This window comes from Granulicatella sp. zg-84 (genome assembly GCF_010892375.1).
Lineage (GTDB): Bacteria > Bacillota > Bacilli > Lactobacillales > Aerococcaceae > WM01.
The window spans coordinates 1-57,671 of sequence record NZ_WNJX01000005.1 but is presented as its reverse complement, the minus strand read 5'-3'; the positions used below and the strand labels follow the sequence as shown (position 1 = coordinate 57,671).

Genomic DNA, 57,671 nt, shown 5'->3' with positions numbered 1-57,671 from the left:
TATACGCGTTTTTTTCCCATTATGAACCTCCTCTATTTTTTCATGACATGTCTAGTTTTTGATAACTATTCGCAAAGCCATCATCAATAAATGCACAAATAGAGCGTTTCTTTCCAATAGCATGACTAATATACGCCGTTGTGAATTGTTCTTTGTAAGGAACTTTATAATAATGACATTTATCTATGATTTTTTTCTTCGTGTTATCACTGACATCTGTTGCGATAATAACTAATGTTGCACGCTTTTTTTTCACTTCTGCTAATACGATTTCTTCACCACTTACCAATAATCTAGCTCTTGTGGCTAACCCTAGCAAATTTAATTGCTTTTGATCATTTAACATTGCCTAGTAAGCTCCTTGCTAATTTATGGTCTAAATAAGCGTAAAGTTCATCATAAAATGCATCTTCTATTTTGACTTCTAATTGCTTTTCAAAAATTTTTGTTTGTTTTGCTTTTTCAACTAATGTTGGATTTAAAGAAATATACGCACCACGCCCATTTAAACGACCAGTTGGATCAATCGCAACTGTTCCATCTGGTTGTCGTACAATGCGTGTTAATTCTTTTTTTGGAAATAACTCTTGTGAAACCACACATTTACGCATTGGTATTTTTCTTTTTTTCATGATTATTCCTCTTCATTTTCTAATGCTAAATTTTCTAGTGAATACACATCTGATTGTTGAGTTGTTAATTCTTGATAAGCTGATTCTGATTTAATATCAATTTTTTTATTCGTTAAACGTGCTGCCAAACGTGCATTTTGTCCACGTTTTCCGATAGCTAATGATAGTTGTGAATCAGGAACAACAACTGTACAAGCTGTTTGTTCATCATTGAAAATGACTTGTGAAACCTGTGCTGGATTTAATGCATTCGCAATAAATTTAGCTGGATCTTCATTCCACTCAACAATATCCATATTTTCTCCGCCCAATTCATCCACAATCGTTTGTACACGTTGTCCTTTTGGACCTACACAAGTACCAACTGGGTCGATATGTTTATCACGAGAGCGTACAGCGACTTTTGAGCGATCTCCCGCTTCACGAGCTACAGAAACAATTTCAACAACGCCATCGTAAATTTCTGGTACTTCTTGTTCAAATAAACGTTTTACTAAATCAGCATGTGAGCGACTTACAAAAATTTGTGGTCCTTTTGTTGTGTTTTCAACTTTTACAACATACACTTTAATACGATCATGTGAATGATACGTTTCATTTGGTACTTGGTCTTGTTTTGAAAGAACTGCTTCAATTTTACCTAAATTAACATAGATATAGCGTGCATCTTGTCTTTCAACAATCCCCGTCATAATATCCGATTCATATTGAATAAATTCATTATAAATAATGTCACGTTCTGCTTCACGAATACGTTGCATAATCACTTGTTTTGCTGTTTGAGCAGCAATACGTCCAAAATCTTTTGGTGTAACTTCAAAACGAATTTTGTCACCTAATTCATACGCTTTATTGATTGTCAATGCTTCTTCTAAACTGACTTCTAATGTTGAATCAAATACATAATCAACAACTTCTTTCACGGCATACACATGAATATTACCTTTTTTTTGGTCAAACACAACTTCAACATTTTGTGCTTGTCCATAATGTCTTTTATAAGCAGATACTAATGCTAATTCTAATGCTTCAATGACAATTTCTTTTGAAATTCCTTTTTCTTCTTCTAACATTGTTAGAGCACGTAACATCTCTTTGCTCATTTTATAATCCTTCCTCTATTTAGACTATCCATTAAAATTGAATTGCTAATCGTAATTTAGCAATATTTTTACGTTCGATATTAGCTGTATTTAACCTTGTTTTATCTTTTACCTCTAAGGTTAAAACATCAGTAGATACTTCTTTCAAAGTACCTTCTATAAATTTTTGCCCATTTATCGCTTGATAAAAAGATGCATGAATATATTTTCCTATTGCATTTTGAATATCTTCTTCTGTTTTTAGTGGACGCTCTGCACCAGGAGAAGACACTTCTAAAAAGTATGCTTGAGGAATTGGATCTGGTGTAATAGCATCCAATTTATCGCTTAGTTGCTCGCTAATCCACGCACATTCATCAATGTCAATACCATTTTGTTTATCGGCAAATACTCTTAAAAACCAAGATTTTCCTTCTTTGACAAATTCAACGTCTACTAATTCAAAATCTGTATCAGTAAATATATCGTGGACAAGAGAACTTACTAAATCAACTACTTTACTCATTCATTCCTCCTTAATACATGTTGCCGTGTATGTTACAAAAAGAAGTGAACGTTTCCGTTCACTCCTTTCACCACGACTTATTTTCTATATTATAACACTTTAAAGAATTTATTTCAAGAGAAATACAAGGAAATAGCCGTTTTATCAGAGATTTTATTAAACATCTAATAATTCTTTTTCTTTTTCAGAAGCTAAACGATCCAATTCTTTGGTTGCTTGATCTGTTAAATCTTGTATTTTTTTCTCATTTTGACGTAATTCGTCTTCTGTAATTTCTTTTGCTTTCTCTGCTTTTTTCAATTCATCAATCGCATCACGACGAATATTACGGATAGCCACTTTACTATTTTCTGCTTCTTTTTTCACTTGTTTAGCCAATTCTTTACGACGTTCTTCTGTTAGCGGTGGAATCACTAAACGAATGACATTTCCGTCATTACTAGGTGTAATACCGATGTCACTTTGTAAAATTGCACGTTCCATTTCTTTTAATACTGATTTATCGTAAGGTGTAATCAATAGCATACGTGCTTCTGGTACAGAAATTTGTGCCATTTGGTTTAATGGTGTTAATGCACCGTAATATTCAATAGAAACACGTTCTAGTAAACTTGCATTTGCACGCCCTGCACGAATGGAACCTAATTCACGTTGTAATGCAGCTTCTGCTTTTTCCATTCTTTCTTTTGTTTTTTGTAAAATTTCTTGTATCATACAATTTCCTCCTAGGCATTTTTGACGATAGTACCGATACTTTCTCCTAATACAACACGACGAATATTTCCTGGTTCATTTAAATTAAACACAATCAATGGAATATTATTATCCATACTTAAAGAACTTGCTGTTGAATCCATGACTTGCAATCCTTTATTGATAACATCTAAATGTGTTAATTCATTAAATTTCGTTGCATCTGCATGTGTACGTGGGTCAGCATTATACACACCATCGACATTATTTTTTGCCATTAAAATAACATCTGCATTAATTTCAGCTGCTCTTAATGCTGAGGTTGTGTCTGTTGAAAAATACGGATTTCCTGTACCCCCTGCAAAAATTACAACACGTTTTTTCTCTAAGTGACGTACTGCTCTTCGTCTAATATAAGGTTCAGCAATTTGTCTCATGTCAATAGATGATTGTACTCTTGTTGGTACACCAATATTTTCTAATGTATCTTGTAATGCTAAAGCATTCATAACGGTAGCAAGCATGCCCATATAGTCTGCTTGTGCACGTTCCATACCCATTTCAGAACCGATATTTCCTCTCCAAATATTACCGCCACCAACAACAATACAAACCTCAACACCTAATTCGTATATTTCTTTTACTTCTTTAACGATTTCTTTAATTGTTGCTGGATTGATACCAAATCCGGTATTTCCTGCTAATGCTTCTCCACTTAATTTTAAAACAACACGTTTATACACTGGCTGTACCACTATACCTATCCTCCATTATAATCTTTCTTAGAAAAAAGCTCCCAAAGTTGGGAGCTATTCTCGATGTCAAATTGATTATTTTTTCACTTGGCTCATAACTTCTTCTACAAAGTTGTCAACACGTTTTTCAATACCTTCGCCGACTTCAAAACGTACGAATGATTTTACTGTTGCGCCTTTTGTTGCAACGTATGCAGAAACTGTTTCGTCTGGATTTTTAACGAATGGTTGGTCATTCAAGCTGATTTCAGCTAAGAATTTGTTTAAACGACCTTGAATCATTTTTTCAACGATATTAGCTGGTTTGCCTTCGTTTAATGCTTGTTCTGTTAATACTTTTTTCTCATGTTCAATTTCTTCAGCAGATACTTGGTCACGAGATACATATTTAGGGTTAATTGCTGCAACGTGCATTGATACGTCTTTTGCTACATCTGAGTCAGTTGTTCCTGATAAAACAGTTAATGCAGCAATACGTCCACCCATGTGTAAGTAAGCACCAAATGCTTCGTTATCGCCTTTTTCAACAATTTCAAAACGACGTAATTCAATTTTTTCTCCGATTGTTGTTGTTGCTTCCGCAATCATTTCACCAACAGTTGCACCATCAACATTAATCAATAATGCTTCTTCTACATTAGCTGGTTTTTCTTTTGCTAATACTTCACCTAATTTAGCAACTAATGCTTGGAATTTATCGTTTTTCGCAACAAAGTCTGTTTCTGCGTTAATTTCTGCGATTGCAGCTGTGTTACCATCAACAAAAATTGTTGTGCTACCTTCAGCAGCGATACGGTCTGCTTTTTTAGCAGCTTTTGCTAAACCATTTTCACGTAAATAGTCTACCGCTTTTTCAATATCTCCTTCTACTGCTACTAATGCTTTTTTAGCATCCATCATACCTACGCCAGTCATGTCACGTAATTCTTTTACTAATTTTGCTGTAATTTCTGCCACTTTCTGTTCCTCCAATAATGTTTTTCTTTAAAAAAGACTGTCTTAATACGACGAAAAGCTATTTTCTTTCCTTCTAAGACAGTCATTCGTTTTTCTATAATTAAGCGTTGTCGCCTTCTACAACTTCAACGATTTCTTCTAATGAAGTTACTTCTACTTCATCACTTGAAAAATCTTCAGCTGTCACTTGATCTTCACCTTGGTTGCCTTCGATGAACGCATCAGCCATTTTAGCAACAATCAATTTAACCGCACGAATTGCATCGTCATTTGATGGGATAACAACATCAATTTCATCTGGATCACAGTTTGTATCAACCATCGCTACGATTGGGATATTCAATTTTTTAGCCTCTTGAACAGCAATTCTTTCTTTACGTGGGTCTACGATGAACAATACATCAGGAATTCTTGGCATATCTTCAATACCACCTAAGAATTTTTCTAATCTTTCTTGTTCTTTTAATAATGCAGCAACTTCTTTTTTAGGTAATACATCAAAAGTTCCGTCTTCTGCCATTGCTTTAATACGTTTTAAGCGTGCAATACGTTTTTGGATTGTATCCCAGTTTGTTAATGTTCCACCTAACCAACGATGGTTAATGTAGTATTGACCTGAGCGTAATGCTTCATCTTTAACAGCATCTTGTGCTTGTTTTTTAGTTCCAACGAATAAGCAAATGCCACCGTCTTGTGCTACTTGGTGCATATAGTCGTATGCATCATCTACTAATTTTACAGTTTTTTGTAAGTCAATGATATAAATACCATTTCTTTCTGTAAAAATATAACGTTTCATTTTTGGGTTCCAACGACGTGTTTGGTGTCCGAAGTGTACCCCTGCTTCTAGCAATTGTTTCATTGCAATAACTGCCATGTTAAAATTCCTCCATTTTGGTTTCTCTTCCTTCGCCCTCATCTATACGATAAACTTTTTCAAGCACCCTATCGCATATCGGAACAAAGTGTAATATAATACCGTACTATTATATACAAAAAGAATGGACTTTTCAAGGTTTTTTTTAAATTTATTTTATGCAGTAAATTATATACTTTTTGGTGCAGAAAGTCTGTTTATAATATTCAATCTATACAATTACATTTAGGTATTCTCTCCAAATTATCAACCGTTGTAACTATTATAATGCCGTTTCTTTTCTTTGTAGTATATCATCCACTTTTCATAAACAAGCATTCAAATATAATGAAACTATTTTTTAATACTAAAAAACATAAATTTAACAAACAACATAAAAACCGAAGTAACATCATGTGTAGTTACTTCGGTTTTTTATTTATTCTAATCATACAACGCGTAAATATCTGTTACAGTGAGTTTATTTTTTTCTTCTTGTTTAACGTCTTTGATGATTTGCCCATTTTTTAGCACAATTAAACGATTTCCATAAGTTAAGGCATCGTTTATGTTGTGCGTAATCATGAGAGCTGTCATGTGATTTTCTTTGATTTTTTGTTGTGTGAGTTTCATCACCATTTGTTGCATTTTTGGGTCTAATGCAGATGTATGTTCATCTAGTAATAATAAAGATGGTTTTTTTAATGTTGCCATGAGTAAGGCTATGGCTTGGCGTTGTCCTCCCGACAGTAGTCCCATTTCGGTGTTTAGGCGTGTTTCTAGCCCTAATTCTAAAGATGCTAATTGTTCAATAAATAAAGATTTTTCTTCGGGTGTGATCCCTTTTTTCAAGCGTCTTTTTTGATCTTTTCGATATGCCAATGCCATATTTTCGCAAACCGTCATACGTGGTGCTGTTCCGTGTAACGCATTTTGAAATACACGACTGATATATTTTGCACGTTCATATTCAGATAAGGTTGTAATGGACGTATCGTTAATTTTTATGTCACCTTTGTCAATGTCAAAACTACCTGCAAGAGCGTTTAAAAAAGTTGATTTACCTGCTCCATTTCCTCCAACAACGGTGATAAAGTCGCCCTCTTCTATATGCAATGTAATGTCTTGCAACGCTTTATAATCGCCAGCATTAGAGTAAAATGTTTTTTCGATATGATTGATTTCAATAAATGACATCTATACTCCTCCTTTTTGTCCTTTTTTTCGTAAATGTGGCATTGTTAAAAATAAGGCAATGAGTATCGCTGAAACAAGTTTAAAGTCGTTGGCTTCAATGACTTGTAATTTTAAAACACCAACCAATAAGACACGATAAATAATAGAACCATAAACTGTACAAATTAAACGTTCTAAAAAGGAAACTTTAGAAAAAAGAACTTCTCCAATAATAATTGCTGCTAAAGCAATGACAATAACACCTAGTCCACTGTTCACATCGGCGTATCCGTTGTGTTGTGAAATAATTGCACCTGCTAGTGCCACAATTCCGTTGGATAGCATTAGACCAAGTAGTGTCATCTTTTTCGTTGAAATACCAAATGATGTTGCCATTTTAGGATTATCTCCCGTGGCAATTAAACCTTGTCCTAATTCTGTTTTAAAAAATACAAACATCAGATATATCAATAATGATACGCCAAATACGCCGACAAGAATTGTGTCGTAATGATGTGGCAAGGTTAGTTGTGTTGCAGGTGTAAAAATGGTGTCTTTGTCTAAAAGAGTTAAATTTGGGCGTCCCATCACACGTAAGTTAATGGATAGTAATCCTGTCATTGTTAAAATACCTGCTAATAAACTTGGAATACGGCATGTTGTGATTAAAAATCCGGTAACAAGGCCTGCCAAAACGCCACCACAAACAGCCAATATTGTCGCTAATAGAGGGGAAACACCTCGAGAAATAGCCGTCATGCAAATCGCTGCTCCTAGAGGAAAGGTTCCCTCTGTAGTCATATCGGCAATATTTAAAATTCTAAAACTAATAAATACGCCTAGTGACAGTAGTCCCCATAAAATCCCTTGGGAAATGGCTGAAATAAAAATATCCATAGAAAACTCCTTATTCTTTATCTACAATTATTGCTTTTGCTTTAATCTCTTCTGGAATATCAATACCTAATGCTTTTGCTTTTGTTTCATTGATGTATACAACACCTTCATTTGCCAATACGATTGCTTTTTCTTTCGGCTCTACACCATTTAACACCGCAACAACAACTTTAGCTGTTTCAACGCCGATTTTGTATTGGTCAACACCGATTCCTAAAACACCACCATCTTTAACCATTGTATCAGCTGACGGGAAGACAGGTACTTTGTATTTATCTGTTACTTTAACGACTGTTGCCATTGCACTGGCTACTGTGTTATCAATCGGAACAAAAATAGCTTGTACATCACTTGCCAATCCTTCTGTCACTTGCTCAATGTCATTTGTATTTGAAATAGATTTAACCACTACTTCTAAATCTAATGCTTTTGCCAATTCTTTTGCTTCTTCAACTTGACGTGTTGAGTTATCTTCACTTGCTGTATATAAAATACCGATTTTTTTCAAGTTTGGCACCACTTTTTTCATCAACTCTAATTGTTGTTTAATTGGTGTTCTATCACTTACACCTGTAATATTGTTTCCTGGTTTTTCTTCACTTGCGATTAAACCGGCTTGAACAGGATATGTAATCCCCCCCATAATAATTGGAATCTCTTTTGTTGCGTTAGCCAATGATGCAGTAGCGGGAGTTGTAATACCAATTAAAATATCCGGTTTTTCTGACACTAATTTTTGACTCATAGACACTAAATTACTTTGATCTGCTTGTGCATTTTGAAAATCAATTTGCATTGTTTTCCCATCAACATAACCTAAATTACCTAGTTCATCTGTAATACCTTTATAAATAGCATCTAATGCTGGGTGACTTAATAATTGTAAAACACCAACTTTGACAATCTTTTTCGTTTCTTGTACTGGCTGTTGTGCTGGTTTTTGTTGAGTCACATACCCAATACCTAATACTGCTAAAATGAATAATCCAAATGCTAATACTGTTTTTTTCATCATCATAACCTCGTTTTTCATTTATTGAATGAACTATATAAAAAGACCACTTATAATAAGTGGCCTTTTTACAAACAAAAACCACGTCGATTTTTTATCCACGTGGTATAGTTCATTCTAAGAATTTGTCTGCCACATAGATACACATTTTCAACACGAAAAGGTTGTATCTATGCACAAAAAGTACATTAAGAAACAACCGTATCTATTGGCTTTGCCAACTATTTACAGATAAATACACACATTGTTTTGTTTGTGTCATGTTCTTAACGTCCTTTCTCTTGTTTTTCTGAATTATATCATCATTAAAAGAAAATGGCAATACTTTTTTAAAAATACTTGATAAACGAAATGCATCTTCATTATAATAAGAATATCAAACACTTTTCACATTAAAATTATTTTAAAGGTTATATTTAAAGGTTATATAGGAGGGGTAATATGCAAACAGGGGAACTTATACAATATTTACGAAAAAGTAAAAACTTTTCTATTAAAGATATTTGTCAAGACAAACTATCATCATCGTCATATCATCGTTTTATCAAAGGAGAACATGAGATTTCTTTTGATACTGTTTTGTATCTTTTAGAACATTTACACGTTGATTTAGATGAATTTCTATTTTTAAAACGTGATTATCAACACTTTCCTTTAAAAAATATATTGACAAACTCCCTTGGTTCTTATCATCAAGAAGAAATACAACACATTCGTTCACAAGCCTATCATTTTTCTGCATATGACAATGATACCTACCACCATCTTGGATTATTATGTGATGTTATCTTAACACGATATGAATCTGCCCTCTATCAATTAAAACAATATTTAGTCAAAGTCGAAACATGGACAACTTATGAAATGTTATTATTCGATTGTCTTATTCCTTATTTAGATACCCCATTTATTAACATTGTTTATAAAAATTGTATCAATGGTTTAAAACGCTATGAACATCTAGACCAATATAGCCATGAATATATTCAAACAGCATTTCATTTAGTCATCTTCTTTTTACATCATCAAGATATACGACATGCTAGAAATATTTTTCAGTCGATGCTATCCCAAAGATTACATGAACCATTTATTTTTGAGCGTCTACATCTTAAATTCCTTAAAAGTATTTTTCTATGTTTAGAAAAAGATGTTACTGCACAAGAGATGATGAAACACGTTTTTTTTGTTTGTGATTTTTTAGATATACCCTACTATCAAAAACGATATATCACCATTTTAAACCAATTACAAACAGTCTATCCGGAATTAAGTATTTTTTTAATTTAAAAACACCCATAAAAGTAGCAAATGTGCGACACTTCTGTCACATTTGCTACTTTTTCACACAATATACTTTTGATGATTTACAATAATCGTGTAAACACAATTATTCTCATTCAGAAAGGTTAGGTGAACATTATAAAAAGAATGGTGTTGATGCAATATAGATATAGAAGGAGATGATTACCATACAGAATATAAAAAATATACTCAAAAAGAATATACCACTATTGTTATTAGTCTGTATTTTAGTGATTGCCTATGCAACGGGGAAATTATCTATTCGGCATAGTTGTCTTGCAATTCTAGGATTTGGATTGGCTCAGCAAAAAGATATGAAGAATATTATAATCATTTTTATTACATTATTATCCACAATATTTATTTAAAAAGGAGAGATACTATGAACAAATATACGTTTTTTGTTCCCGCATTTTATAAACAATAATCCGTCCAAAGAGCATGATGCTCTTTGGGCGGATTTCTCGATATTATTTTTGTTCCAAAGCAGCTTTTACAAAACCGTTAAAAATACGTTGTGGTCTTGTTGGGCGTGATACAAATTCTGGGTGGAATTGTGCAGCGATAAAGAATGGGTGATTTGCCAATTCGATAATTTCAACTAAACGTCCGTCTGGAGATACACCTGAGAATATCAATCCTTTTTCGCTTAATTGTTCACGATACGCATTGTTAAATTCATAACGATGACGATGACGTTCGTGTACTAATTCTTCGCCGTATAATGAGCGAGCTAATGTACCTTCTTGTAATACACACGGATACAAACCTAAGCGCAATGTACCTCCCATTGTGTCTTGGTCTACTTGATCAGACATTAAGTCAATAATATTATGTGTTACATTTGGGTTTTCTTCAGCTGTATCAGCTCCCTCTAGACCAACGACATTTCTAGCAAACTCAATACATGCTAATTGCATACCTAAGCAAATACCAAAGAACGGGATATTATTTTCACGTGCATATTTAATAGTGGCGATTTTACCCTCGATACCACGTTTTCCAAAACCACCTGGTACTAAAATACCTTTGGCATCTTTTAATCTTTGGGAAACATTTTCATCTGTTATGTCTTCTGCTGGTACCCAGTCAATTTCTACATCTGCATTGTGTGCATAGCCAGCATGTTTTAAGGCTTCTGCAACAGATAAATAGGCATCTGGTAAAGATACATATTTCCCAACAATTGCGATTTTTACTTTCTCTTTTAAGTTTAGAACTGTTTGTTCTAATTGTTTCCATTCGGACATTTCTGCTTTAGGAGCACTTTTTAGACCGAATAGGTCGCATACGAGTTGATCCATGCCTTGTTCTTGTAGTAATAACGGGATAGTATACAATGTATCCACGTCACGAGATTCAATAACGGCACGTTCGTCAACATCACAAAATGATGCTAATTTTTCACGAATACCATTTGGTAATGGTTTTTCTGTACGTACAACTAAAATATTTGGTTGAATACCTAAACTGCGTAATTCTTTAACACTGTGTTGTGTTGGTTTTGTTTTCATTTCGCCAGCAGCTTTTAAGTATGGAATAAGTGTTGTGTGCACGTAAACAACATTTTGTGACCCAACATCAGATTTCATTTGTCGTAGTGCTTCTAAGAATGGTAAAGACTCGATATCCCCCACTGTTCCACCAACTTCTGTAATGACGATATCTGAATCTGTTGTTTCACCGGCGCGCATGATTTTTTCTTTAATTTCATTTGTAATATGTGGAATGACTTGAACTGTTGCTCCTAAATAGTCACCACGGCGTTCTTTACGTAACACTTCTGAGTAAACTTTACCTGTGGTCACATTTGAATATTGATTTAAGTTAATATCAATAAAACGTTCATAGTGACCTAAGTCTAAGTCCGTTTCTGTACCGTCATCTGTTACAAACACTTCTCCGTGTTGTAGCGGACTCATCGTACCTGGGTCAACGTTAATATATGGGTCAAATTTTTGAATGGTGACTTTAAATCCTCTATTTTTTAATAATCTTCCTAATGATGCTGCAACAATACCCTTTCCAATAGATGACACTACGCCACCTGTTACAAAAATGTATTTTGTCATATTTGACTTCCTCCTTATCTCTTTATGGGTTGTTAACATAATAAAGCCCCCACTCCAAAAGGAATGGGGGAAATCAACTGTCCCTACAAAAAGGGAGCCCAAATAGAATAATACGCTGATAGAAGAAAAAGGTCAAGTAAAAAATACTTAAACTGATTTTCCACCAGTAAAATATTGATCTAAACGTCCAAAATATTGTTCGACTAATGTATCTTTAGAAGCTTTTAATTGGTCGGCTAGTTTAAATAATGTATCAACCACTGTTTTATTAGTTGTTCGACATATCAAAACATATCCTGTCGATAATTCTGTAGATGGTACAGTTACTGCCATAGCATGACACATATTGGCGACACGTATAAAGCCTTTATTTGCTTTTTGTTGAATCGTTTGCGTTCCTTGGTCAAAATGTCCAAAAATACTTTCGCCAAAACCGTGATAATCAACAGGTCCTTCTTTAGAAATAATGATGTCATATGACTGTAATAAACATTCTAAGCGTTCAATCAGCGCTTGGCGAGATAGTGTATACTTGTCAGCTATATCTATTTTGGGATAAGGTAAATCTATAGCACTATCTATTGCGATGTTCACGTGTGAATGTGATTCAGCCGTGAGTGGAATTTGATGATAGATAATGCGTTGAATATGTGATAACTCTTTGGACAAAATGCCTAAAGAGGCGGTGAACGGTATACCGTCTGTTGAGCGTTTGACCGTTCCCTCATTCACATCATCTTTTCCCAATAATCCATGTATACAACTACATACATTCAAAGCCAGTGCTGGCGCTAAAACGGAGCCTCCTCCGTCTGTTCCAATACCTATATCATTGATATTAAGAAAAACATTCATTGCCGTTCCACTTGATGAACCGGTCATTGCTTGTCCTGTTAATGGATTTTTCAAATCAATGTCGATACCCCTACCACCAAGACTTGCTTTATCCACAGTATGTAAAATGTATCCTAACGATTCTAACGATTGAATAAAAGAATTTTTAATATCTGGAACATTTTTGATACCCATATAATATCCAGAATGCTCTGTTATGTTTATAAGAGCATTAGGAAAAACACGGCAAACAGATTTATGTACATTAGACAAAGCTAGAAATGTTTTAAAAGCATAGTGCTTTATTCTGTTCATGCTTTTTCCTCAAAAATATTTGCTAAGAAAGATTGTCCATGTTGTGGCATGTTTACATCAAAGTAATCGGCCACTGTCGCTGCCACGTCAGCTAATGTTTGTCTATGTCCAATATATTTCCCTTCAATAGTTGGTGAATATACAAGCAAAGGCACTTTTTCTCGTGTATGATTGCTATGTCCAATCGTTGGGTCATTTCCATGGTCTGCCATGACAATAAGTACATCGCCTTTGACAAGCAATGGTAACAATTCTTCGATACGTTTATCACTTAACTCAAGTCGATCGGCATAGCGTTGTACATCTTGTGCATGCCCTGCTAAATCTGTTTCTTGAATGTTCAAGGCAATAAAACCATGCGAGATTTCTTTTACTTCTTTTATGAGTGAATCAAATAATGTATTTGAATCCACTCCAGGAAATAAACGTGTGCTTTCTGTTTGAACAATATCTGCTACTTTTCCTAAAAAAGAAACAGTTATATTTTTTTTATCGAGAATTGTTGCGATTTGTGTGTTTTTATCAATGCCGTATCCTAGATGCACCACTTGATAACCACACTCATAAACATGGGATTTTGGAGCATCTACACCTGCAATATGTGTGCCTCTTACTTCAAAAGCATGTAATAAATCATCAATCGTTATTTTTTGACCACCAAAAGCAATCACACGTGATACGTGTACCACTTCTCTTACTCTTTGTCCTAATTGTTTCAAGTCCTCAAAAGAGATGCTATCTAAACAAGCGGATACATTATAGACTTGACCCGCGTCTGTTTCTAAATTATCGCCAACAGTTGCGACATTATTGACAATTAAAATTTGTGCACCTTTTTCTCCAAGACGTCTGACATTATATCCGTGTTGTAATAAATGACATTCGACATCATCTATTTTTTCATTAAAAGGCTCGATTAAAGGAACTTTAGGTGTTGTCCCCATAATCTCTTGATGCCCTAAAAATGAATCTGCTCCATAATGAGCTAAATCACTCGTCCCATAATTTGCTGTTTTAGAAAAAGAATGAGATGGTAGTTCTTCACCAATGGCGTTCATCAATCCTAATTTTTCTAATGTTGGTAACTGAATAGTTGGAGATGCTTGTATAATATGTTTTGCTGTATTACTTCCGACATCAATCGGTCTGACTTGAGAAACATCGTCCATGGCACCAACGCCAAAGCTATCCAGTACGATCACAATAAATCGTCCCACTTTTTTCACCTTCTTATTTGATTACCCAAACTATCAAATATCCCTTCTAGTTTAGGATTATCTGTTTGTATTCCTGATACAACAGCAACGTCACTTCTTGTGACAAAAATTTGTGTTCTAAAGGCCGCTAAAACCGTGCTGCCTACTGCATGTTCTTTTTCTGTTTTTAAATAATAATCAATACTTTCACAATCAAATGGCATCAATGTATCTCTTACAACTCTGAAAGGTTCATAGACAATAACATGTTCAAAATGTCCTCGACGATAGTACCCTCCACCATAGAAATAGGCATGATTGTCTAAACAATGTGAAATCTCACTCACATAGACCATAGCCGGTCTTTCAATCAAAGATGTCACTTGATGTAATGGTGTTGTTCCTGTTAAGGCATGCCCTGGTTCACCTTGTGTCCCATTCAGTGCTTTAATTTTAGGAATTGTATATGTCGATGTAGCAGATGGCATATTGATTGCAAGATTTGTGATACCTTTTTCTTCTAAAAACCCTTTAGCTTTTTGCAATGTTTGTATATTTTTAGTTGGTACAATATCATCAACTTGATTAAATAAAAAGCAAGGAAATGATGTCAATCCTCCTAATTCTACATAAGACTGTTGACTTAAATACGTCACGACTTCTTCTAGTTGTGATAGATGAAAACCACCATACTGTCCTTCATAAATTGTATCTGTTGGCTCAATGATTTTTAATAATACACGCTGCTTTTTTTGTAAACGTTTTGCCACATCTACAATTTGTTGTAATTTTTCCATTGAAAAAACAGTGATATAGTCTGTCCCATAAGCAATGATTTTCTCAAGTAGAGTATTAGGAATTTGAACCAAATGTCCTACATTCCCTAAAGGTAATTGATGTTTCATCAACAACAAAGCTTCTTTATAATCGACAACAACGGCTTTTGAAATAGCTGTTTCACTAATTTTTTTGGCAATAAGTGGATTACGTCCAAATTGTTTTGGCATATAAAACAATTCCACTTGTTCCTGTTTTGCCACATCTGCCATTGCTTTTGCATTTTGTAAAATTGTATCCAAATCTAATACATACGTGTCTGGCAAAATATCACCGGATTGGTGTAAGTTTTTAGCAACTTCGAGTAGTTTAGGATTTCTTGTTAATGTGATATCTAAAAACACATCAATTCCCTCCTAACATATTGACAAGATGCAAATAAATATAGGTCATTTCTGGCTCAGAAAAATGTTTGTCTGATAATAACTCTGTATAAATTTGTTGACTTAGAGCATATTTTTCATGTTCTTGAACTTCTTTAAAAAATGCGTCATCCATAGCTTGAACAGATGTATCATTTTGTTTCCGACGAGCATCTGCCATTGCTAAATGAATTAAAAATACTTCCATTTCTGTGTCACCCAAACACTCGTCATACATTTTTAATGCTTCACGGATTCTGATTACCCATTCTTTTGTTTCACTATCAATAATTGTACCTTGTTCTAATATGTTTAATTTTTCTATTATCATAATCTGTCTCCTAATATTGAGGGATAATCGTCCCTGTATAAACAGCACGTTGAATTGTCAAGACATTCTCTGTTTGAAAACTTTGTTTAAAGAATGCTTGCAAGGATTTATTTTGTGTGTGCACCACAATGACCGATGTACTCATTTGTTCATCTAATATATCGCTAGAAAGTTTGATATAATGGATGTCTTGGTAGTTTTTATCAACAATTTCATCATAATTCCATACACCCACATCAACAATTCCTTGACGTACAGCAGATACTATTTGATGCCCCGGGACTTCTACCAACTCAACATTTTTTTCGTAAATGAGTTTTTCTGTTAATAATTGTTGGTCAATTGAATTATAATCGATTGCCACTTTCATACCATTGATAATTTTAGATGCCTTTTTATCTGCAAAAATCAAGATATGTTCACTTAAATACGTATGTTTACCAAAATCAACAACAATGTCAATAGGTGTATTTTCCTCTATAGCTTTTAACGCTGCGAATTTTGATAAAACAGCAAAATGATAATTTTCTCTAGCAACAGCCTTTAATCTTTCTTTTGATCCTCGAATATAAGCTAAATTTAATTTCACACGATTTTCTCTAAATTCATCATAAATCCCCGTTGCTAACCCCTCATATAATTTAGAGTATGGTAGAGTCATCGTACCCATAATCGTATCCGACAAAGCAAAAGTTTGTAAAATACTATAATCAACGCTTTCAATATAAGAACCTAAATGTCCTTTAGATTTACTTTGAAATGCTCCTGCTTCTTTCAAATACGCCATAGCATTTTGGACAGTCCCTCTTGATACCTGGAATAATTCTTGATATTCAGATACACTAGGTAAACGATCTCCTTTTTTTAATTGTAGTAAGTTTGACGCCAAACGATAAATAACGTCGCCTTTTTTCTTCAAAAATAACTCTACCATACAGGTCCACCTTTTTATTGATTCATTGCTTGAGATAATATGCGAATAATTGTATCTACTCCCGCTCGATTTGGATTGATACGTAACATTGTACTTTCAGCTTGTGGATTTTCTTGTCTAAATGTGCTAGATACACGATAAATCAATGGACAAAATTCATATTTTGATTCTGCTCCTACCGGATGTCCTAGAGCACCTAACTGACAAGCTGTTTCAATCACGTCTTTGGCAATCGGTTCTTCCAATGTCACAATAACAACTCTTGATTGTGCATTAGCAATATAAGCTCCTTTAACACCTTTTACTTCACCCTCATTTAATCGACGACACAGCTCTGTTCCCACATTCGCAGAAATCGCCAAAGAAACAGGTGCATACACCATACCTCTTAATACTTCTAACGATTCATACCCTTGTACTTGCCCTCCACCAGAATAATTTTCTGCTTTTAGTTTTTCAATATACTCACGCTTTCCTGCAATGCAGCCAATGCCTTCAGGTCCTAATAATTTAAAGGTTGAAAAACAAGAAAGTGTTGCTCCTAATTCTGCACCAATACCTTTTGTTTTTAAAGCAGCATAATTATCATCTGTAATGATGTTTATTGTTGGTGCTAATTCTTTTATCCATGTAATAAGTGTTTCTAAATCGTATGAATCATTTAACTTCTGACGAGTTACTTGAATTAAAACAGCATCAATCTGATGTTTTTTCAAGCATTCTTGAACAATTTTTTTGTCATTAAAATCCGCTTTTATTGTCTGTAATCCTAGCATATCGATAGACACTTTTGTTGTTGGATAAATGGGTGCATCATGCACGAGTACCGTTTGGCCACTATTTAATAAAGCATGTAATCCTAATCGAATAGCATTCGTTCCTGCTCCTCGTACAAGTAAAGTAGCTTCAACATTGAAAAAATCTGCTAATACAGTTTCCACTTTTTTCGTGACACTCGGTTGATTCAATCCTTTCACAACACCTAAATCACCATAACTTAAAATGTCTGTTCCAGAAAAATATTTGGTAATCGCATCGACCAATTTAAATTGTAATTGTTGTGCTTCTTCAAGCGTTAAACTCGTTAAAGGATATGTCATGATTTACTTCCTTTCATAAAGGTTTTAGGATTATCCACTAGCATTTTACGAATAAATGTTTCACTCACACCATTTTCTAGTGCCATTGGAACAAAAGTATCCAATAAATACGCATACCCCATGCCACCTTGATACGTTAAATGTGATTTTCTTGTAATATCCATTGATAAGAATACTTTATCTATATATCCTCTTTTTTCAATTTCTTTTAACATGTTTATTCTCGTCAAATCAGGTTGATAATTTTCTTTTCCAACTGTATCAAACTCGACGTAAACACCTTGATCTAACATATATAAAACATACTCCGCATTACCTGTTAAGTCAACATGTCCAATAACAATTTTTTCTAAATCTGTTTTTTGTTTTTTGAAAAAGGCAATTTGTTCATGTCCGTATGTCCCTAATGTTGTATGTGTAGTAATAGGAACTCCTGTTTCTTTATGTGCAATAACAGAGGCTTCGAACACTTTTCTTTCTCTGTCTGTCATTAGATTTTTACTCGTACCAATTTCACCAATAATTTGTGCTTTGATTGTTGTATCCGCAATGCCTTGTGTGATTTCTTTTATCATAAAATCAGCTAATTGTTTCACACTTGCATCTGTTACAAAGTCGGGTAAAAATTTGTCTTGGTAAAAACCTGTTGCTTGTATCACATTTATTTGTGTTAATTCAGCAACTTTTTGGACATATACAGGATTACGTTTCATATCTAAATTCGTCACATCGACAATATTACGAACGCCTCTTTCGTATAATCCCTTAAACTCTTGAACTGTTTCATCAAAACAGTTTAAATTTGTGTCATCAATGCCTTTTAAACGAGATAAGTCAATGGTTGTATGTTCGTGCATATACGTAATGCCGTCTATCCAAGTCATAGAAACACCTCATTACTTAGCAACGACTGGGATAAATAAACCAATCAAATATAAAATATTTACGATAATACCTAAACTAATCGTTGCCATTGGTCCTACTGCCAATTCAACAACTGGTTTTTTCGCTTTTCTGTTTAACAATAGTAACCCGATTACCCAGAAATAACCAATTCCAGGAGCAATTTGTTCACACGCCATAGCACCTCCGACTAATAAAGCTATTTCTAACACTTTATTCATCGCTGTACGAATATGTTCACCCATGTCACGAATACCTGGGAATTTATCTAATGCTTTTGCTACTAAAGATAATAATTGAACTTCAACAAACATTAACAAAGCACCTAAAACAAAGGCAACAGCTGGATTACCATGTAAAGCAATACCTGCAACAAACGCAAATGTTGTTCCCGCTGGACTGTACACACCTGTCACAATTGCTGTTGAGAAAACAAGTGGAATAAAACCAATACCACGCGCAAATGCTGCTAATGCTGCTTCATTAAATTTCGCATCTTTTAATAAGTTTAATGAAATTGGATCTCCTGCAATAATCAATAAACTTGTTGCTGCAGCAACTAATCCGCCTGTTAATGCTAACCATAACCAATTTTTCTTAATGCGATTCACACGTTCTAAAAAGACACTAACTAATGCTTGGTTTGATTCTGTACCATCGCTTTTTACCATCATGGCAAAAATAATCATAAAAATCATACCAACTAATAATGACATACCTTCTGCACTTAATTTAATAGCTGTTCCATTGTCTAATGTGATTGTTCCAAAACGTTTTACAAAAACAAGTGTTAATAATGTTGCACCTAATGCCACTGCACCTTTTTTCATACCATGTTGGCTTGCAATAGCAATCGCTGGGAAAATACTGAATGCAACAATAATTGGTGCTCCAACAACTGATAATGACGGCATGAAATTCACAGGTAACATAGCGAATAAATCAACGACTTTTTGCAATCCTAAAACAAGACCAATACCATAGATTGCTCCAACACCACCAGATAAGGCTAAACCAAGTTTTCCTTCTGGTGCCCATGAACCGATAATGTCTGTCATCAATAAAATACTATGTACTAAAATAATAGATGCCCCGATAGATACTGGAATACCAAATCCAATAACTAAACCAAAACTTAATGCAAAACTTGTTGCCGCAAGTTCTTTCTTCCCAATTTTACCTTCTAAAAATTCTGGTAAAATAGGTCTTAATCCGTCATTAAAAACGGCAATACCTTTATTTGATAAAATGGCACATAATCCACCTAATAAGGCAATTACGACTAATTCTAAAATTTTTGATGTTTCCATATTTATTCTCCCTTATTATTGTTCATTTAATGCTTTCATAATGATTGGAATAACGATTTCTTTATGTTGTGCTGTAAAGCCAAATGCTTTTTTACCACTTTTAACATTTTCTATAATCTCTTCATCACTCATAACGTGACCGGGCATAGAGATAGTGACACATTCTTGTCTACCTAATAAAGCTAAAGCCATTGCTAAGGCACCGCCACCACCTGTATTACATGCTCCAATGTAGTAATCTGCTGCTCCTGTTTTTACTGCCATTGCAGCATCTAAATCATTTTTAATTGAAATATCGTATCGATTTTCTCCATACGCTTCAACTAGTTGCTTCACTTCTTCTTTATCAATTTGCCCACCAATAACAATTTTTTTCATTTTATTTCTCCATTTTTTCTAGATAAATATTTTTTACAGTATAGTTTACAGATGCAGCAAAATCATTGATGACATTATAGGCTCCGTTTTCTTTTTGTCCATTATTCATTTTATTTGTCAATAAAATAATAACAATATTTTCTTTTGGAGAAATTGTCACGTATGTACCTGTAAATCCATTATGTCCTAAAGCGTCATCAGATAATTCTTTTAACCATGCATTATGTTTGATAAAACCATATGCTTGAACTGTACCACTTTTTTCTGTATGAACATCTTCTAAAAAGGCATTTAACACTGTTTCATCATATAAAACTGTTTGTCCACTTTTTCCTTTATCTAATAAAACTTGATATAATTTAGCTAAATCTGAAGCTGTTGAAAATAGCCCTGCATGTCCTGCGATTCCTTCATTTGCCATACCAGCATTTCCGTCATTTACTTCACCTTGTAATTCCACTTGACGCCAATTCATAAACTTATCAAATGCATCTTTATCTTCACTCATATCATATCCAAAATTAGGATAGTTCACTTCATCTATCATTCTTAATTCATAAGGATTTCCGTATGATGTTACAGCAATTTGATTTTTATCAATATTTTTTGACAACGGATTAAACATTGTATGTTTTAAACCAAGTGGCTCATAAATTGTTTTTTCAACATAAGTATCAAAAGGTTGATTTGTTATTTTTTCAATAACAAATGCCAATGTCATAAAACCTAAGTCACTATATTTATATGTGCCTGTTTCAAACATCAATGGTTGATTTTCAATATATTCTAACGCTTTTTCACGTGTATTGGCATATAAATAAATGGCTTTCCATTGTGGTAGCCCAGATGTATGACTTAATAATTGTCCTATTGTCACATTTTCTTTACCGTTTTTAGCAAAGTCTGGTAAATAAGTCGCTACTTTATCATCTAATTTTATTTTCCCTTCATAAACAAGATGCATCATAGCTTGGGTTGTTGCACTTATTTTTGTCACGGATGCTAAGTCAAATAATGTATCATTCGTCACAGCTATTGGCTTTTCTACCTTAGTAGGTGGATTATTCGCAAAATCAAATGCTTGTATCACACCGTAGGATTTATTAAACACTAATTGTCCGTCCTTCATAATGGCAATTTGAGCACCTGGAACAGCTTTTGGATTATCTTTTGCTAACTGACTACGAACATAAGTATAAGCAATTCCATCTATAGATTTTTCCAATGCTAAATTCTCATTTGGTTTAGCCATTGTAACTGTTGTTGATGTATCTGGCTTAGTCATTGTGTCCTTTGTTGGTGTTTGGGTACAAGCACTCAATCCAAAACTCAATAATGCAACGCTACAAAATAATGTGAGTGTTTTTCTCATAAGTATCTCCCTTTCATTATTGTCCTAATCATTGTGATTTGTTCCATTGTTACCAGCTAATTGATATAGGTATTTGATATTCTCTATACCCTTTCCAAATACGAGCCTCTCTTTCGTTTATTTTATTTTTTCAATATACATTTTTTTGTACATTGAAAAATCATAAAGATACAAAGATGAAAACGTTACCTATCTTCAATTACCAACATTATAATATATACTCTCTAAAATGTAAACCTTTTCTTCTCGTGAGTGTGCACTGTTGTCAATCAACAATTTCACGAATAAATCCTTTATATTGAGAGAGTAATTCTTCTGCTTTTTGACTTGATACACTAAATAAAATCATGACAACTGCTACTTTTGTTCGCTTATTAGCCAATAAAAATGTTTTTTCCGCCATTATTTTTGTACAACCTGTTGCTTCTTGAATAATTGAAATAGCTCTTTTGTACAATTTTTCATTACTTGCCACAACGTCTATCATCAGATTTTGATACACTTTTCCTAATTTTATCATCGCTGTTGTTGAAATCATATTTAAAATCATTTTCTGTGCAGTTCCTGCTTTCATTCTTGTTGAACCAGTCAACACTTCTGAGCCAACAAAAACTTCAACTGGATAATCTGCTAGAGCAGACATTTTTGAATGTTTATTACATACAATCGCACCTGTTTTAGCACCTATTGAATGCGCATATTCTAATGCACTCACAACATAGGGTGTATTACCACTAGCTGCTACGCCAATCAATATATCTTTTTCACAAAAAGAAATAGCTTTTAAATCAAGAACGGCTTGTTCGGTATCATCTTCTGCACCTTCTACTGCTTGTGTTATTGCACTTGATCCTCCAGCAATAATTCCTTGAATCATTTCACAAGGTGCATTAAAGGTCGGAACACATTCACTTGCATCTAATATACTTAATCTACCACTTGTTCCTGCACCAATATAAATAAGTCTTCCTTGATTGCTTAATATAGTAACGACCATTTCAATCAACTGATTGATACTTGGTAACGCCTCTTTCACACATCGAGCAACTTTATCATCTTCTTGATTGATAAGTGTGGTAATTTCGGAAATAGACATTGTATCCAATGCCATACTTTCTTGTAATCTTGTTTCTGTTATATGTTCTTGCATATTATCACCTCTTATATTAAATATTATAATGCTTTCAGAATGTTTTATCTATAATAAAAGCAATTCTTCGTTACATCCCACTAAACAAATAATAGATAAGGCAATCTATCTATAACGAACTACAAAAATAGAACTGTCCTAAATGCCAATATCTTTTTAAATGACTATTCGACAAATTATCACTCTATACTATTTGGTGTTGATGGCTCTATAACAAATCGTGTTGGTGGATTATTTCCACCAACACGATTTATTATAAAGTCACCTAAAAACGACTTGAAATCAACAAGTTCAACGAGTTGATTTCAAGTCGTTTTCTATTTAGGAATATTTATTTACATTTATACGAACGGTTAGTTTCCCATATTTTCATTTTGATGGTAGCTCTATCTTTTCTTTACTTTTGTCCATAATAAGCATTTTTACCGTGTTTACGCAAATAGTGTTTATCCATTAGCACTTGTGGTGCTTGTTCAACATTAGGGCAAAGTAATTCTGTGTTTTTTGCCATGTCGGCCACTTCTTCTAAAACAACGCTGTGATAAACAGCCTCTTCTGGTGTTTTACCCCATGTAAAAGGACCATGATTTCTAACAATTACTCCGGGAACCGCCATTGGATTTATGTGTCTATGATGAAATGTTTCAATAATGACATCTCCTGTTGACTTTTCATAATCCCCATTGATTTCTTCTGCTGTGAGTGATCTTGCACAAGGAATTGAACCGTAAAAGTAATCAGCATGTGTTGTTCCGTAGAAAGGAATATCTCGTCCTGCTTGAGCCCACGCAACTGCTTGGCTAGAATGTGTATGTACGATACCGCCCACTTCATGAAATGCTTTATATATCTCAAGATGTGTTTTTAAATCGGATGATGGACGTAATGTACCCTCAACAATATTACCATTTAAATCGGTAATCACCATATTTTCAGGAGATAGTTTTTCATAGTCAACACCACTTGGTTTAATAACGACTAAACCCGTTTCTCTATCAATGGCACTCACATTTCCCCATGTAAATTTCACTAATTTATGCTTAGGCAAATCACAATTAGCTTGATAGACACGTTCTCTTAGATTTTCTAGCATTATCGTAACCCCGCTTTCTCTAATAATGGATATAAAAAGGCTTGAGCTTCTTGAATGGCAGCTTTTGTTTCTTCGACTGTCTTACAATTTTCAGACCACATTTCAATTAAAAACGCACCTTGATAATTAGTTTCTTTCAACACACGGAAGCATTCTTCCCAATCAACACATCCTTTGCCAAATGGTACATCTCGAAATTGTCCTTTTTGTGTTTCTGTAACGGCGTATGTATCTTTTAAATGCATTGCGGCAATTGATTTATGCCCTAAATAAAATTCACTATACAAATCATTATGCCATGCAGAAACATTGCCTGTATCAGGATACACAAATAGATAAGGAGAGTTGATTTCTTTTTCAATCGCTAAATATTTTTCAATACTATTGATGAACATATCATCCATAATTTCGATAGCTAAAATCACTTGACATTGCTCTGCCCAATCACACGCTTTTCTTAAATTTTTCATAAACCGACGTCGTGTTTCAGGAGATTTTTCTTCATAATACACATCATATCCGGCTAATTGAATGACACGAACACCTAAATCTTGTGCCAACTCAATACATTTTTGCATTAACACTAATGATTTTTCTTCTATTGAAGCATCACTAGAACCCAATGGATAACGACGATGTCCACTAAAACAAATACTTGGAATGCGTACTCCTGTTTCATAAATGGCTTTAACAATATCTAACCGTTCCTCTTTTGTCCAATCTAAACGTGATAAACGTGCATCTGTTTCATCAATAGACATTTCGACAAAATCAAAACCTAATTCTTTGGCAAATAATAATCTTTCTGGCCAGGTCATCTGCTTAGGTGTTGCTTTTTCATAAAGACCGATTGGACGTTTCATACTACTCACCCCAAATACGTCTAATTTCATCTTTAAATGCTCGTGCTGCTTGAGCAGGATTTTCAGCTTCTGTAATCCCTCGACCTGCAATAAATGTATACACATCAACACCTTTGAATAAAGCTAATGTATCAATGTTTAGTCCACCTGTAACAGATACTCTAAATCCCATATCAATCAATTTTTTCACTTTAGATAAATCTTTTTCTCCCCATGTTTCTCCGGCTAAAAGAGCATCTCTACTTTGATGATAAATAGCTTGACTAATTCCTGCGTCTAACCACATTTGTGCTTGCTCATAAGTCCAATCACCATATAGCTCAACTTGAATTTCTCCTCTATCACCACGTTCTTTTTTGATTGCTTTGTCTGCTGCTTGCATCGTTGGAATGGTTGCTGAACAAATACATGTCATCCAATCTGCTCCACGAACTGCATTATTTTTTGCAACAGTTCCTCCTGCATCTGCACATTTTGTATCGGCTACAATAATTTTATCTGGAAATAAGTTTCGTAAAACTTGAACCAATTCACTACCGACTTGTAATAAGCACACTGTTCCTGCTTCAATAATATCTACCTCTTGTCCAACTGATACGGCAGCAGTAATTGCTCCTGTTAAATCAGAATGATCTAAGGCAACTTGTAAATTTGGTATATGTTTTGTCATCGTGTACGCTCCTATTCTTCTAAGTTTAACCCCTCTAAATACGGACTATCTTTTGACTCATCAATCAAATCATAGACATCTTGAGCAGATTGACACGCCAATAAACGTGCAATCGAATTTTCTAGCTCTAATAATGCAATAATCTGTGGAATGGCAACACTTGTATGTATTTTTGAACTGGTTGCTGCTAAAGCAATTAAAACACTCACTTCTTTTCCGTCAGAGAAAGTCACGGGTTCTTTTAAAGTTATCAATGAAAAAGCATCCTTATTCACACCTGCTTCTGGTCTTGCATGAGGCATTGCCATACCGGGCATTAAAATATAATATGGTCCATATTCATTTGTTGATTCAATAATGGCATCATAATATTGTTCTTCAACAGCTTGACTAGCAATGAGCGGTAAAACAGCTAATTTGACTGCTTCCTCCCATGTTGTTGCACTTAAACCTAAACAAACTGACTGATTATCAAGTAATGCTTGTTTTAAATTCATTGTTGTCCTCCTTATCATTCAACATAAAAGGATTGAACAGGTTCAAATCCCTTTTATGTTGATTGTTCAATCCTTTATATTTTATACATGTAATACTTCTGATAATTTTTCAGAAATTTCTTTATCGTCCATTAAATTATCCAAACCAACAAGATGACCTTGTGTACGTCCTTGTAATTCAGAAATCAAATGTTTTGATGCAATGACAACATCATATTGACTTGCCATTCCTTTTGCTTCAGCAATAGAACAAGAGTCTGTTTTAAAATCAGACACACCCATTTTACGAAGTGCCATTTCTACTTTCATTTTGACAACCATTGAACTGCCCATTCCGTTACCACAGGCTGCTAATACTTTTAACATATATAATTCCTCCACTATTGAACTTGTGATTCATAATATTTTTGTTTGTCTTTTGCTTTCAAGTACTGTAATTGTGGGATTGCTAAAAATCCTAATACGATTAAGACAATACCGATAATACCAGATACACTAAATAATCCACTTGCACCGACCCATGCTGTTGTGAAGTCGATATTTCCATGATATCCACCTTTTAAATGTAATAGCATAACCGCTAATGCACCACCGACAACTTGTAGTATCCCTGAAAGAAACGGGAATAAAATAGCTGCTTTAGCACCACCACGTTTATTGGCAAACACGGCAATCGTTGCATTATCAAAGAATACAGGTACAAAACCAGTAATAATTAAGACTGGACTTTGGAATAAAATCATCAAACCAATTGTGATAAATTGTCCAATAGCACCGGATACGAATCCGAATAACACGGCATTAGGTGAACCAAATCCATATGTTGCTGCACAGTCCACAGCAGGTACTGAACCAGATAATAATTTATTTGAAATACCTTGGAATGATTGTGTCAATTCAGAAACAAACATACGTACCCCTGTCATTAAAATCACTAAATAAACAGAGAATGTTAATGCTGTTGAAATAATGTACATAAAGAATTCTTGTTTTTTAGGATCAAACACCGCATTCCCAACAATATCTTTATTTGTTAAAATATCTGGACCTAAAATCGTTAAAATAGAACCGAAGAATAATAACATCAATGTTGCAGATGCAACAACGTTGTCATGGAAAATAGATAAGAAATTAGGTAATTTCAAATCATCTAATCCTTTTTTAGGATCCCCTACTTTTGCCGCCAATTTATCTGTTACCCAAACAGCTAATTGTTGTTGGTGCCCAACGGCAAATCCTGCACCACCTGTTAAATGTTGTGTTGCTTCAACTGTTAAGTTAGATGTTACAGACCAATACAAACCACATAATAATCCGATAACTAATACACCCATTTGATTACGTAATTCAGGTACTAAGAATAAAATAATCCATGAGATTGTTGTTGCTTGTTGCAACATAATATGACCTGTAATAAACAGTGTACGTACTTTTGTAATTTTTCTAAATAGTACTAAAACAATATTCACTAAAAAACCAATCAATAGCGCTGTTGTCGCAACACTAACAAAATCAGGTAATGTTTCTTTTAAAGAACTATTGACAGAAGCCAATCCAAAATACGGATCAATAACGGCCGCATTTAATTGGAATTTTTGATTGAGTGCTGCCAAAATCGGTCTAAACGTCACAACCAATCCTGCGGCACCAACATTTAATAACATATATCCTACTGTTGCTTTTACAAATCCTGCAAAAACTTCATGTAATGGTTTCCTTAATAATAAATAACCAATAATAACGAGTAACCCTACAAAAAACTCAGGTTTTTGTAATATGTTTTTAGAGAAGAACTCTATCAATCCTTTAACGATATCCACTGTATTTCCCTCTTTCTTTTTATTTATTTTTATAACATTGATTTAAATTGAATATTTGGCTCTTGTTCAAAGCAATCATCAAATCCTCTTGGGTGATGATATTCGATTAAATCTTTATCTCGTGGATAAACATATTTTCCACCAACCTCCCAAATGAATGGATGGAAAGTATATTGTAATCTATCTTTACGCATGCGCCATAAATCAATAATTTCTTGTGTACTTGCCATAAAGTTTGTCCAAATATCATGATGTACTGGAATGATAACATTTGTACGTAAGCACTCAGCCATACGTAATAAATCAATAGATGTCATCTTATCCGCAATTCCTACTGGATTTTCACCATAATTATTTAATGCCACGTCAATATCGAATTGTTTACCATGTTTGGCAAATTGAATGGAATAATGTGAATCTGCACCATGATAAATCGTACCTCCTGGCGTTTCAAAAACATAGTTCACCGCTTTACGCCCCATTTCTTCATCAGACGGACAAAGACCTGCAAGCTCTCCGTTTTGTTCCTCAGCTCCTTCCACTGGTAGTGTGACTAAGCATGTACGGTCAAATGAATCCAGTGCATGAATTTTTATATCTTTCAATTCAACCGTATCACCCGGTTTCACTGTAATCAATCTATCTTCTGGCACACCCCACTCTTTCCAAAGGCGTGTACAATGCCACGGCCCTACAAACTTCACATGGTCTAATTTTGGATTATTGATAATAGCTGCTGCAACATTCACATCAATATGATCGCTATGATAATGTGATGCCAAAATAAAGTCCACTTCATTTATAGCGAATGGATCTAATACCATTGGCTGTGCTCTTAAATTCGGTTGTAATTTACGAACCCCTGCCATATTAGCCATTTGATGCCCACGTACCATATCTTTTACTTTCTTTGTATTTTTTCCACGACTACACCATAAATCCATACAGATATTTGCTCCTGCTGGTGTTTTAATCCAAATACCAACGCAGCCTAACCACCACATTGCTACTTGATTTTCAGGCACAACCTCATTTTCTATTTCTTCATTTAACCATGTCCCCCATTCAGGAAAGGTGCTTAAAATCCAACTTTCACGAGTTATTTCATGTGCTTTTCCCATTTTTATACCTCCAAAATGTTTTACTATAAGTTTAGTATATTCCCTTTTACATAATAAAAAAGTCCAAATAAAGCACACAGTAGTGTACATATTTGGACTGATTAGGAAATGATGAACAAAGAGCACTAATCAAGTGTTTCTTTATCAATCATTAACTCTTTATCTAATACATTTTGAATATCTATAACAGCATTTTCTCGTTGCTGTTGATTTGGAATATAGTTTGCTAATACTTGATGAAGTTGTGTAGCAACACACTCATTCATGTTTGATAATCTATATCCTGAACTCACTTGCAACAAGTGAATAATATCTTGTACTTGAAAAATAGGATTTACTAACACACATGGTTTATCGACGACGACATCATGAATCGTTGTTACAATAAAATCAATGGATACATCTTGAGGAATATCCTCTATTTTTGAAACAGTGGCAACATGTTCTAGTTGAGAAATATATGTTTTACACTGACGGATTAGTAAATCTTGTATTCCTACCCCTTCATCTGTCAATAATACCATTCGGTATAAATGTACTTTTTTTCTTTCCTTTTGTAAAGCCCCACCAAAATGAACAGTCAAATATGAAATATCATCATCGTTTAAATGAATGTTCATTTTTTCTTCTAATAACGGTACACATGTTTTGACAATAATAAATAAATCTTTATATTTCTTTTTAATATCATCTTTTAATGGATTTTTTGTAAAAACATTGTATTTTTTACGGTATATTAGCACTTTAAAATGTACCAATAATCGTTCGCATAATGCCTCTTTATATGTCAATTCAATACGTGCTTGTTTTTCAAAAGCTTCCACAAATAATACTAAATATTGCGATAATTGTTGATAATCTTTACTTAATAAATGCTTGTCATAGTCCTTTCTACTTGATAAAAGCATCAATGCTGCAACATAAATATCGGCAATAGAAAAATTGATATGAAATATTTTTTCCATTTCCAACATGACTTTCATAGCAAAACGATACTCTAATCTCACAAAAACTTCTTTTAGGTTTTCTTCTATATGATGATTTGACACATTTTTTAAACCCAATATCAAATAGGGATATACATCCACCATATGTCTTAAGTCTTTATCAATAAAGTTTTTACCGATTTCTTTTTCTATTTTCTTGATAGCCTGATACAACTGTATTCTAAACGCATCTGACAACAAACACTCCGACATATCATTACCGTGTAACATCTCTTTTATCATGCTAATAAATATCTCATTTTTCGATTGGAAAATTTGAATAAATAAGGCATACATAAATTCAATGGCAACATTTCCTTTTGCAATAAAATGGTACCCATCTTTTTTATTGACCGACATCGAAATGTCATGAATACTGTTTTGTAAGTATTCTCGAATAGATGTTAAATCATTTAAAATTGTATTGCGTGATGACTGAGAAATCGACATCAGTTGCTGAATGGTAATTTTTGACGGTGTTGTTGCAATATAAAACATCAATAATAACTGACGTTCTTCTGTACTTAAAATATAGCTAACATCTTTTGTTTTCAATACTGTTTGTATATATTGTTTTTGTTTAACAGTTAATAAAATGCCAATTTTTTGTTTATTGACTATTTTTGGCAAATGTTGTTCATCTAAAACGTCGTTTATTTTCTCTAAATGATAATAAACGACTCGCCTAGACAATCCTAATTGTCTCGCCAATTCTGTTACAGAAATCGGATTTTTTTGTTTCAGTAACTCATTGATCAACAAACATGTTTTGTCATCTAAATAAGATACCATGTGTACACCCTTTTCTTTTGTTCGACCTCACCATTACACTTCGTTTAAAACAAATTTTAATTTAGGCAATTTATTTTTTGCACATTCTGGACATAATCCTGTTATTTCAAAGCGATGTCCTGAAATTTCATATCCCGGTAATTGATTCATAAAATAATCCATTGGACACATTTCAATTTCTGTGATTTTTTCACAGCGATCACAAATGAAATGGTGATGATGCTTATGTGTCGAACAATGCATCAAGAACACCTTTTCTCCATTTCTTTCACTCGATTCAAGAATACCTTGCTCCACAAAGGTATATAAATTACGATAAATCGTATCATAACTCAACCCTTTGTAAGTATCTTTTAATGCTTCTTGAACATCTTTAGCAGTAATAAATCTCTCTGCTTTGGCAATTACTTCTAACATTGCTTGACGCTTTGGCGTGTTTTTATAGCCTTTTGCTTTCATCAGTGCTATGGCACGTTGTACTTCTTCCATGCGTTACCTCCTATTGCACAATTTCCTCTAATAAATGTGGATTAAATTGTCCACTTCGTAACATGGCAATTTCGTGTTTATAAGGTGGACGTGTATTTTTTTTATCCTCTCCAACTTGAACATACGGTGTTTCTAAAATTTTAGGTAAAGCGACTAATTGTGGATGATGCACCACATAATGTAACGCATCAAATCCAATTTCTCCAAACCCTATATTAGCATGTCTATCTTTTTTAGCACCTCGTACATTTTTAGAATCATTCACATGAATGACTTTTAGTTTATCTAAACCTATAACTTTATCAAACTCGTTTAAAACACCGTCAAAATCATCTTTAATATTATAGCCTGCATCATGTGTATGACATGTATCTAATGTCACCGACAATTTATGATTATGTGTCACACCTGCAATAATATCTGCTAGCTCCTCAAAACTTCTACCGATTTCAGTACCTTTACCCGCCATTGTTTCTAAAGCAATTTGTGGCACTTGATCACTATCTAAGGCTAAATTTAAACCTTCAATCAAACGCCTAATAGCTACTTGTGAACCGGCACCTACATGTGCTCCTGGATGCATCGTGATTTGCGTTGCACCTAGAGCTGTCGCACGCTTGATTTCTTCTCTTAAAAATTCAACAGCAAATTCAAAATGATCGTTTTTAATTGTATTTCCTAAGTTAATAATATATGGTGCATGTACCACAATATTTGAAATACCAAATTGTTCTAACGCTGCTTTACCTTTATCTATATTTAATTCTTCAATAGGTTTTCTACGTGTATTTTGGGGTGCACCTGTATAAATCATCATTGTTGTTGCCGCATACATGTGCGCTTCTTTTGCAGATCCCAATAACATATCTTTTCCATTCATTGATACATGAGAACCTAATAAAAGCATACTCTGCCTCCATAAATCAGTTTTAAGTAAAGTATAACATAAATTACTTCAAAAACAATCCAGATTGTTTATATAATAACGATTTCCGAACATAATAAGTCGGGCTAATCCTCTCAAAACGATTAGCCCGACTTTCTAGTATTTATTTGCTAGTCATCATAAATACATTCTTTATGTCAATTATTTTTTATGTCGCCAATATCTTCTACGACATAGTGCACTACAAAATTTAACACGTTTATCAACAACACCTTCTCGTGTTGTCACTTTATCTCCACATCTAGCACATATAAAGGTACGGCTACATGTATAATCAATCCATTTCGTATTTTCTAAAGAATTATTTTTATTATTTTTTGTCATAACGTCTCCGTTTCAACCCTACTCCAAATACAGTAAGAGCAACACCTAATAAGGATAAATCTGAATATTTCTCCCCTGTATGCGGTAATATTTTTTCCTCATTTTGAGATTGTGTTTGATCTTTTGATTCGAATTGGCTATATTTTGATGCATCATATCCTTTAGTATTTGTAACAGTGATTGTTATTGATACACCATCTGATGAACCATCTGGATAAGTAATTGTTACTGGTATCTTGATGATTGTACCTACTGGTGTTTCATCTGGTACTTTGACTGTAATACGCCCATTTTTATCAACATGAACTATTTTGCCCTCTAAACTTGGTTCCCCTATTTCTACAGTCATACCTTTAGGTAATGACGATCCCTCATTTATTACCGTTATTTCTTCACCTGGTTTTGCTACTTTCGGAACATATACAGGTGTTGTTTGATCTGATATTGTCGGAACACTTGGAGATGGTTTTATTACCGGTATAGATGCCGCATCATTTGGATTACTTCCTTTTTCTTTTTCCTCTTTATCAGATACGCCATCTCCGTCACTATCCGGAACTAGCGGATTGGTACCATCGTGTTTCTCGTCACCATCGTTGACGCCATCTCCGTCACTGTCTGGAACCAACGGATTCGTACCATCATGTTTTTCATCTCCATCGTTTACGCCATCGCCGTCACTGTCTGGAACTAGCGGATTGGTACCATCGTGTTTTTCATCTCCGTCGGTCACACCGTCATTGTCACTATCCGGAACTAACGGATTCGTGCCGTCGTGTTTCTCATCGCCATCGTTGACGCCATCGCCGTCACTGTCTGGAACTAGCGGATTGGTACCATCGTGTTTTTCATCTCCGTCGTTCACGCCGTCACCATCACTATCTGGAGCCAATGGGTTTGTACCATCATGTTTTTCATCTCCATCGTTCACTCCGTCGCCATCACTGTCTGGAACTAACGGATTGGTACCGTCGTGTTTTTCATCTCCATCGTTCACGCCATCGCCGTCACTATCTGGAACTAACGGATTGGTACCATCATGTTTTTCTTCTCCATCATTTACACCATCGCCGTCACTATCTGGAGCCATTGGGTTTGTGCCGTCGTGTTTCTCGTCACCGTCGGTTACACCATCGCCGTCACTGTCTGGAACTAACGGATTCGTGCCGTCGTGTTTCTCATCTCCATCGGTCACGCCGTCACCGTCACTGTCTGGTTCCAATGGGTTTGTACCATCATGTTTTTCATCTCCATCGTTTACACCGTCATTGTCACTGTCTGGAGCCATTGGGTTTGTGCCGTCGTGTTTTTCATCGCCGTCAGTTACTCCGTCGCCGTCACTATCTGGAGCCATTGGGTTTGTGCCATCATGTTTTTCTTCTCCATCGTTGACGCCATCGCTGTCACTGTCTGGAACTAACGGATTGGTACCGTCGTGTTTCTCATCGCCATCGTCTACTCCGTCACCGTCACTATCTGGAACCATTGGGTTTGTGCCGTCGTGTTTTTCTTCTCCATCGTTTACACCGTCATTGTCACTATCTGGAGCCATTGGATTCGTGCCATCATGTTTTTCGTCACCATCGTTGACACCATCATTATCACTGTCTGAAACCAACGGATTCGTGCCATCGTGTTTCTCGTCGCCGTCGTTTACACCATCACCGTCACTATCTGGTTCCAATGGGTTTGTACCGTCATGTTTCTCGTCACCATCGTTGACGCCATCGCCGTCACTATCTGGAACTAACGGATTCGTACTGTCGTGTTTCTCGTCGCTGTCGTTCACGCCATCGCCATCACTATCTGGAGCCATTGGGTTTGTACCATCATGTTTCTCATCGCCATCGTTCACGCCGTCGCCGTCACTGTCTGGAGCCATTGGGTTTGTGCCATCGTGTTTTTCATCACCATCGTTGACACCATCGCCGTCACTATCTGGAACTAGCGGATTGGTACCATCGTGTTTCTCGTCACCATCATTGACACCATCGCCGTCACTATCTGGAACTAGCGGATTGGTGCCGTCGTGCTTTTCGTCATCGTCGGTTACACCGTCATTGTCACTGTCTGGAGCCATTGGGTTCGTGCCGTCGTGTTTCTCGTCGCCGTCATTGACGCCATCACCGTCACTATCCGGAACCATTGGGTTTGTACCGTCATGTTTTTCATCACCATCGTTGACGCCATCTCCGTCACTGTCTGGAACTAACGGATTGGTGCCGTCGTGCTTTTCATCTCCATCATTGACGCCATCGCTGTCACTGTCTGGAGCCATTGGGTTTGTGCCATCGTGTTTCTCATCTCCATCATTGACACCATCGCCATCACTATCTTTAACTAACGGATTGGTACCATCGTGTTTTTCGTCACCATCGTTCACTCCGTCACCGTCACTGTCTGGTTCCAATGGGTTTGTACCGTCATGTTTTTCGTCACTATCATTGACACCATCTCCGTCACTGTCTGGAACCAACGGATTGGTGCCGTCGTGTTTCTCATCTCCATCGTTCACTCCGTCACCGTCACTGTCTGGTTCCAATGGGTTTGTACCGTCATGTTTTTCGTCACTATCATTGACACCATCTCCGTCACTGTCTGGAACCAACGGATTGGTGCCGTCGTGTTTCTCATCTCCATCGTTCACGCCATCTCCGTCACTGTCTGGAACCATTGGGTTTGTACCGTCATGTTTTTCATCTCCGTCGGTTACACCGTCATTGTCACTGTCTGGAGCCATTGGGTTCGTGCCGTCGTGTTTCTCATCTCCGTCGTTCACGCCATCACCGTCACTATCTGGTTCCAATGGGTTTGTACCGTCATGTTTCTCGTCACCATCGTTGACGCCATCTCCGTCACTATCCGGAACTAGCGGATTGGTACCATCGTGTTTCTCGTCGCCATCGCTCACGCCATCACCGTCACTATCCGGAACCATTGGGTTTGTACCGTCATGTTTTTCATCACCATCGTTGACGCCATCTCCGTCACTGTCTGGAACTAACGGATTGGTGCCGTCGTGCTTTTCATCTCCATCATTGACGCCATCGCTGTCACTGTCTGGAGCCATTGGGTTTGTGCCATCGTGTTTCTCATCTCCATCATTGACACCATCGCCATCACTATCTGGAACCAATGGATTCGTGCCATCGTGTTTCTCGTCACCATCATTGACACCGTCACCGTCACTATCTGGAACCAATGGATTCGTGCCATCATGTTTTTCATCACTATCATTGACACCATCGCCGTCACTATCCGGAACTAGCGGATTGGTACCATCGTGTTTCTCATCTCCATCGCTCACGCCATCGCCGTCACTGTCTGGAACCAATGGATTCGTACCATCATGTTTTTCATCTCCGTCAGTTACACCGTCATTATCACTGTCTGGAACTAACGGATTGGTACCATCGTGTTTCTCGTCGCTGTCGGTTACACCATCGCCGTCACTATCTGGAACTAACGGATTCGTACCGTCATGTTTTTCGTCACCATCGTTGACGCCATCGCCGTCACTATCTGGAACTAACGGATTGGTGCCATCATGTTTCTCGTCACCATCATTGACACCATCGCCGTCACTATCTGGAACCATTGGATTCGTGCCATCGTGTTTTTCATCGCCATCGTTGACGCCATCGCCATCACTGTCTAGAACTAACGGATTGGTACCATCATGTTTTTCATCACCATCGTTGACGCCATCACCGTCACTGTCTGGAACTAACGGATTGGTACCATCGTGTTTTTCATCTCCATCGGTCACGCCGTCGCCATCACTGTCCGGAACCATTGGGTTCGTGCCATCGTGTTTTTCATCTCCATCGGTCACGCCATCGCCATCACTGTCCAGAACCATTGGGTTCGTGCCGTCTTGTTTCTCATCTCCGTCGTTGACACCATCATTATCACTGTCTGAAACCAATGGATTCGTGCCGTCTTGTTTTTCGTCACCATCGTTGACGTCATCGCCATCACTATCTGATTCCAATGGATTCGTACCGTCATGTTTTTCGTCACCATCGTTGACGCCATCTCCGTCACTATCTGGTTCCAATGGGTTCGTGCCGTCTTGTTTTTCATCTCCATCGTTTACGCCATCGCCATCACTATCTGGAACCAATGGATTCGTACCATCGTGTTTTTCATCGCCATCGTTGACGCCATCGCCATCACTATCTGGAACCAATGGATTCGTACCATCATGTTTTTCATCGCCGTCGTTTACACCGTCGCCGTCACTATCTGGAACCATTGGGTTTGTGCCGTCGTGTTTCTCATCGCCGTCGTTTACACCGTCGTCGTCACTATCTGGTTCCAATGGATTTGTACCGTCATGTTTTTCATCTCCATCGTTCACTCCATCGCCATCACTGTCTGGCACTAACGGATTGGTGCCGTCGTATTTTTCTTCTCCATCGTTTACACCGTCACCGTCACTATCTGGAACCATTGGATTCGTGCCGTCGTGTTTCTCATCTCCATCAGTCACGCCGTCACCGTCACTGTCTGGATCATTTTTCGCTATACCGCTTGCGGTATCTGATACATTACCAGTATTGTCTGTTGCCGTGGCACTCACAGTACTACCGTCTTTTACTTTCTCTGCTGGAATAGTTACCACACCTGTTGTTGCATCAACTGGCACATTTGGATCACTGCTTGTCCATTGTCCGTTCTCATCTTTAGTGATAGTCACGGTTACTGGGGTGTCACTACCTTGGGGTGTATACGTAATCTCGACTGTCTTTGTATCGACATCATTTGGTGGTGTTGCCGTGACGCTGCCATCGTCGTTCGGTGTCACTATTGGGGTATTTGGGGCTGTGGTATCTGGATCATTTTTCGCTGTTCCACTTGTGGTATCTGATACATTACCAGCATTGTCTGTTGCCGTGGCACTCACGGTACTACCGTCTTTTACTTTCTCCGCTGGAATAGTCACCACACCTGTTGTTGCATCAACTGACACATCTGGATTACTGCTTGTCCATTGTCCGTCCTCACCTTTAGTGATAGTCACGGTTACTGGGGTGTCACTGCCTTGTGGGGTATATGTAATCTCAACTGTCTTCGTATCGACATCATTTGGTGGTGTTACTGTCACACTACCGTCGTCGTTCGGTGTCACTACCGGAGCACTTGGAGCTGTCGTATCTGGATCATTTCCCGCTATACCGCTTACAGTATTTGATACATTACCTGCATAGTCTGTTACCTTGGCACTTACGGTACTACCGTCTTTTACGTTCTCTGCTGGAATGATCATCACACCTGTCGTCGCATCAATTAGCACTTCTGGGTTACTACCTATCCATCGTCTGTTACGATCTCTAGTAATAATCATTGTCACTGGGTCATCACTGCCTTGTGACGTATAGGCAACCTCGATTATCTCCGTATCGGAATCACTTGGTGGTGCTACTGTCACACTACCGTCATCATTTGGTATCACCATTGGATCACTTGGAGCTATCGTATCCGGATCATGTCCCGCTGTACTACTTGTGATATTTGACACATTACCTGCATTGTCTGTTGCCGTAGCACTCACGGTACTATCGTCTTTTACGTTCTCCGCTCGAATAGTGACCTCACCTGTTGTCGTATCAACGTTCACATTTAGATCACTACTTATCCATTGTCCGTTCTCATCTTTAGTGATCGTCACGGTTACTGTGTCATCGCTATCTTGTGGTGTATACGTAATCTCAACTGTCTTCGTATCAACATCATTTGGTGGCGTTACCGTGACGCTTCCGTCGTCGTTTGGGGTTACTCTCGGAGCATTTGGGGATACTCTATCCGGAAAAGATGTTCTATCATTTGGATTCGTTCCCTCTTGTATCTCAACGCCGTCATCAAATCCATCATGATCTGTATCTTTAATTCTAGGATCTGTATGATACGTTCTTAACTCATCACGGTCAGTTAAGCCATCACCGTCTGTATCAACCTTTAACGGACTTGTATTGATAGATATTTCATAACCGTCCTCTAATCCGTCACCGTCACTATCTTTAAGCAATGGATTTGTACCTTCACCTATTTCATCACTATCAACCACGCCATCGCCATCACTATCTGGATTATTAGGGTCTGTACCATAACGGGTTTCATCTTTATCTGATATACCGTCACCGTCACTATCTATAACCCGATTATTTTTTGCTGTACCACTCGATGTAGTCGACACATTCCCTGATGTATCTGTTACTGTAGCACTCACTTGACTACCGTCTTTTACATTCTCTGCTGGAATAGTCACCACACCTGTCGTCGCATCAACTGGCACATTCGGGTTATTGCTCGTCCATTGTCCGTCCTCACCTTTTGTCACAGTGACTGTCACCGGTGTATCACTATCTTCTGGTATATAGGAAATGTCTACTTTCTTCGTATCTAAATCACTCGGTGGGGTTACTGTCACACTACCGTCATTATTGGGTGTTACTGTCGGAGCACTTGGTGCTTGTGTATCTCGCACATTCACATGTACAGGGACATCTTCACTTGAACCGTCTGGATACGTTATTGTCACAGCACCCTCTTTTAAGCCTATTTCAGATGTATTTGGCTCTATTTTCCAAGCATAACGTAAACCAGTAGTATCCACACCTAAATCTTCTGAACGACTCCACTGCTTATTAAAACGTTCAATCATTTCTTTAGGTGTTACCGCTGTATCTTTATCAACATAAACTGTTGGTTTCACTTGCGGAATATATTGCTCGGCTTGTGACGGTAAGACACCTACCGTAAATAAATTATTCACATTTGACGTTGTATCTGTATTTAAATCTGTATAATTGCTAATACTTCTATTTTTAGCATAAATTTGATATTTTTTTAACGAATCAGTCACCAATTTATCATGATTTCCCACACTAATATCAAATGCTTCATGATTATTATTTGTTGCACTGTCTATTGATAATGTATCACTCTGATTGTCATTGGTTATTGGGACATTGGGTATTGTAATATTTTGACTACCACGCTTACTTACTGGATCAACCACATCTAAAACTTTAATCGTAGAGTTGTCTTTTTTATAAACGATATTGTTTTCAAGAGAATAACCGTCTTGATTTTCTTCTGCTTTTCGTTTTTCAACCCCCTCTAACGTTCGTTGGTTTGGCTCTTTCGGTGTCGCAATCAACTCTTTCAATAAATCATCCGTATTCAACGGTATATCGTCTAACACATTGTATTTATACACAAATGTATTCGCATTCGTTTTTTCAAATCCGTATTTAGCATCAGACTGCGTGCGATTTTCAACCGTTTGATGCTCATTCGTGATAACATAAGTGTCTGTGACAGTTTGTTCAGAAATAGCTCTGGTACTCCCTGTAACATAATTATGTTTTCGACTATTAAGAACTGCAAAACTTGACATCATACCAGTAACAAATGGTAAGTCATTGTCTTCTTCCGATACAATATCACCTTCAACAATCATTCGATAGGCATCATCATGATCGTTTTTTTCCCAATTTATATATATGTTATCTAATAAAGGGTTTCCTGAACTATCGTTTAAATTAACTTCATTATTTAAAAATCTTGCTAAATCACCACCTCCATACGTAACCCTGCTGTTCCATTCTTTGTCAAATGTATCCTCTTCTCTAGACCCTAAAAATCTTGTGTTTGTTTTCCAATCTTTAGGTGATACTTCCCATTGTTTTTCCCACGGTCTATCTTCTCTTAGTCTTTCAAATTTAGAAACACTTGTCACGTTGACACCTGCTGGTACGACAAAATATAGCATCGGTCTATTCATATGTTCATGCCCTGTATTAAAAAGAATATCCCATTTAACATGTCTTTTTCCATTTTCATCTGTCGAAATATATTGTGTATATCGCACATGTGTATCAACATCGGCTAAGGTTCTGTTATCTCTAACTAATTTAAACGACCCATCCGGATAGTGCTCGGCAAATCTCCCGTATGGATTATCCACTTCTTCCCCATAAACAATACTTATTTGGTTTGTAACATCTAATCCTGGAGTTAGAATAAAAGATGCTCCAATCATGACTGAGAATGTGCCGATAGTAAATTTACGAATGCTAAATTTACTAACTTTTTTAAATATATCTGGTTTTTTCAATAGTATATCCTCCCTTTTATAAACCATAAACGGAAAACGCTACACCCCTTTAGTTAACGCTTTTTTATATACCCCATTTCTTTTGTACGAGAAAGTAGGATTTTTTAGGACATTGTGCTATAATCCCTATACGGAACTCAAAACCCTTATTTATAAACGTTTTTTCACTGATTTCTCTTATGTTTTTTATTAAGAGCATAACATTTTCTTTGTCCTAAAAAGTCTAGTTTTTTGCATAATTTTTTTGTTTATTATGCAAAATATATTAAAAACTACTCCTCTCTTTTTCAAAGAGCACAAAAAAGCAACTAGAGAGCACTTCCGTGCTCTCTAGTTGCTTTTCTCGAACTTTATTATTTGCTTGTTAAACGAATAAATTCATCAATTTTTTCTTCAACTTGTCCAAGTGCTTTTGCCCAAAATTCTTTTTTCGTTAAATCAACGCCCATTGTTTTTGCTGTGTCTTCGGCTGTTGTTACTGTTGTTGCATAAAGCATCGCTTGGTATTTTTCAACAAATCCCTCTGGTTGTTCTAAATACATCGCATATAAACCTTTAGAGAATAGTCCTCCAAATGCATAAGGGAAGTTGTAAAAACTTAAACCAGCTGAATAGTAATGTCCTTTACATAACCACATATATGGGTGCATTGCATTTTCATCTAATCCGTCACCATACGCTTCTTTTTGTGCGTTTAACATGATGTCTTCTAAATCTTTAGAGAACATAAATTTTTCTTTACGTTGTTCAAATACAGCACTTTCGAACAAGTAACGTGAGTAAATATCGACAATAATTTGTGTTGTATCTTGTAATTCTGATTCAATAAGACTTGCTTTTTCTTCGTCACTTGCTTCAGCAATCACACTTCTCATAATCAATGCTTCATTAAATGTAGAGGCTGTTTCGGCAACCGGCATTGAGTATTCCCAACTCAATGGTAGATGCTCTTGCATGTGTAAACCGTGATAAGCATGTCCTAATTCATGTGCCATTGTTACAACATTGTTTAAAGAACCGTCAAAATTCATCATTACACGAGATTGTTTGATAAATGGTAAATTGTAACAGAACGCTCCACCGACTTTTCCTTTTCTAGGGAACATGTCAATATAGTGATTATCATAAAATTCCTCTACCATATCTGCCAAGTCTTTAGAGAATTTAGAAAAATGTTTCATTAAATACTCTTTTGATTCTTCTACTGTAAATGTACGGCTTGCACCTTTTCCGATTGGTGCAAATAAATCATAAAACGGTAAACCATTCGTATGACCTAGTAATGTTGCTTTATGTTTTAAGTAGCGACGGAATGCAGGTAGAGAATCTTTAATTGCTTCTAGTAATGCATCTAATGTTTCTTTACTCATCCATGATGCTTGTAAAGTAGCATCTAAAGGACTGTCGTATCCTCTTAATTTTGTAATGTCATTCACTTGCGATTTAATATTGTTTAAGGCAAATGCTACTGGTTCTTTAATGGTACGATACATTTCTAATTCAGCTTCGTATGCACGTTTTCTCACGTCTTGGCTTTCATCATAGGCAAGGTTACGAATTTCACTTAATGTAACTGATTTACCGTCAAATTCTGTTTCAACTGTTGATGTTAAAAATTCTTGTAATTGACTCCATGAATTACCAGCACTTAAATTCATTGTCGAGATAACTTCTTCTACATCATCTGATAATAAATGTTTGTACTCTTTTTTAGCTTGTTCAAACAAGAATGCATATTGACTTAAATGTGCATCTGCTGATATATCTGTTTCTATGCTACCTAAAAATTTATTGATTTTAGCATGTACTTTAGCATATTTTGAAAATAATTTTTGTACTTTACTATTAGCTTGTAAACTCACTGTATCTGTTGTATTCACAGCTAATTGTAAAGAAGAGTAAGCATACAATTTTGAGCCTAGTATATTTGTTTCTTCTAAGTATGAGATAACTTGTTTGATTGTTTCTAAATTATCCACTAGTGTTAAATCGCCTAATGATTGATATAGACTTTCTAATTTTTCTAAATCTTGTTTATATTCTGGTGAGTCGTAGCTTTCATATAATTCTTTTAAAGACCATTCTCCGCTCATATAATCCCTCCAATTTCTTTTTTGTTAGTATATCATAAATTGTCTAAACTCGATAGTTCAACGATTGCCAATCTCTAAAATAGCATCGTAGTGAGTGACATCTTCTATGTGGTGTGCGATTTATAATAAATTCTTTTATAAAAGAAAAAACCCTCCTAAAAGGAGGTTATCACATTCTTATTGTTATGAAACAACTTTATTTCGTTGATAGAAAAATATTGCTGAACAACTTACATAGATGATACCGAATATCACAAAAAATATATCAACAGAAATATAATTAGCTAGAACCCCCCATATCAATGATGATACTGGCATAATCCCCACAGATATTGTTCCTTGTGTGGCAAATACTTTCCCTAATTGCTCGTTTGGAATAGAAGATTGGATAATAGGTGTCGTAACAGTTTGAACAATTCCCAGAAAAAAGCCCGATACTAACATACCTGCTAGTACTGTCCAATATCCACTAACAAAAAAGGACATTATTGCCATACAAAATCCAAAAAAACAGTACCCGATTATCATTTTTTGATAAGTCGCCATCCCTTTCAATACTTTATGAACAATAAATGTACTGCCAAAAAGACAGCCTACAGATAACATCGCACTAATTAAGCCTAATAAAGTAGGGTCATTTAAACTTTTAGAAATTTGTGCAGTATACACATTAAATCCTGAAAATCCAAAATTACAAATCGCAGAAGATATCGTCAACATTCTTAATAGTGGATTTGAAAAAATAATTTTAAATCCTTCAAAAACGGATTCTGACTTTTCATGATGTAACTCTTTTATTTCTTCTTTGCAATCAATCTTTTGAAATAAAGTTGCAGATAATAAAAAACTTCCTATTGAAGACAACAACAATACTATAGGACTAATCATTTTTAATACAAATCCAATCGTCCCATTAAATAAATAATCTGCTATTTTATAACCAATAGACATATAGGATTGTGCCGCTTCTAATTTTTCTTCTTTCACTAAAAGTGGAACAAACGCATCTTGCACAGGATACGTATTCATACTAAACATACAAGAAAAAAAGACGATAGCACATAAAAGAAGTGGCATAATAGGTAAACAAAACATCGCAAATAAAATCATGAGATTTCCTAACGCTTGTCCCAATTCTAGTATGACAAGTATTTTACCCTTTTTATGTCTATCAATTAAATTACCAAATAAAAAAGAGAGCATTGTCGGAGCAAAAGCAGCTGCATTAAGGGCTCCTACCCAAAACATATCTTGTGTATTTTGCATGATATACCATATCAATACAATATACACAACACTATCTCCATAATTGCTCATCAATCTCCCAAACCATAGTTTTGTAAAATTTTTATTAATTAACATTTCCATTTCCTCCTAATCATTTATTTTACAAAGATAATTTTCATTCTTCCTTTTCTTTGACATCAAAATGATGGTGATGATTATGCTACAATCCGACCTCTACATATCATCATACTGTTTCATCATAGCCATACAATATTTTCTTCCAAAAATAATTTATATCATATCGTTTTTTCGATGTATCATACGTTTTGATGTACCCCACGCTGTTCTTTTTTAAAGATTTTTCAAATAGACTAGCTCTTTAAATATCCCCATTTATATGAGCCAATTCACTCCGTTATCTCTATCAAAAAGCTGTTATATCTACAAAAATAATATCATTCTACTTTTATAAGTCAACATTTTTTCACTAAAACGATAAAATAACCTTAATTTAAATAAAAATAATGCATTTTAAGGTACCCCTTACTAAATTTTTATCATAATACGCCATAAAAACCACACTATTTCTTTCATAATATCGGTTTCTTCTTGTCAAACGCTAAAAACGTTATTGATTTAATCTTTTCAGCATATCCAATGCTACATTTGTCGGTTTATATATGACACATAGAAAAAAGAGTTAACGAAACCGTGGTAATGGTTTCGTTAACTCTTTTTTTGACTTCACTATAAGCCAATTTATTTTTTCATTTGTTGTATGACTTTTTTTAAAATATCGGGTCTGTCGGACATGATACCATCCACGCCTTTTTGAATAAGGGTGGTCATTGTTTCTTCATCGTCAATCGTCCAATATTGGACAAACATATTATGTTTTTTCAGTTTCCAAATCAAATAGTCCGTATCAAGAGGGACTGTTTCAAATGTTGGAAATTGTGCTCCCTCTACTCCGTAGTGCATAAAGAAGTCGTAACCTCCATACATAGAATAGACACTTGTTTTTGCATCTTCTTCACTCATACTTGTGTGACTTTTTGGGTCTTTGATTGAGCGATAGTAAGCTAAATTACTCTGAATAAAACTTGCGACACTAACATCTTCTACAATATCATATTTCTCAATCAGTTTCTTAATTTGACGTGCAACCTCTTTGCCTGCTTCGCCCTCATCTTTTATTTCAATAATAAATAATGTTTTCTTGGCGTATGTCGCAAATAAGTCGTCTAAAGTCATTGGAATAACTTTTTCGTGTTTTTGTTGAAAGGGCATTTTCCCTTCGGGATCAACAAATTTTGCACCAAAGTTAAAATTTTTTAACTCGTCATACGTATAGTCGATAACACGTCCAGTGCCATCACTTGTTTCATCAATCGTTTCGTTATGATGTGTTACGACAATATTATCCTTGGTTAGTCTTAAATCTAATTCCAAGGCATCTACGCCTAGTGCCATAGCTTGTTCAAAAGCATATATTGTATTTTCTGGAAATAGTTTTTTAGCTCCTCCATGTGCAATGACGAGCGGTATTCCATTTTTTGCTTTAAATTTATAAGCCAGTGGCTTCTCGGGAGATATGGCAATAAATTGTAGCACTGTATACACAATCACAAAACCTAAAAAGATATATCGTTTTTTCATTGTACTCCTTTTGCGCCTAACATATATCCTACTCCGACAGCTAGCAATGATAGTGTGATACTGCATAAAAGATACAGTGCAATCATCATGTACTTACCTAGAGTGTATAATTGAAATGTTTCAAAGGCGAATGTTGAAAATGTTGTAAATCCTCCGCATAATCCGGTGGTTAAAAAGAGTAGCCATTTTTTATTGAGTTGTTTTGAGTACCCCATACAAACACCTAAAATAAAGCTACCGATAATATTGATACAAAGTGTTTTAAGTGGGAATGTTGTTGTAAAAGGCAACCATACGCTAAGACCATAGCGACAAATCGCTCCAATACCACCGCCTAAACCAATCAATAAAATATCCATAATACTACCCTTTCTTTTTCAGACGTTTTCGCATGTTTAAAGCAAATTGAACCGCATAATAAAGTGGCGATACGACTAAATCAAACTCCCCAACATATTCTTCAATAATGGGATTAAATTTTGCTTTAAATCGAATAAGTCCACCTTCAAGATTATTTTCAATACCACCCAAATTAACACGTGTGTATCCCTGTTTTTTGGCGTATTCAACAAAGGATACATACAATAAATATTGTGGGTAAAATTGTTTATACTGTTCATCGAACCCCGCGTAAATTTGTTCTAATACATGTCCACATCCAACAGATAAACCACCTGACATAATGGCTTTATCCTCAACAGGCATGGCGTTTAAATCAGACAGACGTTTTTCTAATAAAGTTAATTCTTCCTGTAACAATTTAACTTTGCGTTCACGATAATTTCCAGACGTCATTTGAGTCGTCAATGCATTGATTTTATCCTTTAATTGTGATGTAGCTGTTGCGACGTCCATTTCAGCAATGGAAAAATCAGCTTTATCTTGGTATAACTGTTTAATTAAACGGAAATAATCTGCACCTCTTAACTGAATATGTTTACGTGCCATTGTCTTTTGAATGACGTGATTTAACAAATCCGCACCCTCCTCATCATAAGACGTGATGACAACATCTCTTTTACGAGATGCTTTGATACAATTTCGGACTTTTGATGAGAGTGCTTTTTCATCAAACTGCTCGACATCGAGAATGGCTTCAAATCTTGGTTGCACGGTGTCATATAAAGACGTTGTTAACCCTAAATAGCGAATACCTTTTTGTGTGAGTGTATTTACTTTTTCTAAACTATCAGATAAGACGGGGGAGCTTGGAAACACTTTAAATGGTGCCGATTTACGTACAATTCTTGGGTCAAATTTAATAAATAACCATTTATTCTTTTTAGCAAATTGATTTAATTCATTCATATAAAAAGAAACTAATGCTTGATTATCGTAGTCGATAATTGGTCCTCTTGGTATGTACCCAAATTTAAAACCTTTAATGGTACGAATTAAAATCAAAGCTGCTCCGACCATTTGGTTATCTTGATAAACAGCTGTACGTACAGACTGCCATTCTGATTTTACACTTGCCCACTTAGCTGTTTGTAATAAATTTCCCATTGGGTGTTGTTCAACAAATATATCGTACGATTGTTCATCAATATCTGTTTTAAATGTATACATATAAACCTACTTTCTTAATGTTTCTAAATACGCTTGAAACTGTTCTGGTAATTCAGTTGTAAACGACAATACTTCTTTACTTTTTGGATGTATAAATCCTAATGTTTTCGCATGCAAATATTGTCCTTGCGTTTTATCTTCCTCATACGGACTATATAGAGGATCCCCCACAAGTGAGTGCCCTATAAAATTCATGTGTACACGAATTTGATGTGTTCGTCCAGTTTCTAAATGTAACAAAACCAATGTTTTATCATCAAACCTTTCGAGTACTTTAAAGTGGGTAACGGCATGCTTACCGTCTTTTTGAACAGAAAATTTCAATCTATCTTGTTTATCACGTGCAATAGGCGCATCAATCGTTCCTGTTTCATGTTCAATCACTCCATGCACTAAAGCAACATATTGTCTTTCCATGGTGTGCTTTCTTAATTGATTGGCTAAAAATTGGTGTGCATCATTATGTTTAGCCACCACCAATAAACCTGTCGTGTCTTTATCAATACGGTGTACAATACCCGGTCGTACATGACCCGTTCCAGTGGATAGCGAACTTATATGATACAACAAAGCATTGACTAAAGTACCTGTTTCATGCCCTCGTGACGGATGCACAACCATTCCTTTTGCCTTGTTAATGACAACAACATCGGTATCTTGATACACAATTTCAATCGGAATATTTTCAGGTATAACGTCAATCGGTTCCTCTTCAAAAATAGATACCTCAATCACGTCATTTTCTTTAACTTTATAATTGGCTTTTTCTAGTTTTCCATTCACCATTACTTGTTCTAATTTAATAAGTTGTTGAATTTGTGAACGGCTTATCGTTAACCATTCTTGTATCACTTTATCCAAACGTTCTGTTTGATTGGTGACAATCTTTGTTTCTTTCATAATTTATCCTTTTCTTGAATCTAAAATCATGTATAAAATGAGTAGCACTGCGCCAAATGTCAAACAAATATCGGCAACATTGAATATAGGAAAATCAATAAAATCCACTTTAATCATATCAACGACATAACCTAATCGTAATCTATCAATGAAATTCCCAATAGCACCGGCAAAAATGAACATGTAAATCATTTTTTCAAGACGTCCACGTTTTTGACGGTGTATCCAATACATTAAACCGACAAGAACAACAATCGTCATAATGGTAAAAAATAACATATTACCAGATAATATTCCCCATGCTGCTCCTTTGTTTTGGATATGGTATAAAGACACAACACCATCTATAAGCGTTTGCCCTGTATGTAATGGGAAAGTTTGTACAATCCAATATTTCACAACTTGATCCAAACCAATGAGTAACAAAATCCCAATATAATAACCTATCATTTTTTCACCTCTTTTACATCGTCATTTTTTGAATTTCTTTTTCTAAACGGTCAATCCATACATGTTGTTTTTCTGCTACATGTTTTTCTTGTAAAGCATGAACAAATGCCACTTCATCGTCAATGACACGCTCTATAAAAGGATATAACATCGACACGTACAACAATATATTTTGTTGTAACACTTGTTTATTTTGTTCATCAATCGCCATATTGTCGACATATTTATCCATGCATTGATATATAGGATGCTCCAAAACCGGCACAAGTTGCGTTAACGACACACTCTGTTTTTCGCCAAACCACACCATGTCTATGTCTTGTGTGTATTGGCGTTCACATAACATTTCCAGCAAATAAGATTTCAAGAGTGGATGAAACTGTTTTGTACACAATAAATACATGGCTTGTTCTATATACGCATCAGCAGATAGTATATTGAGCATTGGCAATAAAGAACGTTGCTCTAAAAAAGATAATGCTTCAACTTTTTCGAGTTGCATCATCAACTGTTGTTGCATTTCTTCCTCTTCATTTTTTAATGCGATATGTTGTTGATTTAAACGTTGTGACAGAACCTCTAATTGATATGTGGATAATCCATATTGTTCATAATAAGCTGTCTTTTTTTCTAATGTAGACGCAGCTGTTTCTAAGTCCCACAACTCTAATAATAAACGAATGTACAAGCTGTCCCACTCTATATCCTGTGTTTCTTGTTGTATATTAGGTAAGTATGTCTTAAAAAATGCTAAAGCCTTATCCAATTCATGACTTTCCAATAATGTCGCAATATAGATCGTATATAAAGATGTATCTTTTGTTTCTTGAATGGCTTTTTCCATATAGAGAATGGCTTCAGTCATATTTGCTTCTTCAAAAGATTGCGTTGCTTTTTGTAAGAAAACATCTTTATTTTTCGGAAAGCGAATAATGTTCATCGTGTCACTCCGTTTAAGTAAGGGTTCGTAACACGTTCTTGTTGAATGGTTGTTTGGTCACCATGTCCAGATAAAATAACAGTGTTATCTGGCAGTGTCATTAAATGCTTATTTATACCTTCCATAAGTTCTGCATGAGAACTACTTGACGGTAAATCTGTTCTGCCACAACCACCTTTAAATAGTGTGTCACCGACAATGGCAAAACCGTCTTTTTCAAATAGATAAACCGTACTACCCGGAGAGTGCCCCGGTACATGTTCAATACGACAATCAAATCCCTCGATAGAAACTTCTCCCATTTCTTTGAATAAAACGTCTGCTTCTCTCACAGAAAGTGGTTCATGTCTACTTGATAAATTTAAAACAGGATTGCTTAAAAAGTCTTTTTCAATATGATGCATGTATACAGGCACTGGGTAAACATTGCGTACCTCATCTAATGCTCCTATGTGATCATAATGTGCATGTGTTAAAGCAATCGCAACGGGATTTAAATCATGTTCTTGGATAAATGCTAATAAATCTTCTGGTTGAGCACCAGGATCAAAAATCAATGTGTCTTTATTGTCTTTAACAACAAAATAAACATTTTCAGATAATAAACCTGTCGGTATTTTATAAACAATCATATATAAAATCCTTTCTTACATATCTAATTTAGTAAATGAATACGGTACTAAATCATTTAATGTTAAACTTAAAATATCATTATCTCCATTCACTAAATAAACAGGTGTTTCTGGAGAACAAAATTCAACTAAGGCTTGTCGACAAATATTACATGGTGGTAAGTAATCCTCTGTTTTCCCTGCCACAGCAATCGCCACAATATCGCCTTTACGATATCCTTGTGACGCTCCAGCAAATAAAGCACTACGCTCTGCACAACTTGTGGCACCAAAGGATACATTTTCAATATTCGCACCTTTAATCACTGTTCCGTCTTTATACAAAATCGCTGCACCTACTGGAAAATTTGAATATGGGCAATACGCATGTTGTAATGCTTCTTGTGCGTATGTCATCAATTCTTCTTTTGTCATCACAATATCCCTACCTTTAACTGTTTTGTTGTTATAGTATACCATAAATCATACGTGAAAACTAAAAAATCACTCTAATATGCAAAAGTGGTAAACTGACGTTTTTAATGTCAGTTTACCACTTTTATGGTGTGCATATCCCTTATCATAAATGGATAACACGTATTCGATTTGCCTGTTTCATCAGCCCTAAACATTACAGGCGAATTTGTTGATGTAATGCTAGTAAAGCACCAGTTTGTGCATCGGCAACAAAATCGTATGTGTATTGTGTCGTTGTCACACCACCCACAAAAACATTCATATCAAAAACATCTGAATACTCTTTTGTCATGTTGATAAACGAACCGACAATATGACCTTGTAATCGACTATCTGTTTTGGCATTTGATAAAATCGTATCACATAAATGTTGTTTGTCCAGTTGTTTTTTATATTGATACGCCGTTCCGGCTAACACAATCGTACTCAAAGCTGTTGCATATTTTATAATTTTTTTCATATATATCCTTTCCGATATAATCTAATCTTTTAATTTACCAAAAATATTTAAAACAGATATAAACATATTGATGAAATCTAAATATAATTCCAATGCACAAGATACAATAAGTGAGTTGTGTACGTGTGGTTGGTTTTCAAAATAAAGATACACTGCTTTAATTTTTTGCATATCATACGCTGTTAAACCTGAAAATATTAATAATACAACAATAGAAATCATCAACTCAATAAAATTACTTTTGAAAAGTAAGCCATTCATCAGAATAGAAATGATTAACCCAATCATAATAGGTCTTGCAATTGTTCCTATTTTTGTTAAATCTCGGTTTGTTGTATAACCATAAATGGCTAACATAGCAAACAAAGGAATAGTTGACACGAGCGCATAGACAATGCTCATCGGTTCATATAAAGCACCCACCACAGCAAATGTCACACCAGTCAGTATCGAATACACGATAAATTTCACAATATAAGACATTTTATTTTCGATTTTTTCTAAATTGATGCGTAGCGAATAAGCTAACATAATTTCAATCATAAAAATACCATAATAAAAAAATGAATTGGAAACGATGTGATAAAATAAAACCTTTGTTTTGAGTAGCATATACGCTGAAAGCGTACTAATGGCTAACCCAATCATCATCCATAAAAACGTCCTTGCAACAAATCGGTTTAGTCCTCTTTCTTGTTCCACAGAATAAATTGTTTGGTGTTCCATACCTTACCTCTCTTTCGCTTTCAATCAGTATAACAAAGATACATCTTTTTATCAATTTCATTTCTTCTTTATCCATCGACACGGTATGATAGAATCGAAAAACCCTTGACATCAACGTTTTGAAGAAGTTGATGTCAAGGGTTTTTAGTATTTAAAAATATTTATGGATATACTCTCTTATTTTCACTTTAGGGTCAATTTATTTTTATTTTTTCTCCACAAAAGCTGCTTCGACACGGTAAATACGTTGTCCTTTTGCCGAAAATTTTTGTTCATACTCTGTCATAATATTGCCTTCAAAATCACTCGTATGCAAATCTAACCACACTTGTTTTAAGTGCATGCCATATTGAGAAAAACTTGCCAATGAATACTCAAACAAACCTTGATTATCCGTTTTGAAATGAATTTCACCATTCGGAACCAAAATTTGTTCATCACTTTCTAAAAAGGTTTTGTAAGTTAAACGTCGTTTTTCGTGTTTTTTCTTTGGCCACGGATCACTAAAGTTTAAATAAATACGATCCACTTCCCCATTATCAAAAAACTCTGTCACATCTCCTCCGTTAATGTGCAATAATTGTAAGTTTGGTAAATCTTCTTCAATCAATTTATCTAAAGCTACGACTACAACACTCGTTTGTAATTCAATACCAATATAGTTAATTGTCGGATTAGCTTTTGCCATACCCACAATAAATTGACCTTTTCCTGTTCCAATTTCGATGTGAATAGGATTGTTATTATTAAAACGTTCGTGCCAACGACCTTTCCATTCTTTTGGATGTTGAACAACGTATTGTGGATGTTGTTCAATCTTTTCTTTTGCCCACGGCTTATGTCTTAATCGCATATTATACTCCTTACTCTTTTCTCCCATATAAAATGGGGCTAACATATTTGCTAGTCCCTCATTTTAACGATTTCTTATTTGTTTTAATACATCTTTTATCAGTAAAATACTATTATTCATTTGTCTGTATCGACCTTGGAAATGATTTTTCTTAATACTTATCAAGCAATCGTATAGCACGTACCATTCTAACCGCTCAATAAGGTCTTGATTTATCTCTAGCCCATAAACATCAATCCATGTTAACCAATCTTTTCTATCTACATATTGACACAAAATATTGGCAATATCTAACATTGGGTCACAAAGTTTGACCATTTCCCAATCAACCAAATACAAACGTCCTGTTTTTTCTAATAGAAAATTACGATGATTTAAATCGCCGTGACACACCGTTTTTGGTGTATCTATCAACATCACTGCTCGTTGTTGTAAATAATTGTAAACATCATTTAAAAAGTGATTTGTTCTTAAATCTGTTTGCAAATCTTCTGCATAGAGTGACAAACAATCCATTGGCGAGCAAACTTTACCGTCAATTTGTTTGAGCATTTTCAATAAAGGTTCTGATTGATGAATATCTCTTACTAAATTCAAAACGTCCATTTGAACCATTTCTTCTTCGTCTAATTGTCTAGCATCAATCCATTCCTGAGCCGTTAACACTTCGCCGTGAACCGTTCTTTTTGTCCATAATAATTTAGGTGTCATACCCTCCGTAGAAACGGCCGCTAAAAATGGTGTTGTGTTTCGTTTTAAAAATATATTTTGTTTTCCTTTAACACCCATATAGGACTGACCCGTTTCGCCACCTAATGGATATAAATCCCACTCTGAATCCATTCTATAATCCATGTTATACCCTTATTTCTTCAATTTTGCTTCTATATTTTATCAAGTTTTCTTTGAACATACAACGGAAAAATGATATAAATGAACACAATACCTATCAAAATACCTATCATTAAGCGAATATCGAACGCTATGAGCATACTCAACACACTCGCTACCAATAACTGCACTACCAATATTTTCTTTAAAAACGCTTGAAAATCACGTTTTTTTTCGTCTTTTGTATAAGGTGCAATCTCTAATAAAATATGACCTGAAAAATGTTGATACATCGGCAATAATTGATAGCCCGTCAAAAATAGCATACATACGAGTATACCACTATACAAATATACATTAGAAAATAAATATCTCAATAAAATTGTCATCCCCATTAATTGCATCGACATACTCAACTCTGCTTTTCCACGTAAAAAAGCACGTTCATACAAATAATAATAAAGACGTGTTGTTTTTGTAAAACATTTATCTAAATATGGTCGTCTTTTTACTGTTTCTTCAAAAATCGGGACATCAATAAATAATTGTAATAAACGGTATATTTGATTCATTCGCTTGATTTCTGTATCGACAATATACTCCCAATAATACAATGCTGTATCCTTTTGTAGACTATACTGCATGATACCAATAAATAAACCAACACATATCACACTCGCCCAAATATTAACAAAAAAATACAGACTAAAGACAATACCACTACTTAACATCATCGCTACAACACTTTGCCATTGCTTTAATGGTCTATTTTGTTTTAATAACCACACTTGTCTAAGTAAATCAACATACTTTAACAATATCATGACAATACACAAAACAAAAGAAACAACTACGTTCATTTTTAAAAACAATGGATACAATATGCCTACCGTACAAATAGCAATAAAACTAGGTAAACACAAACTATACACTAAACTTTTATGAATATATGGTTTCCAATCATTTTCTAGCGTACTTAAAAAGTGTTTGTCTGCTGGTTGAATAAGCAATGCTAATTTGCCGAATAAAGTCAAGCAAGACAAAATAGCGATAATGCCTATTAAAACAAGGGTTGTTTGGTCATGCGTAAATGATAATGTTTGAATAAATTGTGCATAAGATAACCCAATACCTCCCAAGGCAATCATAAGTACCAATACAAAATGATCATTAAAAACATACCTTAAATACTTGGCTAAACGCTTTTGATGATTGGCTAATCTCGTTTTAAATAATCCTTCTAAATTCATTTTGTCGCCTCATTTACCATTTGAATATACAAGTCATCTAAAGAAGCATTTGGCACTTGATATTGTTCTTGTAATGCTTGTAAATTTCCAACTGCTTGAATAATCCCGTCATGAATAAAGACAAATGTATCGCATTGTTTTTCTGCGGTCGATAAGACATGTGTAGACATTAAAACAGCTGCTCCTTTTTTCTTTTTATCTTCAATCATCGTTAATAAATGACGAATAGCTAGAGGATCTAATCCTAAAAAAGGTTCATCAATGATATAAACAGATGCATCAATCATGAAAGCACATGTAATCATAACTTTTTGTTTCATACCTTTAGAAAAATAGGCAGGAAACCAATCAAGTTTTTCCATTAAACCAAATGCTTCTAAATAGGGTTTTGCTTTGTCTAGCGCTTCCTCTTGTGATAAGCCGTAGGCAAAACCTGTGACAAAAAGATGCTCTTTTAATGTTAATTCTTGGTATAAAATAGGTGTTTCTGGAATATACGTTACTTGCTGTCTATAGGCTTTTGCGTCCATTTCCACAGTTTTTCCATTAATCGTCACTTCTCCAGAAAAAGGTTTCATCAGTCCGATAATATGCTTAATTGTTGTACTTTTCCCTGCACCATTTAGCCCAATCAAAGCAACCAATTCTCCTGAATTAACAGAAAATGTGACATTTTTTAAAACCGCATAATTTGTATAACCACCTGTTAATGCTTTTATTTCTAACATACAAACTCCTTTTCAAATAAAAAAACCAGATAATAGACAAAGCATTGTCTATTATCTGGAGAGAACTTTGCCTAACTCTCTTAATTAAAATGATAATAATAAATGTACAAGTGCTGTAATGCCTGCATCCACTACTGCAAAAAATAATGCGAATGCAATCACATTAGAAACAACTGTTCCTGTCAATCTTGCTAATTCTTTTCCTGTTGGCCAAGTGACTAGTTTCATTTCTTGAAACACACTTTTTAAAAATTTCATAATAAACTCCTTTTGTGACAAACTTATTTGTGTCTTTCCTATTTTGTTTCTTTGTGTAATGTATGTTTTGCACAATAACGGCAAAATTTCTTCACTTCTAAACGAACTGTTTTTCCTTTTTCAGTTGGTGTAACGGTATAATTACGCTGTCCGCACACTGTACACGCTAAACCTGTTTTACGTTGAACCACACATCTCACTCATCTCTATATAATCTCCTACCTATCATACCTATTTATACAACATAAGTCAACTTCTATATCATGAATATGCAGAAAAATCGTCATAAAATAAGAAGAGATTACTTTATATGATGTCTTTACCTCAATAGTATAAATATCCAACAATTATCATCAACAAACTAGCAATAATTAGATACATAAGAGTAATGACTTCTATAAAAAAACTAATATGACACATTGCATTATTATCTAGTGATAAACCTGTTTATTTCAATACATAAAAAGAGATTGCTGTTAATTCAGCGATAAACACACCTAAACAATTTACAACGAAACAAAAATATCACTATCCCATAATAGAAAAAACACCATTGTCAATGTAGATAAATACCACTTATGCATCAAATTTAAATACCTCTGGTGTATATAGACGCCATACTTTTGTGTAAAGATAACGTGTTAAAATAGCAATACCTAATGGTAAAAAAATCCAAGACACCACTGCCAAAATAGGCGATAAACCTCCATCAATAGAAGCAAATAAACCTGTTAGCCCAACTAAACCAAAACCTGCACTTGCTGGTGTTCCGACAATATGAAATGTTGGCACTAATAACGCACATAAAACAGCTGTTGTGACAATATTAATATAAACGATTGGGTGTCTAAAAACATTTGGCATCATCATTTTCATTGAAGCCAATGCTACGGCAATCGTCACACCTGGCTTATTGACTGTAAACGAATGAACAATCAATACCATAGTGGTAGAAGCTACTCCCATTGCAGATGCTCCTGCCGATAATCCTGTCAAACCAATTGCCAAACCAATCGCAACTGTTGAAATTGGAGATACAATCAAAATAGCAAAAGACACACAAATCAATATACTCATCAAATACGGTTGTAATTCGGTAAAGTTTTTAATGAGAACACCTATTTCTGTCGTAATACTTTTTACATACGGAAGTGTATATAATCCAATAACAGAAACCAACACACTTAATATCGGTATTAAAATAATATTTAATGACCCTAGTCTATCTTGTAAAACAAGAAGCAATAAAACACCTAGACTCGCAACCAACATGGCATTAATAATGTCACCTGTCCCAGCTGTTAAAAAACCATTTGCGACCGTTTTAGCATTTTTAATCAATTCTTCATTACCTAGTTCTTGTGATTGTTTCAATAAATTAGACACAACAACTGCTTTTGTTGTCACTCCAGAACCAACATACGTTGCTGCTGCAACAGAGGCAGCTTTTAATCCTTTAAATCCAAATTCAAAAGCAATTAACGCCCCCATTAAAGCAGGAATAACCGCTTGAAAAAGCACATTTGCTGTATGCCACATGAGAATAAACTCATTACCTTTAAAAAGTTGGTTTGTTAATAAAACCGATAAAATCGCATTTGGAATTAAGCCAACTAATACAGCGATCGCTGTCCCATTCAATACCTTTGTCAAAAATTGTCCTACTGTTAATTTCTTTGATTGTGTCATATACACTGTCCTTTCTTTTTTCGGCTGTATAATTTTTAGGGTTGATGGCATAAGCCAGCAACCCTAATTTTATGTAGACAAAAAGGCAATTTTCTCTTAAATTAAAAGTACGACCAAATAATAAGGAGAAATTGCCTATGTCTAATATAACAGAAATCTTACTACAATTAAAGGATAAAAACATCACATTTGATCATGAAAACATATCAGAGTGTGACATTCGACATAAAAAATCATTG

The 57,671-nt window shown here is 35.2% G+C and carries 55 protein-coding genes and 1 pseudogene (1 of these 56 running past the window's edge); 1 reads left to right on the top strand and 55 read right to left on the bottom strand.

The window, feature by feature from the left end; all coding sequences use genetic code 11:
* The 12 genes and pseudogenes from infB to trpX form a co-directional block, all read right to left on the bottom strand.
* Positions 1 to 20, bottom strand: the 5' portion of a protein-coding gene (infB, locus tag GMA06_RS02195) for a translation initiation factor IF-2 (RefSeq protein WP_163561539.1). 2,365 nt of this gene lie to the left of the window's left edge; only the first 20 of its 2,385 coding nucleotides appear in the window; it begins with the start codon at positions 18 to 20; its stop codon lies off the left edge, out of view.
* A 20-nt stretch (positions 21 to 40) separates the two neighbouring features.
* On the bottom strand, positions 41 to 346 hold the full coding sequence (locus GMA06_RS02190) for a ribosomal L7Ae/L30e/S12e/Gadd45 family protein (RefSeq protein WP_163561538.1): 306 nt from the start codon (positions 344 to 346) through the stop codon (positions 41 to 43).
* Positions 336 to 632: a YlxR family protein gene (locus GMA06_RS02185; protein WP_163546047.1), complete on the bottom strand. Its 297-nt coding sequence runs from the start codon at positions 630 to 632 to the stop codon at positions 336 to 338. The genes GMA06_RS02190 and GMA06_RS02185 overlap by 11 nt, the downstream gene beginning before the upstream one ends.
* Positions 633 to 712: 80 nt before the next feature.
* Positions 713 to 1,735: pseudogene (gene nusA / locus GMA06_RS02180) on the bottom strand (transcription termination factor NusA); the annotation flags it as partial.
* 31 nt (positions 1,736 to 1,766) lie between these two features.
* Positions 1,767 to 2,240 (bottom strand): ribosome maturation factor RimP, encoded by a 474-nt coding sequence (gene rimP / locus GMA06_RS02175; protein ID WP_163546045.1) that lies wholly within the window; start codon positions 2,238 to 2,240, stop codon positions 1,767 to 1,769.
* A gap of 156 nt (positions 2,241 to 2,396) precedes the next feature.
* A complete protein-coding gene (gene frr, locus GMA06_RS02170; protein WP_163546044.1) occupies positions 2,397 to 2,954 on the bottom strand; it encodes a ribosome recycling factor in 558 nt (185 codons plus the stop codon).
* Positions 2,955 to 2,965: 11 nt separating this feature from the next.
* Positions 2,966 to 3,688, bottom strand: coding sequence for a UMP kinase (pyrH, locus tag GMA06_RS02165; protein ID WP_163546043.1), 723 nt, complete (start codon positions 3,686 to 3,688; stop codon positions 2,966 to 2,968).
* Positions 3,689 to 3,763: 75 nt separating this feature from the next.
* Positions 3,764 to 4,645 (bottom strand): translation elongation factor Ts, encoded by an 882-nt coding sequence (gene tsf, locus GMA06_RS02160; protein WP_163561537.1) that lies wholly within the window; start codon positions 4,643 to 4,645, stop codon positions 3,764 to 3,766.
* A 100-nt stretch (positions 4,646 to 4,745) separates the two neighbouring features.
* Positions 4,746 to 5,522 carry a 30S ribosomal protein S2 gene (rpsB, locus tag GMA06_RS02155; RefSeq protein ID WP_163546041.1) on the bottom strand — a complete coding sequence of 259 codons (777 nt, stop codon included), beginning with the start codon at positions 5,520 to 5,522 and terminating at the stop codon, positions 4,746 to 4,748.
* A gap of 423 nt (positions 5,523 to 5,945) precedes the next feature.
* Complete coding sequence (locus GMA06_RS02150; protein ID WP_163561536.1) at positions 5,946 to 6,698, bottom strand: ATP-binding cassette domain-containing protein; 753 nt, start codon at positions 6,696 to 6,698, stop codon at positions 5,946 to 5,948.
* On the bottom strand, positions 6,699 to 7,574 hold the full coding sequence (locus tag GMA06_RS02145) for an ABC transporter permease (protein WP_163561535.1): 876 nt from the start codon (positions 7,572 to 7,574) through the stop codon (positions 6,699 to 6,701).
* 10 nt (positions 7,575 to 7,584) lie between these two features.
* Positions 7,585 to 8,589, bottom strand: coding sequence for a tryptophan ABC transporter substrate-binding protein (gene trpX / locus GMA06_RS02140; protein WP_240328823.1), 1,005 nt, complete (start codon positions 8,587 to 8,589; stop codon positions 7,585 to 7,587).
* Positions 8,590 to 9,027: 438 nt separating this feature from the next.
* Here trpX and GMA06_RS02135 point away from each other — a divergent pair, with 438 nt between their 5' ends.
* Entirely contained in the window at positions 9,028 to 9,876 is an 849-nt protein-coding gene (locus GMA06_RS02135; protein WP_163561533.1) for an Rgg/GadR/MutR family transcriptional regulator, read from the top strand.
* A gap of 485 nt (positions 9,877 to 10,361) precedes the next feature.
* Here GMA06_RS02135 and GMA06_RS02130 read toward each other — a convergent pair whose 3' ends face one another.
* The 43 genes from GMA06_RS02130 to GMA06_RS01920 form a co-directional block, all read right to left on the bottom strand.
* Positions 10,362 to 11,963: a CTP synthase gene (locus GMA06_RS02130; protein ID WP_163546037.1), complete on the bottom strand. Its 1,602-nt coding sequence runs from the start codon at positions 11,961 to 11,963 to the stop codon at positions 10,362 to 10,364.
* Positions 11,964 to 12,110: 147 nt separating this feature from the next.
* Positions 12,111 to 13,112: an amidase family protein gene (locus tag GMA06_RS02125; RefSeq protein ID WP_163561532.1), complete on the bottom strand. Its 1,002-nt coding sequence runs from the start codon at positions 13,110 to 13,112 to the stop codon at positions 12,111 to 12,113.
* Positions 13,109 to 14,329 (bottom strand): phosphopentomutase, encoded by a 1,221-nt coding sequence (locus tag GMA06_RS02120; RefSeq protein WP_163561531.1) that lies wholly within the window; start codon positions 14,327 to 14,329, stop codon positions 13,109 to 13,111. The genes GMA06_RS02125 and GMA06_RS02120 overlap by 4 nt, the downstream gene beginning before the upstream one ends.
* 5 nt (positions 14,330 to 14,334) lie before the next feature.
* A complete protein-coding gene (locus tag GMA06_RS02115) occupies positions 14,335 to 15,489 on the bottom strand; it encodes an alanine racemase (protein WP_163561530.1) in 1,155 nt (384 codons plus the stop codon).
* 1 nt (position 15,490) lies between these two features.
* Positions 15,491 to 15,838 carry a PRD domain-containing protein gene (locus GMA06_RS02110; protein ID WP_163546033.1) on the bottom strand — a complete coding sequence of 116 codons (348 nt, stop codon included), beginning with the start codon at positions 15,836 to 15,838 and terminating at the stop codon, positions 15,491 to 15,493.
* Positions 15,839 to 15,848: 10 nt separating this feature from the next.
* Positions 15,849 to 16,772, bottom strand: a complete 924-nt coding sequence (gene yhfZ / locus GMA06_RS02105; protein WP_163561529.1) for a GntR family transcriptional regulator YhfZ — start codon at positions 16,770 to 16,772, stop codon at positions 15,849 to 15,851.
* A gap of 14 nt (positions 16,773 to 16,786) precedes the next feature.
* Positions 16,787 to 17,872, bottom strand: a complete 1,086-nt coding sequence (locus GMA06_RS02100) for an aminotransferase class V-fold PLP-dependent enzyme (protein WP_205426158.1) — start codon at positions 17,870 to 17,872, stop codon at positions 16,787 to 16,789.
* Positions 17,869 to 18,756 carry a phosphotriesterase-related protein gene (locus GMA06_RS02095; protein ID WP_163546031.1) on the bottom strand — a complete coding sequence of 296 codons (888 nt, stop codon included), beginning with the start codon at positions 18,754 to 18,756 and terminating at the stop codon, positions 17,869 to 17,871. Before GMA06_RS02095 ends, GMA06_RS02100 begins: the two co-directional genes overlap by 4 nt.
* Before the next feature lie 12 nt (positions 18,757 to 18,768).
* The gene (locus GMA06_RS02090) at positions 18,769 to 20,085 is read right to left on the bottom strand and encodes a YhfT family protein (RefSeq protein ID WP_163561528.1); all 1,317 of its coding nucleotides are present in this window, start codon (positions 20,083 to 20,085) and stop codon (positions 18,769 to 18,771) included.
* Positions 20,086 to 20,100: 15 nt separating this feature from the next.
* A complete protein-coding gene (locus tag GMA06_RS02085; RefSeq protein ID WP_163546029.1) occupies positions 20,101 to 20,463 on the bottom strand; it encodes a DUF2620 domain-containing protein in 363 nt (120 codons plus the stop codon).
* Position 20,464: 1 nt separating this feature from the next.
* Positions 20,465 to 21,835, bottom strand: coding sequence for a serine hydrolase (locus GMA06_RS02080; RefSeq protein WP_205426156.1), 1,371 nt, complete (start codon positions 21,833 to 21,835; stop codon positions 20,465 to 20,467).
* Between the two features lie 265 nt (positions 21,836 to 22,100).
* The gene (gene murQ, locus GMA06_RS02075) at positions 22,101 to 22,985 is read right to left on the bottom strand and encodes an N-acetylmuramic acid 6-phosphate etherase (RefSeq protein ID WP_163561527.1); all 885 of its coding nucleotides are present in this window, start codon (positions 22,983 to 22,985) and stop codon (positions 22,101 to 22,103) included.
* 397 nt (positions 22,986 to 23,382) lie between these two features.
* Positions 23,383 to 24,078, bottom strand: coding sequence for an L-ribulose-5-phosphate 4-epimerase (locus tag GMA06_RS02070; protein WP_163561526.1), 696 nt, complete (start codon positions 24,076 to 24,078; stop codon positions 23,383 to 23,385).
* Positions 24,078 to 24,941, bottom strand: coding sequence for an L-ribulose-5-phosphate 3-epimerase (locus tag GMA06_RS02065; RefSeq protein ID WP_163561548.1), 864 nt, complete (start codon positions 24,939 to 24,941; stop codon positions 24,078 to 24,080). The genes GMA06_RS02070 and GMA06_RS02065 overlap by 1 nt, the downstream gene beginning before the upstream one ends.
* 1 nt (position 24,942) lies before the next feature.
* Entirely contained in the window at positions 24,943 to 25,611 is a 669-nt protein-coding gene (locus tag GMA06_RS02060; RefSeq protein ID WP_163546025.1) for a 3-keto-L-gulonate-6-phosphate decarboxylase UlaD, read from the bottom strand.
* Between the two features lie 11 nt (positions 25,612 to 25,622).
* Complete coding sequence (locus GMA06_RS02055; RefSeq protein ID WP_163546024.1) at positions 25,623 to 26,108, bottom strand: PTS sugar transporter subunit IIA; 486 nt, start codon at positions 26,106 to 26,108, stop codon at positions 25,623 to 25,625.
* Positions 26,109 to 26,189: 81 nt separating this feature from the next.
* Positions 26,190 to 26,474 carry a PTS sugar transporter subunit IIB gene (locus GMA06_RS02050; RefSeq protein WP_163546023.1) on the bottom strand — a complete coding sequence of 95 codons (285 nt, stop codon included), beginning with the start codon at positions 26,472 to 26,474 and terminating at the stop codon, positions 26,190 to 26,192.
* Between the two features lie 14 nt (positions 26,475 to 26,488).
* Positions 26,489 to 27,928, bottom strand: a complete 1,440-nt coding sequence (locus tag GMA06_RS02045; protein WP_163546022.1) for a PTS ascorbate transporter subunit IIC — start codon at positions 27,926 to 27,928, stop codon at positions 26,489 to 26,491.
* Positions 27,929 to 27,957: 29 nt separating this feature from the next.
* Positions 27,958 to 29,049 carry an L-ascorbate 6-phosphate lactonase gene (gene ulaG, locus GMA06_RS02040; RefSeq protein WP_163546021.1) on the bottom strand — a complete coding sequence of 364 codons (1,092 nt, stop codon included), beginning with the start codon at positions 29,047 to 29,049 and terminating at the stop codon, positions 27,958 to 27,960.
* A 125-nt stretch (positions 29,050 to 29,174) separates the two neighbouring features.
* A complete protein-coding gene (locus GMA06_RS02035; RefSeq protein WP_163546020.1) occupies positions 29,175 to 30,827 on the bottom strand; it encodes a PRD domain-containing protein in 1,653 nt (550 codons plus the stop codon).
* A gap of 33 nt (positions 30,828 to 30,860) precedes the next feature.
* Positions 30,861 to 31,316, bottom strand: coding sequence for a Fur family transcriptional regulator (locus GMA06_RS02030; protein ID WP_163546019.1), 456 nt, complete (start codon positions 31,314 to 31,316; stop codon positions 30,861 to 30,863).
* Positions 31,317 to 31,326: 10 nt separating this feature from the next.
* Positions 31,327 to 32,223 (bottom strand): deoxyribonuclease IV, encoded by an 897-nt coding sequence (locus GMA06_RS02025; RefSeq protein WP_163561525.1) that lies wholly within the window; start codon positions 32,221 to 32,223, stop codon positions 31,327 to 31,329.
* Positions 32,224 to 32,403: 180 nt separating this feature from the next.
* Positions 32,404 to 32,586 (bottom strand): hypothetical protein, encoded by a 183-nt coding sequence (locus GMA06_RS02020; RefSeq protein WP_163546017.1) that lies wholly within the window; start codon positions 32,584 to 32,586, stop codon positions 32,404 to 32,406.
* Entirely contained in the window at positions 32,573 to 40,711 is an 8,139-nt protein-coding gene (locus GMA06_RS02015; RefSeq protein WP_163561524.1) for a YPDG domain-containing protein, read from the bottom strand. The genes GMA06_RS02020 and GMA06_RS02015 overlap by 14 nt, the downstream gene beginning before the upstream one ends.
* Before the next feature lie 353 nt (positions 40,712 to 41,064).
* Positions 41,065 to 42,804: a M3 family oligoendopeptidase gene (locus tag GMA06_RS02010; protein WP_163561523.1), complete on the bottom strand. Its 1,740-nt coding sequence runs from the start codon at positions 42,802 to 42,804 to the stop codon at positions 41,065 to 41,067.
* Positions 42,805 to 42,987: 183 nt separating this feature from the next.
* On the bottom strand, positions 42,988 to 44,166 hold the full coding sequence (locus GMA06_RS02005; protein WP_163561522.1) for an MFS transporter: 1,179 nt from the start codon (positions 44,164 to 44,166) through the stop codon (positions 42,988 to 42,990).
* A gap of 624 nt (positions 44,167 to 44,790) precedes the next feature.
* The gene (locus GMA06_RS02000; RefSeq protein WP_163561521.1) at positions 44,791 to 45,690 is read right to left on the bottom strand and encodes a glycerophosphodiester phosphodiesterase; all 900 of its coding nucleotides are present in this window, start codon (positions 45,688 to 45,690) and stop codon (positions 44,791 to 44,793) included.
* On the bottom strand, positions 45,687 to 46,049 hold the full coding sequence (gene crcB / locus GMA06_RS01995) for a fluoride efflux transporter CrcB (protein ID WP_205426154.1): 363 nt from the start codon (positions 46,047 to 46,049) through the stop codon (positions 45,687 to 45,689). The genes GMA06_RS02000 and crcB overlap by 4 nt, the downstream gene beginning before the upstream one ends.
* A 4-nt stretch (positions 46,050 to 46,053) precedes the next feature.
* Positions 46,054 to 47,259 (bottom strand): peptidoglycan bridge formation glycyltransferase FemA/FemB family protein, encoded by a 1,206-nt coding sequence (locus GMA06_RS01990; protein ID WP_163561520.1) that lies wholly within the window; start codon positions 47,257 to 47,259, stop codon positions 46,054 to 46,056.
* A gap of 6 nt (positions 47,260 to 47,265) precedes the next feature.
* Complete coding sequence (locus tag GMA06_RS01985) at positions 47,266 to 48,159, bottom strand: RluA family pseudouridine synthase (RefSeq protein WP_163561519.1); 894 nt, start codon at positions 48,157 to 48,159, stop codon at positions 47,266 to 47,268.
* 3 nt (positions 48,160 to 48,162) lie between these two features.
* On the bottom strand, positions 48,163 to 48,609 hold the full coding sequence (gene lspA / locus GMA06_RS01980) for a signal peptidase II (protein ID WP_163561518.1): 447 nt from the start codon (positions 48,607 to 48,609) through the stop codon (positions 48,163 to 48,165).
* 13 nt (positions 48,610 to 48,622) lie between these two features.
* Positions 48,623 to 49,549 carry a hypothetical protein gene (locus tag GMA06_RS01975; RefSeq protein ID WP_163561517.1) on the bottom strand — a complete coding sequence of 309 codons (927 nt, stop codon included), beginning with the start codon at positions 49,547 to 49,549 and terminating at the stop codon, positions 48,623 to 48,625.
* Complete coding sequence (locus GMA06_RS01970) at positions 49,546 to 50,181, bottom strand: MBL fold metallo-hydrolase (RefSeq protein WP_163561516.1); 636 nt, start codon at positions 50,179 to 50,181, stop codon at positions 49,546 to 49,548. The genes GMA06_RS01975 and GMA06_RS01970 overlap by 4 nt, the downstream gene beginning before the upstream one ends.
* Before the next feature lie 15 nt (positions 50,182 to 50,196).
* On the bottom strand, positions 50,197 to 50,640 hold the full coding sequence (locus GMA06_RS01965; protein WP_345940864.1) for a cytidine deaminase: 444 nt from the start codon (positions 50,638 to 50,640) through the stop codon (positions 50,197 to 50,199).
* 151 nt (positions 50,641 to 50,791) lie between these two features.
* On the bottom strand, positions 50,792 to 51,097 hold the full coding sequence (locus GMA06_RS01960) for a hypothetical protein (protein WP_163561515.1): 306 nt from the start codon (positions 51,095 to 51,097) through the stop codon (positions 50,792 to 50,794).
* Between the two features lie 21 nt (positions 51,098 to 51,118).
* A complete protein-coding gene (locus GMA06_RS01955; RefSeq protein ID WP_163561514.1) occupies positions 51,119 to 51,823 on the bottom strand; it encodes a Bax inhibitor-1/YccA family protein in 705 nt (234 codons plus the stop codon).
* Between the two features lie 205 nt (positions 51,824 to 52,028).
* Entirely contained in the window at positions 52,029 to 52,676 is a 648-nt protein-coding gene (gene trmB, locus GMA06_RS01950; protein ID WP_163546472.1) for a tRNA (guanosine(46)-N7)-methyltransferase TrmB, read from the bottom strand.
* Positions 52,677 to 52,739: 63 nt separating this feature from the next.
* A complete protein-coding gene (locus GMA06_RS01945) occupies positions 52,740 to 53,531 on the bottom strand; it encodes a phosphotransferase family protein (RefSeq protein WP_163546471.1) in 792 nt (263 codons plus the stop codon).
* Positions 53,532 to 53,560: 29 nt separating this feature from the next.
* On the bottom strand, positions 53,561 to 54,757 hold the full coding sequence (locus tag GMA06_RS01940; RefSeq protein ID WP_163561513.1) for an ABC transporter permease: 1,197 nt from the start codon (positions 54,755 to 54,757) through the stop codon (positions 53,561 to 53,563).
* Positions 54,754 to 55,485, bottom strand: a complete 732-nt coding sequence (locus GMA06_RS01935) for an ABC transporter ATP-binding protein (RefSeq protein ID WP_163546469.1) — start codon at positions 55,483 to 55,485, stop codon at positions 54,754 to 54,756. The genes GMA06_RS01940 and GMA06_RS01935 overlap by 4 nt, the downstream gene beginning before the upstream one ends.
* 84 nt (positions 55,486 to 55,569) lie before the next feature.
* Complete coding sequence (gene secE / locus GMA06_RS01930) at positions 55,570 to 55,743, bottom strand: preprotein translocase subunit SecE (RefSeq protein WP_163546468.1); 174 nt, start codon at positions 55,741 to 55,743, stop codon at positions 55,570 to 55,572.
* A 38-nt stretch (positions 55,744 to 55,781) separates the two neighbouring features.
* Positions 55,782 to 55,934, bottom strand: a complete 153-nt coding sequence (gene rpmG / locus GMA06_RS01925) for a 50S ribosomal protein L33 (protein ID WP_163546467.1) — start codon at positions 55,932 to 55,934, stop codon at positions 55,782 to 55,784.
* Between the two features lie 385 nt (positions 55,935 to 56,319).
* Positions 56,320 to 57,432, bottom strand: a complete 1,113-nt coding sequence (locus GMA06_RS01920) for a PTS sugar transporter subunit IIC (protein WP_163561512.1) — start codon at positions 57,430 to 57,432, stop codon at positions 56,320 to 56,322.
* Positions 57,433 to 57,671 lie beyond the last annotated feature (239 nt).

What these genes read in the sequence shown, in the direction of transcription:
- GMA06_RS02190 (WP_163561538.1), bottom strand. Translation starts at nt 346, where the DNA reads ATGTTAAATGATCAAAAGCAATTAAATTTGCTAGGGTTAGCCACAAGA.
- GMA06_RS02185 (WP_163546047.1), bottom strand. Translation starts at nt 632, where the DNA reads ATGAAAAAAAGAAAAATACCAATGCGTAAATGTGTGGTTTCACAAGAG.
- rimP (WP_163546045.1), bottom strand. Translation starts at nt 2,240, where the DNA reads ATGAGTAAAGTAGTTGATTTAGTAAGTTCTCTTGTCCACGATATATTT.
- frr (WP_163546044.1), bottom strand. Translation starts at nt 2,954, where the DNA reads ATGATACAAGAAATTTTACAAAAAACAAAAGAAAGAATGGAAAAAGCA.
- rpsB (WP_163546041.1), bottom strand. Translation starts at nt 5,522, where the DNA reads ATGGCAGTTATTGCAATGAAACAATTGCTAGAAGCAGGGGTACACTTC.
- GMA06_RS02150 (WP_163561536.1), bottom strand. Translation starts at nt 6,698, where the DNA reads ATGTCATTTATTGAAATCAATCATATCGAAAAAACATTTTACTCTAAT.
- GMA06_RS02145 (WP_163561535.1), bottom strand. Translation starts at nt 7,574, where the DNA reads ATGGATATTTTTATTTCAGCCATTTCCCAAGGGATTTTATGGGGACTA.
- trpX (WP_240328823.1), bottom strand. Translation starts at nt 8,589, where the DNA reads ATGATGAAAAAAACAGTATTAGCATTTGGATTATTCATTTTAGCAGTA.
- GMA06_RS02135 (WP_163561533.1), top strand. Translation starts at nt 9,028, where the DNA reads ATGCAAACAGGGGAACTTATACAATATTTACGAAAAAGTAAAAACTTT.
- GMA06_RS02130 (WP_163546037.1), bottom strand. Translation starts at nt 11,963, where the DNA reads ATGACAAAATACATTTTTGTAACAGGTGGCGTAGTGTCATCTATTGGA.
- GMA06_RS02125 (WP_163561532.1), bottom strand. Translation starts at nt 13,112, where the DNA reads ATGAACAGAATAAAGCACTATGCTTTTAAAACATTTCTAGCTTTGTCT.
- GMA06_RS02110 (WP_163546033.1), bottom strand. Translation starts at nt 15,838, where the DNA reads ATGATAATAGAAAAATTAAACATATTAGAACAAGGTACAATTATTGAT.
- yhfZ (WP_163561529.1), bottom strand. Translation starts at nt 16,772, where the DNA reads ATGGTAGAGTTATTTTTGAAGAAAAAAGGCGACGTTATTTATCGTTTG.
- GMA06_RS02100 (WP_205426158.1), bottom strand. Translation starts at nt 17,872, where the DNA reads ATGACATATCCTTTAACGAGTTTAACGCTTGAAGAAGCACAACAATTA.
- GMA06_RS02095 (WP_163546031.1), bottom strand. Translation starts at nt 18,756, where the DNA reads ATGACTTGGATAGACGGCATTACGTATATGCACGAACATACAACCATT.
- GMA06_RS02090 (WP_163561528.1), bottom strand. Translation starts at nt 20,085, where the DNA reads ATGGAAACATCAAAAATTTTAGAATTAGTCGTAATTGCCTTATTAGGT.
- GMA06_RS02085 (WP_163546029.1), bottom strand. Translation starts at nt 20,463, where the DNA reads ATGAAAAAAATTGTTATTGGTGGGCAAATTGATAAAGAAGAAGTGAAG.
- GMA06_RS02080 (WP_205426156.1), bottom strand. Translation starts at nt 21,835, where the DNA reads ATGAGAAAAACACTCACATTATTTTGTAGCGTTGCATTATTGAGTTTT.
- murQ (WP_163561527.1), bottom strand. Translation starts at nt 22,985, where the DNA reads ATGCAAGAACATATAACAGAAACAAGATTACAAGAAAGTATGGCATTG.
- GMA06_RS02070 (WP_163561526.1), bottom strand. Translation starts at nt 24,078, where the DNA reads ATGCTAGAAAATCTAAGAGAACGTGTCTATCAAGCTAATTGTGATTTG.
- GMA06_RS02065 (WP_163561548.1), bottom strand. Translation starts at nt 24,941, where the DNA reads ATGAAACGTCCAATCGGTCTTTATGAAAAAGCAACACCTAAGCAGATG.
- GMA06_RS02060 (WP_163546025.1), bottom strand. Translation starts at nt 25,611, where the DNA reads ATGACAAAACATATACCAAATTTACAAGTTGCCTTAGATCATTCTGAT.
- GMA06_RS02055 (WP_163546024.1), bottom strand. Translation starts at nt 26,108, where the DNA reads ATGAATTTAAAACAAGCATTACTTGATAATCAGTCAGTTTGTTTAGGT.
- GMA06_RS02050 (WP_163546023.1), bottom strand. Translation starts at nt 26,474, where the DNA reads ATGTTAAAAGTATTAGCAGCCTGTGGTAACGGAATGGGCAGTTCAATG.
- ulaG (WP_163546021.1), bottom strand. Translation starts at nt 29,049, where the DNA reads ATGGGAAAAGCACATGAAATAACTCGTGAAAGTTGGATTTTAAGCACC.
- GMA06_RS02035 (WP_163546020.1), bottom strand. Translation starts at nt 30,827, where the DNA reads ATGGTATCTTATTTAGATGACAAAACATGTTTGTTGATCAATGAGTTA.
- GMA06_RS02030 (WP_163546019.1), bottom strand. Translation starts at nt 31,316, where the DNA reads ATGGAAGAAGTACAACGTGCCATAGCACTGATGAAAGCAAAAGGCTAT.
- GMA06_RS02025 (WP_163561525.1), bottom strand. Translation starts at nt 32,223, where the DNA reads ATGCTTTTATTAGGTTCTCATGTATCAATGAATGGAAAAGATATGTTA.
- GMA06_RS02020 (WP_163546017.1), bottom strand. Translation starts at nt 32,586, where the DNA reads ATGACAAAAAATAATAAAAATAATTCTTTAGAAAATACGAAATGGATT.
- GMA06_RS02010 (WP_163561523.1), bottom strand. Translation starts at nt 42,804, where the DNA reads ATGAGCGGAGAATGGTCTTTAAAAGAATTATATGAAAGCTACGACTCA.
- GMA06_RS02005 (WP_163561522.1), bottom strand. Translation starts at nt 44,166, where the DNA reads ATGTTAATTAATAAAAATTTTACAAAACTATGGTTTGGGAGATTGATG.
- GMA06_RS02000 (WP_163561521.1), bottom strand. Translation starts at nt 45,690, where the DNA reads ATGAAAAAACGATATATCTTTTTAGGTTTTGTGATTGTGTATACAGTG.
- crcB (WP_205426154.1), bottom strand. Translation starts at nt 46,049, where the DNA reads ATGGATATTTTATTGATTGGTTTAGGCGGTGGTATTGGAGCGATTTGT.
- GMA06_RS01990 (WP_163561520.1), bottom strand. Translation starts at nt 47,259, where the DNA reads ATGTATACATTTAAAACAGATATTGATGAACAATCGTACGATATATTT.
- GMA06_RS01985 (WP_163561519.1), bottom strand. Translation starts at nt 48,159, where the DNA reads ATGAAAGAAACAAAGATTGTCACCAATCAAACAGAACGTTTGGATAAA.
- lspA (WP_163561518.1), bottom strand. Translation starts at nt 48,609, where the DNA reads ATGATAGGTTATTATATTGGGATTTTGTTACTCATTGGTTTGGATCAA.
- GMA06_RS01975 (WP_163561517.1), bottom strand. Translation starts at nt 49,549, where the DNA reads ATGAACATTATTCGCTTTCCGAAAAATAAAGATGTTTTCTTACAAAAA.
- GMA06_RS01970 (WP_163561516.1), bottom strand. Translation starts at nt 50,181, where the DNA reads ATGATTGTTTATAAAATACCGACAGGTTTATTATCTGAAAATGTTTAT.
- GMA06_RS01965 (WP_345940864.1), bottom strand. Translation starts at nt 50,640, where the DNA reads ATGGTATACTATAACAACAAAACAGTTAAAGGTAGGGATATTGTGATG.
- GMA06_RS01960 (WP_163561515.1), bottom strand. Translation starts at nt 51,097, where the DNA reads ATGAAAAAAATTATAAAATATGCAACAGCTTTGAGTACGATTGTGTTA.
- GMA06_RS01955 (WP_163561514.1), bottom strand. Translation starts at nt 51,823, where the DNA reads ATGGAACACCAAACAATTTATTCTGTGGAACAAGAAAGAGGACTAAAC.
- trmB (WP_163546472.1), bottom strand. Translation starts at nt 52,676, where the DNA reads ATGCGATTAAGACATAAGCCGTGGGCAAAAGAAAAGATTGAACAACAT.
- GMA06_RS01945 (WP_163546471.1), bottom strand. Translation starts at nt 53,531, where the DNA reads ATGGATTATAGAATGGATTCAGAGTGGGATTTATATCCATTAGGTGGC.
- GMA06_RS01940 (WP_163561513.1), bottom strand. Translation starts at nt 54,757, where the DNA reads ATGAATTTAGAAGGATTATTTAAAACGAGATTAGCCAATCATCAAAAG.
- GMA06_RS01935 (WP_163546469.1), bottom strand. Translation starts at nt 55,485, where the DNA reads ATGTTAGAAATAAAAGCATTAACAGGTGGTTATACAAATTATGCGGTT.
- secE (WP_163546468.1), bottom strand. Translation starts at nt 55,743, where the DNA reads ATGAAATTTTTAAAAAGTGTGTTTCAAGAAATGAAACTAGTCACTTGG.
- GMA06_RS01920 (WP_163561512.1), bottom strand. Translation starts at nt 57,432, where the DNA reads ATGACACAATCAAAGAAATTAACAGTAGGACAATTTTTGACAAAGGTA.